Source organism: Oceanobacillus luteolus, assembly GCF_042678205.1.
Lineage (GTDB): Bacteria > Bacillota > Bacilli > Bacillales > Amphibacillaceae > Oceanobacillus > Oceanobacillus luteolus.
This window is the reverse complement of sequence record NZ_JBHUDE010000162.1, coordinates 1-57,671: the sequence shown is the minus strand read 5'-3', so window position 1 is coordinate 57,671 and position 57,671 is coordinate 1. Positions and strand designations below refer to the sequence as shown.

Genomic DNA, 57,671 nt, shown 5'->3' with positions numbered 1-57,671 from the left:
AAGAAAAATCGTTCACGTTATGGTGTTGCAGGGGATTTAGGAATTCATAAAATTGATTTGATCCATTTTCTATTGGATGACGAAATTGAAGATGTTCAGGCGTTCCACGGAGCATTGGATAAAGTCGATGAACATGGCGATTCAATAGAAGTCTGTGACAATGTTGTAAGCATCCTGAAAACGAAAAAAGGCAGATTAGGTACAGCATCATTTTCCTGGACGTACTATGGAAAAGAAGATAATGCCACTACAATTTATTGTCAAAAAGGAGTCATTAAAATTTACCATGATGGACTCGATCCGCTTGTCGTTGAGATGAATGATAGAACAATTATCAAATACGATGTGGAACAAATACAAACGAATGATAATCAAACAAATTCTGGTGTAATCGATGCATTCATTGATTGTATTATAAATGACAAAACACCACCAGTGACAGGACAAGAGGCACTTGCTTCATTAAAAGTAATAGAGAGTATGCTTGGGGAAAATGTGATACGAAATTGACGTGAAAGTCTGATCATTATCCATTACATAATACGGAATAGGGGGATGACATGTTTAATCAGATTGCCATTAACTCGAATACGTATAGTGGATTTTCGTTGGAGGAAGCTGTCCAAGGTGCTAGTAAAGCAGGGTTTTCAAAGATTGAATTGGCAGCAGTGGAACATACGCCCCATGTGCTTAATGGAATGTCTGAGAAGGAACTGCGGGATATAAAAACATTATTGGAATCATATAGGATGACTTGTATCGGAATCGGAGCACATAGCAACCTGATGACAGATGAAGGTATCGATAATTTATTGAAAGCAGTCGATCTCGCTGTATATTTTGATTGCAGCTACATCATCACCTCAACAGGTGAAGCACATGGAGATGGGGACGTCATAGAGGATGAAACAATTCTAGTACGCAATTTAACACCAGTCTTGGACAAATGTGAATCGAAAAACATCACGCTGGCAGTTGAGACTCATGGCAATAATTACGCAACGGGCAGCGCTCTTGGAAAATTATCCGAAAAATTGAATCGTCGTATCAAGATCAATTACGATACAGCTAACGTCATTTTTTATGGAGATGTCATGCCTTATGACGATTTGGAAGTGAGCATGGAGCATGTAGGCTTCATCCATTTAAAAGATAAGCTAGGTCATAATCAGGAATGGAATTTTCCTGCAATCGGTGAAGGGCATCTAGACTTTAGAAGAATATTCCATATCCTCGAGGAAAATAAATTTCCCGGGCCAATTAGTGTCGAAATTGAATTTACACCAGACGGTCCCAAAAATTTAGCCGAGGTGGACAAAGCGGTGAAAAGCTCGTTCGATTACCTGAAGAAACTATTGGGGCAGGAGAGTTGACATGCAGAGAATTGGACTTGCCGGTTTCGGTTTTATTGGAAAAACCCATCTGGAAGCATATCGGAAAATAAAGGATGCCGAAGTTACCGCTATATGCACGAGTACAGCCGTGGGTTTGGAAGAAGTGTTTGATGGAACTGTTCTAGCAGACTATGATGCTTTATTGGAGCGGGAAGATATCGATGTTATCGATATATGTGTACCGACATTTTTGCATGAAGAATATGTCATCAAAGCGGCGCGAGCGAAAAAGCATATTATCTGTGAAAAGCCACTAGCACTGACCACGGAAGCAGTAGAAAGAATAATGGAAGTTGTCCGGGAAGAAGGAGTCCAGCTTTTTGTTGGGCATGTACTTCGTTTTTGGCCGGAATACCGCTTGATCAAAGAATACGCAGAGTCTGACAAGTTAGCGGATGTAGAATTTATCCATGCTCAAAGACTCGGAACACTGCCGACTTGGAGCGACTGGTTCCAGTATCCTGAAAAAAGTGGCGGTGCCTTATTTGACCTCCATATTCATGATATTGATTTCGTCTATCATTTACTGGGAGAAGTGGAAAGCGTTTATGCCGCAGGAAAACAAAATAAATACGGTGCATGGAATCAAGTTATGACAACGCTTACTTTCAAAAGTGGAGCAAAAGCTTTTGTAGAGGCTTCTCATCGGATGCCAAGTTCCTTCCCGTTTACAGCTGCTATACGCGTACAATCTCAGCAGGAAGTAATGGATTATAAACTGATTGCGGGAGAGAACATGGAGCGAATCAGTAACCGTCAATTTGTTTACTATGCAGATAATGTATGCACCTCTCTTCAAGTAGAAGAGGAAGAGGCTTTTCAAACTGAACTCTCCTATTTCATCGATTGCTTGGAAAACAATAAGGAAAATCTAGTTATTCCACTTGATGATGTTTTGTATGTCATCGGGCTGATGCAGGAAATTGAGAAATCACTTATTACTGGAAGTGAGATTAAAGTCCTGTAGATGTAGAGTCCATAGTAAATAGGTAATGATGAGATTTAACAATCAATATATATATAAATTAAGGGGGCAATGTCATGAAAAAGTTATTGGGATTAATTGCTGTGTTGATGCTAGCTCTTGTACTAGTTGCGTGTGGTTCTGATACATCCGAAACAGAGGCGGAAAGCGCAAATGGCGGTAGTGATGAGGGAACTAGTGGTGACAAATACAAAGTCGGTATCCTTGCGCCTGCTGTGACACATGGTTGGGTCGCCGCAGTTGCTTATCACGCGGAAGAACGTGCGAAAGAATTATCTGATGAAATTGAATATCAAATCCATACTAGCACAGATGCAAATGAGATGACTTCCCAGCTGGATGACTTAAAAACGTGGGGAGCAGAAGTAATTGTCGCGTTTCCGCAATGGGAAGGAATGGAAGTACCGATACAGCAAGCGTTGGATGAAGGAATTGAAGTCGTCAACTTCGATATCGTCATCGATGTAGACGGTGTGTATCGAGTTGCGGGTGACAACTACGATATGGGAGTTCAAGGAGCGAAGTATATCGTGGATAAGATTGGTACAGAAGGAGAAGTTGTAGTGCTTGAAGTGCCATCAGCCGGATCCGTTTCCGAGTTAAGGACTGCCGGATTCATGGATACGATTGCTGAGATTGCACCAGATTTAAATATCCATACGTATGCGACCCAATTTACGAGGGAAGATGGTTTATCTGATTTTGCCGATATTTTAACGAGTTTAGATCAAATTGATGCTGTATATTCTTTGGATGATGAGACGTCAATTGGGGTATTGCAGGCGATTAGTGAAGCGGGCAGAGATGATATCCAAGTAGTCACTGGCGGCGGTGGTATGCAGGAATACTTTGAAATGATGCCTGGAAATGAAGATATTTGGATTCAATCCGCATTATACAGCCCTGCAATGGTAAAAGATGCGGTGGATGTTGCTGTGGATCTATTGAAGGGCAACACGGTAGAAGATGATACGATTATTCCGACGACAGTGGTAGACAGGGATAATTATGAAGAATTCATAGACTCCGGATCACCATATTAATTACGAAGCAAAAGAAAGAGGGTTATGGCCGAGCTATAGCCCTTTCTTTTCCATTTCTAGTCTTTTGGAGGTGATGGATGTGAAGATTGAGATGCAGCATATCGTGAAGTCCTTTGGGAGTAACCATGTGTTAAAGGATGTATCCCTATCCATTCAAGGTGGTGAGATATGCGCATTGCTTGGGGAAAATGGAGCGGGAAAATCAACGTTGATGAATATACTCGGAGGTGTCATCCAAAAGGATTCTGGTCAGATTTTGATGGATGGACAGGAAGTCATATTTGAAAGTCCAAGTGAGTCGCTGGACGCGGGCATTGCTTTTATACATCAAGAACTTAACTTAGTCAATGATTTGCCAATCTATGAAAATATGTTTCTTGGCCGCGAATTAAAAACAAAGCGTGGCAGCTTGGATCTTAAGCGAATGTACCAAAAAACAGTGGAGATATTTGAAAAAATGAATGTCGATTTGGACCCAAGGAGGATGGTACGAGATTTAGATGCCTCTTATAAACAGATAGTTGAGATCTGCCGTGCGATGATGATGAATGCCTCGATGGTTATTATGGATGAACCAACGACATCACTTACGGATACGGAGATTGAACGTGTCTTTCAAATGATGGAAACATTGAAAGAACATCATGTTGGCATCATTTTTATTTCCCATAAATTAAACGAAGTAATGAAAATTTGTGATAAATATTTTGTATTGAGGGATGGAATATTGGTGTCAGAAGGAAAAGTAAGCGAGGTCACAACAAAGGAATTAGCAAGTTACATGGTCGGTTTTGACGTGCGGACAGAATCATTAAGAAGAGAAAAAGAGCCTGATGATATGGGAGAAGAAGTATTGCGGGTGGAAAATCTAACTGATGCTGAACATTTCCGTGATATCCATTTCACACTCCATGCTGGAGAAATCCTCGGGGTAACGGGATTGCTTGGTGATGGCCGAAGTGAACTTTTTCAAGCGATATTTGGCGCAAGGCCAATACAATCGGGAAAGATTTATCTTCATGGGAAAGAAATGAATAGCAAAAGTACATACGAGGCAATCAACGCAGGAATTGCCTATCTGCCGCGTAACAGAAAGGAAAATGCCATCCTTAAAGACATGAGTATATTCGAAAATGCATCGATTACAACATGGCCGATGTTTGCTAAACGAGGAACCATTGATACAAGTAAGCATCAGCAAATTTTCAAAGAACAAAGAGATAAATTGCAAATAAAAATGAGGGAATGGACGGATAGTATTACGAGTCTTTCAGGAGGGAATCAACAAAAAGTCGTATTATCGAAATGGTTGGCAACAAATCCTCGAGTGTTGATTTTAGATAATCCGACGCAAGGTGTAGATGTCGGTGCAAAGGAAGACATTTACGATATCATCATTCAGTTGGCAGAGGAAGAAAATATTGCTGTCATTGTCCTTTCCAGCGAAGCACAGGAAGTAATCCGCGTGTGTGATCGAGCACTTGTCATGTATCACGGTGTGATTCAAGGGGAAGTCCGTGGCAATGACATGAACGAGAATATGATTATGCATCTGGCTACCGGCGGGGAACCGAAGATAAAAAGGAGGGAATATCAATCATGATTCCAAGTCCATCTCCGACACCACCTGTCAAACAGAAGAGAACATTCATAGAAGGTTTGAAACATAGATGGTCGAATGATCCTTTATTTAGTATTTTGATTGCCCTTATCATTATGGTTATTTTACAAACATTAACGTTAGGTTTCGATTATGGTTCATTTGGTGAATGGCTCCAGGCTTGGACAAACAACTGGATTAATATACTCAGAAACAATGCAGGTGTCGGTATTGTTGCTTTAGGAATGACCTTCGTTATCATGACCGGTGGAATTGATTTATCCGTAGGTTCCACCCTTGTCATTACCGGTGCATTCGCTATGTATCTATTGGATACAGGAGCATCTGGAATTCTCGGAGGGTTAGGAATTACTGGAGTTCCTGCGATTATGATAACGATTGTTCTAGTGATGGCATTCGGTATCCTGTTGGGAGGATTGATTGGGGTCACGATTACGAAAGGATTGGTCCCGCCATTTATTGCGACACTTGGGGCGATGATGATTTTCCGTAGTGTCACCCAACATTTCACCCAAGGATATAACACGACTGTTCCAACAGAATTTTTACAACTATCCAGCTTTAAAATAGGTAACCTCATGATCATGCCAATCATTTACTGGGCGATCATTGCTGCGATCCTCTATTATGTGTCCAAGCGCACGGTATTCGGTAGACAAATCATTGCTGTCGGTTCCAATGAACGTGCTGCCAAATTATCGGGAGTGAATGTCAATAAGGTCAAGCTTAGAGTGTATGCATTGATGGGGCTACTCGTATCAATTGCAGCAATTATTCAAGTATCCCGTATCGGTTCCATGGATTTTTCCAATGCAGGACGTGGTATGGAAATGGATGCCATTGCTGCCGCTGTAGTCGGTGGGACCCATATGCTTGGAGGGCGGGGATTTATTCTCGGTACGGTGTATGGCATGTTGATCATCGCGGTTATGAATAACTTATTGAACCTCTTTGGAGTTCCGCCGTTCCTAAGAGAAGCGTTTAAAGGATTAATCGTCATCGTGGCGGTGTTGTTGCAGAGGAAGAGTGAACAGGGATAGAGAATAACTAAAAAAATGCGAGTTCTAACTATATTAGACTCGCATTTTTTATGCATTTCTTAACTTAACGTGCTTTTACTCATGAACTTTAATTGCTGCTCATAAGTCTTGTCTTGCTTGAATTCCCTAATGAGTAATAAAATTCATCTTTTCTCCCGACTACCGTTCAGTTAAAGGTATTTCATCATAGTCTTCAACATCCAGTTCATGGACTTCACCTGTTGCAACACTGTTTAAAATACCTAGTACTCCGGTTTCAACAGCTTTTGTTAATTGTCCCATTTTCTTCTGTCCGAAGTTTTGCGTCTGACCAGTAATTTCAAATAATACCGTGCCACTTCCATTTAATGCAAAGGTTCCTAATGCTGTGCCGGGCAAGTCTAGACCTTGAGGATATAACGAGATATTGCCAAAAGGTGAATTACCCATTTCTTGCAATGCATTGTAAGCAGCCACGTTTAATTGTTTAGAAAATTCCTCGTTATACTGATCTGCATATTGACGATACTTTTCCCCCTCTGGTGTACTTGGATTCGGCACAAAAAGTCCGGATAATGATAAGGTAACCGGATCGTCCGTACCTTCAATCACATACTCACCTTGGTGATGTAGGTCGATAAAGACATCAACCGTTCCAAATTGTTCTTGTAAATTTTTATAAACATCGCGAACTGTTTGAGATTCTGGTGTAATAAACCATCCTGCCTGTGATGAGTTGCCAGGAAAGTCTTGCGGTTGAGGTACATAATCTAAGTTAGGATTAAAATCTCGGTTTACATCAAATCCTGGCTGTGATGCATAATCCCAATATTGATTTACGTATGTGTAATAATTCCATGTTGGTTGGGCGCCTTCCAGTTGCGGAAATTCCTCGATCACCTCTTCCCAAGTCATTTCATTACCACGGCGGTTTAATTCGGAACCATCGGGATTCATCATTGGAATCGCTACGATTGTCAGTTCTTCCCTGAGTTGTCTCATTTCTGGAGAATTGTTTTTACCAATCTTTTTGACCATATCCAACAAAGCTTTCGTTCCTACCTTTTCATTTCCGTGTATCTCACTTTGAATCAAAACCACTTTATCCCCTGTCCCAACGGTTGCGGTATAGATTTCTCTTCCTTGGTTGGAATATCCGGCGACTTCTACTTGGACGTTTCCATTGCTTGTCCTTTCAATTTGAGTTAATTCTCTTGTTAATTCATCATGACTAATAAATCCTGATACTGGTGGTTTTTTAATTTCTGCTGCCTCTGAAGTTAACGGGGGATTAACTGCTGGGGAAAGAGCTCCCGCACCAAGTAAAATAGCCCCGCTCAATAATGCAACTTTTCCAATCAGCTTCATTGCAGTGCCTCCTTGTTAGTATTAGTAATGAAATTATTCTCGTTATATGTACTAATCTCCTTCCGATATTTATAAAATGAATGCTATAGACTACGTGGTTTTTAGTGAACCACAACTTCTTTACTAAGAATATCTCGAACGTTGGGAGGAAGGTTTCTAGGGAAAAGGGCGGAAGGAAAGGGTTGCAGGCTCAAGGTACTTATCTGAACCTAAGAGGCTTTTATATTCACAAACGGTAAAGACCCTTGATAACTCCGTTCAGAGTCAGCAAGGGTCAAATCTTTTACATGTAATGATCGTTCATTTACTCAGACGCTACTAATCCTTCAAAATTAGGTTGTTCCTTTAGAAACTCCAATTCGAATGAGGATTGACCGAATTCGAGCAAGACTTCTTCGTCAATTTCAGTAGTATATGTGATCCGGTCCATCGCTTTCGCCACAATAGCTTTATCCATTTCTTGTTTAGTTAAGTCTTTGATTGCGTTGATTGCGATGTCTTGTGCTTCTTCACGATTTTCGTTAATGTAGTCCACTGCTTTTTGTTGTGCGTCCACTAATCCTTGAACGATGTCTGGATTATTTTCAACTAAATCTCCTGTTGCGACTGAAACAACGTTTGGTAAGTTTTCTCCATAAGCGATTTCTTCTGTGCTTACAACGACTTTTGCTCCGTTATCAATTAGAATCGACGCCCATGGTTCTGGAACTGCAGCTAAATCTACTTGACCTGTTTCAAACATACCTTGATAAGAGGCTGGGTTTCCAGTCACATGCTTCAATGAACCACCGATACGCTCAGAAGATAATTCATCAACACCTTGCTCCATTAAATATGTTTCAAACTGTACGTTATGGGTACATCCGATACCAGGTGTAATAAATGTTTTTCCTTCAATATCTTCTAATGTTTCAATTCCACTTTGTTCACTTGCGACTACTACTGTCCCTCCAGCTGAAGCACCACTAATAATTTTAACATCTGCACCATTGGAATAGTTGTTCAACACTGTTCTGGTCCAACTAATCCAGCATCAATTTCACCAGACTTTAAGGCGGTCATGAATGTTCCTCCATCTGGGAATGTACGATATTCGATGTTCACGTTATCTCCAAGCGCCTCTTCGTAGTAACCTTTTTCACGGGCAACCATTGCTGGTGCATGGTCGATATTCGGGAAATATCCAATGATGACTTCTTCCTTCTCTGCATCGCCGCTAGTACCAGAATCATCTCCACAAGCTGCTAATGCTCCCAAGGATAGGAATGCAACCAGCAGTAAAATCCACTTTCTCATTTAACTTCCTCCTTCATAAATGTAAATTTAAAGACATGACGTCTAAGCTGCTTCTTTTTGTTCTAATCCCCATTTAATCATGACTTTCTTTTCAATCCGCTGGAAAATAAGAATATCTACTGTAACTCCAATTACACCAATCACGACCATGATTGCCATGACCATATCCATCCGACCGAAATCGGATGCGTACTTCAGCGTATAGCCGAGCCCTGGTCCGGAACTTAATAATTCACCAGCCATTAATGCACGCCAGGCGAACGCCCATGCAAGCCTTGTACCTGTAACTGCATAAGGGACGGAAGCGGGCAAGATTACCCGGAAAAATAAATCAATCCCCGTTGACCCCATCGTTTGAGCTGCTTTAATAAAAAGCGGTTGGACATTTTTGATTCCTGTTCGCATGTTGATTGTCATTACGATGGTTCCGCCGAGTACGACGATGAAGATAACTGCTTTCTCATTTAAGCCAAACCACATGATCGCCAGTGGAAGCCAGACGATACTAGGGATGCTTTGTAATGCCAGTATGAGCGATCCAAGTGTCTCATCTGCAGTTTTGAACTTTGCTAATAATATCCCTAAAAGTACTCCGATAATCAGTGCAATACTTAAACCGATTAATAATCGAGAAAAACTTGCTCTTAAGTCTTGCAACAGTGACCCATCCGCTAAGCTTTCAAATAAACTTGAAAAGACAGTGGTCGGGGATGGTAAGATGACAGGAGGGATGGCGAAAATCCAAATCGCCAGTTCCCATAATGCAAATAACCCTACAAAAAATAGAATACGTTTAATTGCTAACTGCATATTTCAATTCCTCTTCTGCTACTTTATCAATTTCATTTTTTAATAGTTTCATAATCTGTTCTTCATAATGTGCCATCTGTTGCAAATGTTTTTCACGAGGTCTTTCGATGTCGATAGGGATATCTTGCAAGATCCTGCCTGGTTGGGTACCCATGACAATGATGCGGTCAGATAACTTAATGGCTTCTTGGATACTATGGGTTACGAATATAATTGTTTTTTTCGTTTCGACCCAGATCCTTTCCAGTTCATCATGAAGTCTGATTCTTGTTTGTTCATCTAGTGCACCGAATGGTTCATCCATAAGCAGTACACGGGGGTTCATCGCCAATGCTCTGGCGATGGCGACTCGCTGCTGCATACCTCCTGAAAGTTCATGAGGCGAATGATTGGCATAAGCACTCAATTGTACGAGTTGTAAATATTTCTGTGCTGTTTCTCGGGCTTCCTTTTTCTTCATTACTTTTTTCAACGGAAACATCACATTTTCTTCCACGGATAACCAAGGGAAGAGGGCTGCCTGTTGAAATACCATGCCCCGGTCATTCCCGGGTTTAGTTATTTGTTGGTTGTCTAAGTAAAGTTCTCCTTCACTGGGTCTAAGAAGTCCTGCAATAATGTTCAGCACGGTAGATTTCCCACAACCAGATGGTCCTAAAAGAGAAACGAATTCTCCCTTTTCTATATTTAAGTTGATATCACGTAATACTTGTTCCGTTTTTCCTTGATTCGGAAAGCTTTTCTGTACGTTGTTTATCGAAAGAAACATGTTTTCCCACCCTTATAGATTAAACAAACTATTCCTAGTAAGTTAATCTGATTAACTATGTTTATTATATACTTTCTCACTTAAATGTCAATCTTCCAGTCTTTCTTTATTGTTATCTCCCTAGATATACGCTAAAATATAGTCAAAATAATACTAAGCTGACTGATTTAGTTGGAATTTAAATTGCAGCATTTCGTTTATTATGCAATAAGAGAGGAAGGAACTTCATGAAGATATATCGTTCAGTACTTGATCTTATCGGAAATACTCCTATTGTTCAGTTGAATAAATTACCAGATCCAAATGGTGCTGGTGTATATATGAAATTAGAGTCATATAATCCGGGTGGCAGTGTCAAAGACCGGGCAGCATTCAATATGATTGAACAAGCAGAAAGAGATGGCAAACTGATTCCGGGAAAAAGCACGATTATTGAGCCGACTTCTGGAAATACAGGGATTGGAATTTGTATGGTCAGCGCAGTTAAGGGATATCGCTGCATCATCACGATGCCGGATAATGCTACGAAAGAACGGATAAAAATTATGAAAGCCTACGGGGCAGAAGTCATTCTGACACCTGCAAGTCAAAGGATGCAAGGAGCTATCGACGAAGCAAACAAGATAGCGAGCAACATCCCAAACAGCTTTATTCCGATGCAATTTGAAAATGAAGCAAACTCTGATGCTCATCGTGAAACAACTGCAGTGGAAATTCTAGAATCCTTTGATGGTAAGTTGGATGCTCTAGTCCTCACTGCGGGGACAGGAGGGACCGTGACAGGTGCAGGTGAAGAATTGAAAAAACAAATCCCCGATCTAAAAATATATGTGGTCGAGCCTAAAGGTTCTCCAGTTCTCTCCGGTGGGCAACCAGGTCCACATAAAATTCCGGGCACAGGCCCTGGGTTCATCCCGAAAATATTAAACCAGGAAATCTTTGATGAGATTCTTCATATAGAAGATGAAGACGCCCAACAAATGGCCCGCTATCTTGCTGCAAAGGAAGGGATATTTGTCGGCGCATCTGGTGCAGCTTCTGCATATTTCGCCATCCAGATAGCAAAAGAACTTCCGGAATCTGCGAGAGTTCTCAGCATTGCTCCTGACACAGGGGAACGATATTTATCATCGGATTTATTTCCAGAGTGATAGAGTGGGGAGCTAGCTGACCATCCCTATACTTTTTATAAATAGCCGTGCGGACTTTTACCACACGGCTATTTTTGTTTACTTTGTTTGCTAGCTATTTTAACGAGTTGCTGATACAGAAGGTTCTTTGACTCCAGTGTGGTTTGCCTCTGCATGACTTAAAGCTACTTCCCGTGCTTTTAATTCTCTTCGTAAAATCTTCCCACTGATTGTTGTTTTTGGTAATTCATCCATAACCTCAATTTCTCGAGGTGCTGCGTGTGCCGCTAGTTGATTTCGGACAAATAGACGGATGTCTTCTAACAGTTCTTCCGATTCCACATATCCTGGACGGAGGGTGATGAATGCTTTTACAATTTCACCTCGGGTTGGATCTGGTTTACCGATTACACCGGCTTCACTGACTGCCGGATGCTCAATCAGTTTACTTTCCACTTCAAACGGGCCGATCCGTTCACCGGAAGAGTTAATCATATCGTCGTCTCGGCTTTGGAAAAACACATAATCATCCTCATCTTGAATAGCTAAATCACCTGAAAGATACCAGCCTTCATATTTAAAGTAATCATTGAATTTCTTTTTATTTCCCCAGATTTCCTTCATCAGTCCCGGCCAAGGAGTACGGACAGCGAGTTGCCCAACAGAGCAACGAGGCAATTCATTTCCATCTTCATCAAGGATACCGACTTGTATCCCCGGGAATGGTCTGCCCATCGAGCCCGGCCTTATTTCTTCAGATGGTAAATTGACGACTAAATGTCCTCCAGTCTCGGTCATCCACCATGTATCGTGAATGCGGACGCCCAGTTTTTCCCAAGCCCAGTAAATAACTTCAGGGTTTAGTGGCTCACCGACACTCAGTACATGTCGGATAGATGATAGGTCGTATTTTTCAAGCAACTCATCCTGAGCAAGGAGCATGCGAAAAGCAGTAGGGGCGCTGTACCAAATCGTTACTTTGAATTCCTCGATGAGTTGATACCACTCCTCAGCCTGAAAGCGTCCGTTTTGGATGATGATCGTTGCCCGGTTCAGCCATGGTGCAAACAAACCGTATACACTCCCTGTCACCCAGCCTGGGTGGGAGGTGCACCAATATACGTCGTCATCTTTAATATCCAGTACCCATTTACCAGAAATGTAATGATGACCGACCGCCCGATGAGCGTGGAGCACACCTTTAGGTTTTCCTGTAGAACCGCTTGTATAATGAATAATTAATCCATCTTCCGGGTCGAGCCACTCTACAACATCTTCTTCTACACCTTCAATAGTAAGTACTTCGATATCCTCCACAAATAATATGGTTTTTAACGAAGGGATTTCGTCTTGCGGCACTCTATTTACCATATCCTTATCTGTAATTAGCAGTGTACCTTCACAGTCATTGATACGTTCTTTTATCGCATCCTGCATGAAGGCTTCAAAAAGTGGACCAGCAATGGCACCAATCTTAATGATTGCCAGGATGGAAATATAGCATTCTGGCGTTTTCGGAAGGAAAACAAATACGCGATCTCCTTTTTTAACACCAGAATTCTTTAAAACTGTTGCATAGTGATCCGTTTTTTCCTTCACTTCTTTGAAGGTATAACTTTGTCTCTCCTCACCATTGACATAGTGGAGGGCAATTTTATCACCATAGCCATCTTCTACATGACGGTCAATCGTCTCATGTGCTGCATTGACCTTACCGTCTTCCCGGATAAAATCTCTCCCTAATTGGTTCCAGTCAAAGTTTTTCCTTACTTCGTTATAGTCTGATAGATTGTAAGCATGATTAGCTAAAGATGGAATACTTCTATTTTTTAATGTCATGTTCTTTTCCTCCCTTTAGATGCGCGAACTCTGTTTATTCAAATCAAGGCTGTCTAAAATCTCTTTCTTGTAGAATGCGGCTTTCTCGCTGCCACGCTCGAGATTACGTGCTTCACTAATTTCAATTTCTTTATCGATTTCTCCAGGCTGCCCTCTTAAAATAATGATGCGATCACATAAATATGTTGTTTCGTCAATATCGTGGGTGACTAGAACGATGGTGGACTGATGAGTCTTCCAAACATCCAACAACAAATCCTGCAGTTGCATTTTTGTAAATGCATCGAGGGCGCTGAATGGTTCATCTAATAAAAGGATTTCCGGTGATGTGACCAATGCTCTTGCAATTGCTACACGCTGGGCCATCCCGCCGGACAATTGTTTTGGATAAAGTTTCTCACTGCCCTTTAAGCCGACGCTTTCCAAATACTCAATAGCACGCGCCGTCATGTCTTGTTTATCTCCCTTTAAGCCGAAAGTTACATTTTCCAATACCGTTAACCATGGAAATAATCTCGGCTCTTGGAAAATGAATCCTACCTTTTCATGCACTGCTTTTGTCGTCGTTCCGTTAATTGCAATTTCTCCGTCGTAACCACGATCGAGTCCTGAAATTGCACGTAATAATGTACTTTTCCCACAGCCACTCGTGCCAAGAAGTCCGATAATCTCACCAGGATTGGCGGAGAAGTTGATATTATTCACTGCTGTTTTCCCGTCAAACGTTCGGCTGACATCCCTTAATTCAAGGCTCATTTGATTACCCCCTATGTTTACGATCGTTCCAGACTATCCTGCCAATGCAAAGATCTGTCTTGAATCAGTTTTAAAATCCAATCCGATAATTTACCAATCACTGCAAATAAAATAATACTTGCGATAATTGTCTCGGGTGAAAGTGTATTTTGTCCAAGTACGAGTAAATACCCTAACCCTTGACTTGCACCCATTAGTTCCGCTGCGACAACAAACATCCACCCTAAGCCAAGACCGCTGCGGAGTCCGACAATAAAGGAAGGCAATGCAGCAGGTAAGATGATTCTTTTGATGAGTTGGAAGTTGTTTAAACCATACATTTTGCCGACTTCGATTAATTTTCGGTCCACGCCGCTTATCCCGCTCACGATATTTAAATACACCGGGAAAAACACACCGACTGCAATCATCGTCACCTTCGAAGGTTCGCCAATTCCCATCCATAGGATGAATAAAGGTACCCAAGCGAGGGAAGGGATGGAGCGGAAGGCTTGTAGCATCGGGTCTAACAGTTGCTCCGCTTTTTTATAAAATCCGACTAACGATCCTAGGATGATTGCAACGATGGTACCTAATATAAATCCTTGAAATACACGGATAGTCGTTATCCCGATATGCGACCATAACGTTCCATCCTGCGCCATCGTCAGGATGGTGTTGAAAATAACGGTCGGTGCGGGAAGCTGGTAGGCAGGTAATACTTCTAATCTACTTAAACCCTCCCATATTATTAAGAGGGTTACCGGAATAATACTGCCTAAAATTACTGTTCTTCCAGACCCTGAAAATCCATTAAGTTTCCCAGTAGCTTTATTCTTTTCGATATGTTTCTTTAAAGGTACTGATGTTGTTAATTCCCCTTTGTATTTCATCTTGTTCCCTCCACCTTATTCAGACTTGATTGATTCTTCCGCAAACGACGAATCAATGAGTTCGGAAGTTACTTCCTCAATATCTGTTGTTTCATCGATTACTTCTCCAAGTAAGACATTGCCTGCTTCAATCAGCGCCTCATGATGCAGCTTACTCGGTATAGCATTGGAGAAATCATTCCGTTCAATCTGTGTTTTTGCCACTTCCAGTTCGATGCTCGCTTCTTCTGCCAGGATTTCTGCAGCCTTTTCTGGATTGTCAATGGTCCATTCTCTAGCTTTCTCGTAAACCTCAATAACTCTATCCACATAGTCGGGATATTGCTCAGCAAATTCCTCTCTTACACTTAAAAATCCATACGTATTGAAGTCAGGATTGCGATAAAACAGTTCGGCATCGGATTCCAATTCCAGTCTTGCCATATGTGGGTCAAGCCCCGCCCAGGCATCAACAGAACCGGAAGATAAGGCAGAAGCACCATCTCCATGTTGCAGGTTTACAATTTCAACATCATCTGCTGAGATACCGGATTCATTTAAAGCACGAAGCAAGAAAATGTATGGATCCGTACCCAGTGTAGCGGCAACTCGTTTTCCTTCTAAGTCTTGAATCGATTCAATTCCTGAATTCTGATTTGTGACGAGTGCAGTCCATTCTGGTTTGGAGAAGATATAGACGGTCTTGATTGGAGCGCCATTAGCTTTTGACATTAAGGTAGCCGCACCTGCCGCAGAACCGAAATCTACACTATTACTGTTCAGGAATTCCAAGGATTTATTACTGCCTTGGCTTAACACCCATTCAACTTCTATGCCATCTTCCTTCAATTCTTCTTCCAGCCATCCAAATTCTTTCAATACTAGACTAGTAGGGGAGTAGTACGCATAATCCAATTTGATTTTTTTTGGCTTACCATCCGTACTGGCTGAAGTGGAACATCCAGAAATGAGTAATACTAATCCAACCATACTGATGATCAAATATTTTAGTTTTTTCATAGTTTTTTTCCTCCTGATTAACATTCATTTTTCCCTTATCTTGAAAAAGGGTATATATCCTGTTTCCTAACCTCCTACTTATGAAAATATAAAAACCCTCTTCCGTTAAGAAGAGGGTTGATTTATCATTACGCTCTTCTTATCTTCCAGGATATAATCCTGCTGGAATTAGCACCTTACTATTTTTAAGTAGGTTGCCGGGCATCATCGGGCCAGTCCCTCCGCCGCTCTGGATAAGAAATAATTATTCAATTGTTCTAAAAATTTTTGTGTTAGATGCATAATAACATCATAATTTTTTCAAGTCAATCTTTTCAGGGAAGATGAGACGAAAATACTAATTCGAGGAAATTTCTGGATAAAAAAAGATAACCCACAGAGGGTTATCTTTAACATGTGTTAACGTACTGTTTTTTTCCACAATCCAAGTACAACTGCTGCAACCATTGTTCCAATAGCTAAAGCTAATAGGAAAAGCAAGGCATTTTCAGCAAGTGGAATAACGAAAAGTCCACCATGTGGTGCAGGGATGGCTGTATTCCATAGCTGGGTTAATCCTCCTGCAGTTGCTGCTCCAATAATGGACGAAGCAATGACTCGTATAGGATCAGCTGCTGCAAATGGGATGGCTCCTTCTGTAATGAATGATATTCCCATAACATAGTTTGTTAATCCGGATTTACGTTCGCCTTCTGTAAATTTATGTTTGAACATGGTAGTGGCTACCGCGATTGCAAGTGGAGGCACCATTCCGCCCGCCATTACTGCCGCCATTAAACTACCATCACCTGTATCAGTGAAAATTCCTATCGAGAAAGCGTAAGCGGCTTTATTAAATGGTCCACCCATATCAATCGCCATCATTCCTCCAAGTATCACTCCAAGAATGACCGCATTCCCTGTTCCTAGATTTTGCAAGAAATTAATCATCGCTGAATTAATCCCTGAGAAAATTGGGCCAAAAATATAATACATTAATATTCCAGTAAAGAATAAGCCGATCACAGGATAAATTAAAATCGGTTTTAAACCTTCCAATGATTTCGGTAAATTGCGGAAAAGCTGCTTGAGTAGAACGACAATATAACCAGCAAGGAAGCCTCCAACCAAACCACCGAGGAAACCTGCATCACTATTCACGGCAATTAAACCAGCTACCATTCCAGGCATGAGACCAGGTCGGTCGGCAATACTCATTGCAATAAATCCAGCAAAAATCGGGATAAGGAAGCTAAATGCATTCCCACCAATTGAATTTAAGAAGGTGAAAATTTCACTATCGCTGCCTAGCATACTTTCAAATAAGAATGATATGGCGAGTAAAATCCCACCCCCAACTACAAATGGCAGCATATGGGAGATACCATTCATCAGATCCTTATAGATTCTACCCCAAATTGAAGAGGATTTTTCTTCTTCAGTTTCAGAAGTTTTCACCTGATCAGCATGATAAACCGGAGCTTCTTGGTTCATTGCTTTTGTAATGAGTTCTTCGGCTTTATGAATTCCGTCTGTTACCGGTCGTTGCAACACATGTTTACCAGTAAATCTGCTTAAATCAACTTGTTTACTGGCAGCGATGATAATAGATTCTGCACGTTCAATTTCATCAGCCGTCAGTGCGTTTTTTGCTCCTTCAGAACCTTGAGTTTCTACGCGGATATCCACATTCAGTTCAGCTGCTTTTTTCTTTAAGGCATCCTCAGCCATGTAGGTATGCGCAATCCCCGTTGGACAAGCGGTAATGGCGACGATGAACGGTTTTTTCTGGCTGTTTTCCGCATTAGCAGTTGTTTCTTCAGCCTTTTCCTGCACGTCTTCTTCTGATACTGCGTCTTCGAATAGCGCATGTACTTCATCGGGTGTTATTGCTTTTTTCAATTGATCGATGAATGCTTCGTCAATTAATAATTTCGAGAGGGAAGCCAACGTTTCTAGATGGGTATTGTCGGCGCCTTCTGGAACAGCAATCATGAAAAACAAGTACGAAGGCTCTCCATCCAGAGATTCATAATCCACACCCTTATTGCTTTTAGCAAATAGAACGGTAGGCTCTTTAACTGCAGCACTCTTCGCATGCGGCATCGCGATTCCATCACCGAGACCTGTCGTAACTTGTGCTTCACGTTCTAATATTGCTTCTTTAAATTTTCTGCGGTCTGTAATCACTCCATTATTTACGAGACTTTGTATCATCTCATCAATTACGGGTTCTTTTGTTGTTGCCTGCAAGTCCATAATCATAATATCTTTTCTTAAGACATCGGTTATTTTCATGATAATCACCTTTCTTTATCAAATTTTAAAGGCGTGAAACTTCGACATGTTCTAGTAGTTGTAAAATATCGTTTTTCTTCGCTAAGTCATCCGAAAAGGCTGTCGCACTTCCAGATGCGAGTCCCATTTTGAATGCGGACTCTATATCACCGGATGAATGGTATTCAGAAATAAATCCAGCTACCATTGAGTCTCCGGCACCAACAGAATTTCTAACAGTACCTTTCGGGCTAATTCCTTGATAAATCGCATCTCTTGTAAAGAGCAATGCACCATCGCCAGCCATAGATACAATGACATGCTGTGCTCCGAGATTTATCATTTGTTTACCGTAATGAAGAATTGCTTCATTGCTTTCTAATGTTACATTAAAGAATTGCGCCAACTCCTTTACGTTCGGTTTAATGAGGAATGGCTGATACGGCAATGATGATTTTAATCCTTTTCCAGTCGTATCAATGACAAATTGAACATTTGCAGCTGAAAAACGCTCAATCAGCTGTTTGTAAAAATCAGAAGGCAAGGAAGGAGGCATACTGCCTGACAAAATAACTATGTCATTTGCCGTGAAGTTCTCCGCTTTTTTTAACAATGCCTGTGCTTCTTCTTCACGTATAGTAGGACCTCTATCATTAATTTCGGTCTCAGAATCGGATTTCAATTTGATGTTGATTCTCGTATCATCACCGATTGTTATAAAATCTGTACGAATCCCGTCTTGTTGTAACCAGTTGGTGATAAATTCGCCGGTAAAACCGCCAATAAAGCCGAGTGCAGTCGTATCTGTATTCAATTGATGAAGGATACGGGAAACGTTGATTCCTTTACCGCCGGGAAGCTTAAAGTTACTTAAACTATGGTTCAGTTCACCTAACTGAAGATTTTCAACTTGAACCACATAATCAATCGACGGATTGAGAGTAACCGTATAAATCATCGCTCCACCTCCAAAACATTCGTTTTCTGTTTATATTCCTGAAGATTTATTTTCGATTGTGATGTTATGATTGTCACTTCCTCCAAGTCGCATACTTTAACAAAGTTGATTTTCCCCCATTTGCTGTGGTCGGCTAACATATAAGCCTTGGAGGAATTTTTGATTACTAATTTTTTTAAAGCTGCTTCATCCGGATCAGGTGTCGTACAGCCATATTCCATGTCAATTCCATTTATTCCTAAGAAAGCTTTGTTAAAGCGGTAATCACTGATTTCTTTTTGACTCGTTGGTCCAATAATTGCTTTTGTAGAAGGTTTTATCCTTCCACCAACGAGAATCGTGTGTATGTTTTTATCTGCAAGGAGGGATGCATGCTGTATCCCATTTGTAACAACGGTAATGTCATCGCTTTCAATAAAATCAATCATAGAAAGTGTTGATGTACCAGCATCCACGTAAATCACATCGTTCTTTTCGATAAAAGAAGCAGCAGTTTGACCAATCGCGTCCTTTTCATGAACGTTTTTGAGTGATTTTTCCTGAATTGATAATTCATCATCCAATCGATAGATACGTTTAGCGCCACCATGGACCCGCCGTAACAATCCATTTTTCTCTAATTCATCGAGGTCCCGTCTAATTGTAGATTCAGAGCATTGAAGCGTTTCCATTAATTCTTTTGTTTTAACGATTCCTTTCTGTTTCAGCAGGTCTAATATGGAAGCATGTCTCTCTTCTGTTAACATAATAACCTCCTTTATCTGTATAATACCATCAAAATCGTTCAAAAACAATCAAAATTATTCAATTGTCGTGTGATGTTGTTAGATAGAAGAAGGGAGGGGGGCGTGAAACTGGAGACAATAGAGGGGATAGAAAATAATAGGGTATTAGTTGAATTGGCGAAAGAGTAGAATTGTAACTAAACGAAATCTCCTGTATGTGTATACGCTCAAAAAATTCAAAATTAAAGCTAGGATTTTCAAAGAAATTAGAAATCCTAGCTTTTTTACTTTGATTAATATCTCCATTTAATTGGATTTTATTATCTATTCAACCTATAAGGGTCTAAATCAATCTCAATTTCCTCATCCATCGCTATCTTCGCTGCTAAAGATCCGATATAAGGACCCATCGTCAATCCAGAAGCCCCTAATCCAGTTGCAACAACAACATTTTCGAATTCAGGAATAATACCCAAGTAAGGCTTATTATCTGGACTCATCGGGCGGAAGCCAATCCGGATTTCCTTTACTGTATGATTGACTAAACCTGGTGCAACTTTTAATCCTTCATTTAATACTTCTTGAAGACCTCCCGCAGTCATCCGGTAGTCAAAACCAGTCCCGTCCTCTCGGGTTGCGCCAAAAGCAATGCGTGAATCATCAAAGGGAACAATATAATGGCTACTTTCTTGGGGGAGAACGACAGGGAAATTGGATGTGTCTTCATCGGCAGATAGATGGATGATTTGTCCTCTTTGAGGATTCACATGGATGGAAACACCAATATCCTTCAGCAAATCATTCGTCCAAGCCCCGGCTGCGACAATAATATGATCAGCTTGTATAGCACCTTGTTTGGTTGATACTTTAATTTGGTTGTCGTGTTTTTCTAAACGTATTTGCTCCTCTATTACTTTACCTTTATTTTTCTTCACTCCTCGTACTAAAGCTTCAGCTAATAATCGTCCATCTAAACGGGCAGCTCCGGAAATATAGAGTGCATGTAAGTTATCAGCTAGTGCTGGAAAATATTCTTGTGCCTTTGGAGCCTCTAAAAGTTTAATTTCGCCGATTACTGGAAATGTTTCTCTTTTTTTAGCCACTTTTTCTTCCAGGTTATATAAAACATTTATGTCTTTACTTGTTGCAATTGCCCCGGTTTGTTTATAACCAGTATCTGTTTCTCCGAGTTGATTCAAGGAATGTATCAAGCCAGGATAATACTGGGCACCTCTGCTTGCAATGACAAACCAATCAGGGTCATGATATCTCGAGATCCAAGGACAAATAATTCCTGCACCTGCCAGTGTTGCTTTCCCTTCAAGAGCTTTATCAATTAAAATGACCTCACAGTCATTGCTTTGGGATAAATAAAATGCGGCACAAGCCCCTACAATTCCTGCCCCTATCACTGCAACTTTCATTGTCTGACCTCCTCTTGTTTTTTCTTTCTAATACATGATTTGACATTCCTCCGTAGAATCCCTTTTTAAATCAGGGTAACTATTGTTTTATATTTAAGTAATGGTGCGAAGAAGAGGGGAGAAGCGCACGTGGATTATAACCTGTTTTTAATTTTATAATGAATAGGACAAATGTTATTCTAAAACTACCAGCTGGAGATAAGAGAATTCCTTCTGGCAATGCGTCTAATATTCTCTCTTTTTCCATTATTCTTACCCTTTACAACGTACTACTACCGAGGTAGTTAAATTGTCAATTTATTTTTTGTTTTTTAACAAAAAAATAAATATTTGGTTCGTCATGGATTTTATTTCGGCTTTGAAGCTTCACATGGTCACGTGACAGGACGAAATACTGTCGGATGCATATAATATATTAAGTTTTGTTTAATCCCTCACGATTAAAATCTTCAAATAAAAGTGTTACAATTGAGGAATCGTAATAATAATTGGTTGTGGGGAGCCCCCACGCATTAAAAGGAGGTCACTCTTTGAACGATAAAGTAAATTCAATACACCATGATGTTGGCAAAAGACGACCAAAAAAGACCCGTTTGATAACCTCTCCAATTTTGTTGGCTGCAGCAGCTTATGTTGGGATCAATAAGTATAGGCAAGCAAAGAAATTGAATAAATACATGGAACAAGCAAGAACCAATACAAAACATATAAGAAGAGTCCTCATTTTAGGTGATTCGGTGGCAAAGGGATATGGATCACCGAACGGAGGCATTACAAATTACCTGAAAGAGCATCTTGAAAGTAAATTTGGTGAAGTAAACGTAGAGAATGAAGGGATTGTTCACCTAACTTCGGAAGGCTTGCTTCAAAAGCTGATCAATGAAAAATTGTACGACCAGCAACTGCAAGATTCCAATCTTGTATTTATCAATATTGGAGGAAATGACCTTCTGCAACACTTCCACAAAGATGGCGCACGTGCCGTGTTAAAAAACTTCTTTAAAGTCCGCTCTAATTATATAAAAAACTTACAACATATCATCGAGTACATTGAAGCAATCAATCCAGCCATAACCATCGTCGTGAATAACTTGTACAATTCTTTAGAAAAGGACTATCAATTTTTTGGCTTGACGGGGGTTCTAATCAACTATTGGAATTCAAGCATGAATAAGCTTGCCATTATTCGTGTGAATACGAAAGAACTAGGTAGAAAAAAAGATTTGTGGGCAGATATGGTCCATCCTAATCAAGAAGGATATAAGGAACTCTCTGATTTGATCATTAAGCAAGTGAGTAATGTTTTGGAAGAGGTTTGATTAATTATCCACTTATTGCTTCATAGACAGGCCAAGTTCAATAAATTGTCATTCCATTTCGGTAGGCCATCCTCTTTAAGGTTTATAATATAGATGTAGACATACAACAACTTAAGGAGGAATCATCATGAAAGGTTGGCAGTTTGTAGAAACAAATGAACCGTTAGAATTGGTGGAAAAAGAAGATCCGAAAGTTGAAGCAGGTAAAGTAGTTATCGACACAAAGGTGGCAGGTCTTTGTCACTCGGATGTCGGTGTTTTAAGAGATCCAGGTTGGAAAGAATTACTTGGTGAACTTCCTGTCATTATGGGGCATGAGGTTGCCGGTGTCATCAGTGAAGTTGGTGAAGGTGTAACAGACTACCAAGTTGGTGATAAAGTAGCTGTCTGTCCTACTGGTCCAAGCAAAATGGCTCCAGGTTATGCATATGATGGAGGCTTCGGTACAAAGGTTTTAGCACCGGCTGAAGACTTAGTCCGAATCCCGGAAGGTGTTTCGTTTGCACAAGCAGCAGCTGGTACAGATGCCGGAATGACGTCTTACCATGCAACATTCACTAAAGGTGGAGTAAAAGCAGGCATGACAGTCGGTATGATTGGTATTGGTGGATTGGGTCAGATTGCATTAGAAGCTGCTGTTGCAAAAGGAGCTACTGTATATGCGGTTGATTTGAACCCAAATGCACGTGAATTAGCTAAAAGTTTAGGTGCTGCAGGCACATTTGAAAATGTAAAAGAAATTGCACAATATGAACCAGAGGTCATTATTGATTTTGCTGGTTTTGATGTAACCACTAGAGAAGCACTAGAATCTATTGGTTTCCAAGGTAAAGTAGTCCTTGTCGGTATGGGGAAACTAGAAACAACGATCAATGTCACCTCATTGATCACTAAGCAAGCAACATTGGTTGGAAGTAATGGTGGTACGAAACAAGATATTGAAGAAATCTATGAATTGTTTGCTAGTGGAAAAGTGAATCCTAAAATAACTGAAATAAGTTTTGATGAAATTCCTGAAGGTATTCAGATGCTGGAAGAAAATAAAGTTACAGGTCGTTTAGTAGCGAACATGGAAAAATAAATACTTAGAATTAAACCTAAGAGGTAAGTTTTTTATGCTTCTTAGGTTTTTTTGTGCGAAGAACAGTAAGGAGCGGGGTATCAAGTCCTGCAACTTTAGCAAGGCAAAAATCTCGCCTAGTGATTCCTGCCTAAAAAAATTTATGCTAGATTTACTAGACTTTAACTAGATTTCAATATTAGTTAGTTATACTCAAATTGTAGTTGAAATTTGAGAGGAGAGGTTAATTTGTTCAACAATCTTGGTAAAAAACTTGGTGTAGTTGCACTAAGTGCAGGGCTCGTACTTTCTGGTTTAAGTTTAGGGGCGGTCGATGCCAAGCCAGAACATGCTCGAAACAAGGGGAATAATAAAAAAGTAGAAAATGTCATTTATATGATTCCGGATGGATTCAGCTCTGACTACGCAAGTAACTATCGCGTTTATAAAGGGGAAGACGCGGTTTGGGATGCGCATTTAAAAGGGATGTTCACTACATATTCAGCTAACTCTGATATCACAGACTCCGCTGCAGCAGGTACAGCAATGGCCACTGGAAATAAAACAAATAATGGTGTAGTTGGTCTAGATCCTGAGGGAAATGAGCTTCAAACGATTCTTGAGGCAGCCCAAGAAAACGGGAAAGCATCTGGTCTAGTCGCAACATCTACCATTACACATGCAACACCAGCGTCTTTCGCTTCTCATGTAGAAAGCCGTAATAATGAAACTAAAATTGCGGAACAGTATCTTGCTAATCAAGTAGATGTGATACTTGGTGGAGGTAAAGACAATTTCTTACCAGCCTCTAAAGGTGGAAATCAAGAGGAGCTTGATTTGATCAAACAAGCAGAAGAACAAGGTTATGAATTTGTTGAAACTCGAGATGAATTACTAGAAAACAAGGATATCAAACTTAGAAAAGGTGAAAAACTGTTAGGATTATTTGCAGATGGTGCTCTAGCTCCGGAACTTCACCGTGGTGAAACGGAAGAGCCAAGCCTTGCAGAAATGACCGAAGTTGCTATTGATATTTTAGAAGAAAACAAAAAAGGATTTTTCTTAGTAGTTGAAGGCAGCCAAATCGACTGGGCAGGACATGCGAATGATGCTGGTTATGCGATGTCAGATGTTGCAGCATTTGAAGAGGCAGTGGAGGAAGCGATTGAATTTGCCGAAGAAGATGGTAAAACGCTTGTAGTCGTTGCTGGTGACCACGATACTGGTGGAATGACGACTGGTTCCAAAGGATCCATGGAGCTCAATGCAGCTGTTTTACAAGATGTAACGGCTACAGGTGATTTTATGGCTGCTCAATTGAATGAAGATCGTTCCAACGTACGTGAAGTTCTTGCGAAATATACTGGATTTGACTTGACGAATGAAGAGGTTCAAGCGATTCAAGATGCGAGCAATGCAGCTTTCGCAATCAACACGGTAGTGAGTGATCGCGCGAATATCGGATGGACAAGCACGAACCATACAGGAGCAGACATCCCTGTTTATGCATATGGTCCACAAGCAGAGAAGTTTGTTGGATTTCTGGATAACACAGATCTTCCAAAAATTATGGCTAAGGCGATGAAGCTAAAGTAAGCATTTGAGTTAACGGTACAATAAAAGAGATTCCCCCGAGACATGGTATGAGCCTGTTCGGGGGAATTTTTTTAGATAAGAACTATATTACACACTTTCACATTCTCCTTCTTCTTCTTTGCAACATCCATGCCTCGAGTCCGCCTGAGCCGAAGATTACCCCAAAAACAATAAATATTAGTCCAATAAAATGAGATAATAAAATGGCCTCATTCAGGAATAGAGCTGCTCCCATAATAGAAAAGAATGTATTCAAGTTCAAAAATATGGATGTTTCTGCTGGTCCTAGTCTGCTGATGGCATGATTATACGCCATATGACCAACTCCAGTAGCAATTAAAGCAGAAAATAGGAAGATGAGCCACACTGTATAGTCAGCTTGCTTTAGAGAGGCTATTCCATTTGGTTCTTGCAATAAACTTATAAAGAATAGAGCGACAGAGCCAACGACTAACATGTAGCCTGTCAACAATCTGGAATCCATGGTTTCTGCTGCCCGCTTGATCACTATAAAACTAAGAGTTTGAGAAACTATTGATAATAATATGTAGAAATCTCCTAGATTGATTGTCATGATACCTCCGCTGCCAGCTAAAACAGTGAAGCTCACTCCAATAAATCCAAGGATAAAACCTGCGAATTGGAGACGCGATGGTTTTCGTTTTAAGATGATTGTGGCAAAAATGACTGTCAATACCGGACCCATTCCCAGAATCAGTCCCGTGTTCGTGGCACTGGTCAACGTCAAACCAGCTGCTAAAAAGTAATGATGGAGGACGACGCTGAACACTGCACCCCCCATTATAAAATACCATTCTTTCTTTTTGGGCAGCCGTAATGCTTTTGTGACTGCTAAAATTAACATGACAGTTACTCCAGCTGTAAAAATACGAAGAGAAGTAATGGTAATTGGCATAAAGTTTTCTACAATCACTTTAAGCGCGGAGACATTTATCCCCCATATAAGCATGACAAATAAAACGATGAGATAAATAACACGAGGATTTTTGTTCAATATTATTTGCACCCCCCGGTTTATGATGAAAACAGCAATTAAGATGTTCAAATATGTTATATGCTATTCTATCATAGTTGCTGTTATTCTTGAGTTTCTATGAACCGAGAGTCACAACCTTTAAGAACAACTAAAATCCCGAGTAACAAATACTCGGGATTCTTTCACTTTATTTCTTAATCACACCACAAGCAACCCGTTCTCCGGAATTTCCTGCAGGGTCCGTTTTATAATCATCTGCTTTAGAGTGGATCATTAAAGAAGTTCCACCCTCTTTTAAGAGCGAATTTTCCTTACCTTTTTCCAATGTAACCATCTCTGCCAGTACAGTTGCTGATACAGTTCCTTGTTCTGTTACTTCAATATTCGGAAGGTCTCCAGCATGAGGTCCTTCTGGGTTCTCAAATCCGTGCTTTGCATTTGTCGGATTAAAATGGCTGCCTGCTGATTCGAATGTAGGTGGTTCACATAGCCCTTTCTCATGAATATGGAATCCATGGACACCTGGCGATAGGTTGGAAGCTTCCAAATTAATGCTCACACCATCCGATTTTTGTTCCAGTTTCGCTTCCCCGATTGTTTCTCCTTTGGTATTGATTAACGGAACCGTAAGCGATGAAGCTGATTCCTTCATAATGTCAGTAGATACTTCAACGCTTGATTCATCCACTGCATATGTATCTTGATCATTTTCTGTACCTATTGCTTGGTATGCGATAAAAATCAAAAGCCCAAGAGAAAGGAACAGTATAATTAATTTTTTCATGTTTATACCTCCATTGAATTATATTTAAGCATTCACATTATTTACATGAAAGTGATGAAGTAAACATTGAAGGGAAAATGAATTTTTCTTGTTAAAGGCACTATAATTACTGGTTGTTATGAGATAATAGATAAGAGGTATATACAGATACATGTAACTAATCAAAATAGGATAGGTGAGGGATGTAGATGAAAAAGCAACTAATGGACATGTTGGAAAGTCGTAAAGATGAAATGATTGAAATCCGTCGTTACTTACATGAAAATCCGGAACTATCTTTTAAAGAAGAAAAGACAGCACAATATATTGCTGACTTTTATGAAGGAAAAGATGTGGAGTTACATACCAATGTGGGGAACGGATATGGAATCATCGTTACCATCCAAGGTGGCAAGCCTGGTAAAACAATTGCACTCCGAGCTGATTTCGATGCACTGCCGATTCAAGAAGAAACGGATGTACCATTTAAATCGAAAAATGATGGAGTCATGCATGCTTGTGGCCATGATGCTCATACTGCTTACTTGCTCGTTCTTGCCGATTGTCTCATCCAATTGAAGGATTCCTTATCTGGAACGGTTAAAATCATCCATCAGCATGCAGAGGAAACTCCACCCGGCGGAGCAAAAAGCATAATGGAATCCGGTCTGTTGGATGATGTTGAGAATGTTTATGGGGTCCATTTTTTTCCCTTTCACCCAACTGGTGTAGTCAGTTATCGAAGTGAATATGCTATGGCAGGCAGGTCATTTTTCAAGCTGACGATTCAAGGTAAAGGTGGACATGGATCTTCGCCACATTTAGCAAATGATAGCATTGTAGCGGGGTCACACTTTGTGACAGCAATCCAAACGGTTATCAGTCGCCGGATTAATCCTTTTGAGATGGGTGTTATTACGATTGGCTCTTTTGACGGAAAGGGAACGTTCAACGTAATCAAAGATAGTGTGGTGCTGGAAGGTGATGTTCGCTATATGACATCGAAGACACAGCAAGTCATTCAAGAGGAAGTGGAGCGGATTGTGAAAGGTATCGAAGCTCAATTTGGTGTGACATGCGAGTTGGAGTATGTTCCTGATTATCCGCCGCTATACAATGACCCGGAAGTGACGGCTCATGTGGTTGCTACGTTAGAGAATTCCGATGCTCCGGAGATTAAGGAAGTTAAGGAATTCCAAATGCTTTCTGGTTCTGAAGACTTTGCTTATTATCTTGAAAAAATACCCGGCTGTTTCTTTTACGTAGGTTGTAAACCAAAAGGGGTGGAGGATGCTTATTTCAATCATCATCCGAAGTTCGATATTGATGAGGATTGTATGCTTGTTGCGGCTAAAGCGGTTGGAGAAATCGTTTGTAGTTGAATAAAAGAATAGTTACCACTTTAAAGGTCTCCGGAGACAAGGTATGTCCATTCTCGGGAGACTTTTTTATTGGAAGGAACTCGCTGGTAGCAAGGCTTTCCCAATGATGATATTTATTCAACTCCTTATTATCTGAAAAATACCCTTGACATACTGTGAACCTGACAGTTAAACTGTGTATAAAGATATACACACTATAACACCTGAAGTGGAGGAGATCACATCGTGAAGGAAACAATGCAAACGGTATTGCACTTAGCAAAACCGGAACTGAAAGTATCAAAGGGAAACTTTATCAATTTGTTGCTGTTTTTTACAATTTATACGGTTCTTATTATTATGGGTTTTGACCTTCTGGGTAATAGTAAATTTGCTATCTTAGACCTGTTATTCATTTTGCTATTTTTCTTTGGGCCTACTTGGTTTAAAGCAAAAGGCTTTCAATATCAAAAGATAAGCGGCGGCATGTGGGGCTCTCCTGCGGTTGTCATGAATTTACATTTACCGATAAATGGAAAGATTATTGTTTGGAAAACAATCTTCATCTATTTCCTGAGCTCAATCCCTTTTCAATTATACATGTTGCTGATGGTATACCTTTTTAATCCGGATATAAGGGGAGTATTGGAACCTGGCAGTTATATTGCTTTTGCACTGATTTGGTTATCATTTGGAATTTATGGAGGTTTAGCGGCGCTTTCCCTGGAAGTGGTAGTATACAAAATACCATCAGGTAAAATGATTTCCGTTTTATCCGTTCTACTTGTCATTTTAGGAATCGCTGTCATTTTGTTTTTCCCATATATCTTCGAGAACAGCATCGTAGGTTGGAGTGCAATCTTGGCTGATCGATGGAGTATTGCTTCAGGAATCATTTCTATTTTATTGGCGATTGTGGGGCTACGTTATTGGAGCAATAAAATGACAGAACACTTATATGAGGTAGACTATCTCTAATGGAAAGGAGCGTATTTCTTTGCTTCCTATAAAATTATCAAAGGATTCAAGAGAACCAATCTATCATCAGATTGTCAATCAAATAAAGGCATTGATTGCCGGTGGTCATATAGCTGCGGGATCAGCACTTCCCTCTATTCGGGCATTATCCAAGCAACTGGAAATCAGCAGTATTACAACAAGGAGGGCATATCAAGATTTGGAGGCACAGGGCTTTATTCAAACGCTACAAGGTAAAGGTACGTTTGTTGCAGACATATCAGAAGGAAAAAAGAAGAAGGTTAAAGTATCTACTGTAAGAAAAATAATGGAAAACGCTGTAGAGACTGCTCTTAGTTTTGACTATAGCATCGAGGAAATCGAAGAAATCATCCAAGATATTTTAGCTTCTCATTCAAAAGAGAAAGGGGATAACAACTAGTGGAACCCATATTGACCATCTCAAACCTGGAAAAAACTATCGAAGAATTTCATCTGGGACCTATCGATATTTCTTTTGAAAAAGGAACAATTACTGCGCTTGTAGGGAATAACGGATCTGGGAAAAGTACACTGTTGAAATCGATAATGAATCTGGTTCAATTAGACCGTGGATTAATAAAGTTGGACCATATATCGATAAACGGGGAAGATGAAAGCTGGAAAAAACTTATTGCCTATCAACCGCAGACGGTTGTCGGCTGGGATCCTTTTACGGGGACGACTTTGAAGAAGTTGATCGCTCCATTATATCCGCACTGGGATGAAGGATTATTCCATAAAATGGTGAAACTATTCGATATCCCATTGGATAAGAAATTTGGTAAGCTCTCACAAGGTGTGCAACAAAAACTTAATTTAGCGCTTACCATCCCTAGGAATGCTCCATTATTAATTTTAGATGAACCAACATCGTTTATGGATATTCCTTCTAAGAAGATTTTAATGGATCTGCTCGTAGATTGGATGGAAGAAGAGAACCGGACATTAATTATAGCGAGCCACCAAGTGGAAGATATTAGAAAACTTGCTGACTTTCTTTTTGTACTCCATAACGGGAAAATGATCGGTAATTTTGAGAAAGAAGAACTCATGGAAAAATATGCCCGCTATTGGTTCGGTGATTCACTTCCTGCTATTACCATTCCTGGAGAAGTTGTACGTGAGGATGGCTATATCATTTCCTGTAAACCTAGGGATACGGAAACTTATTTGAAAGAAAATAAAATCGAGTGGCGGCATCGCAGTTCTTTAGAGTTAGAGGATATCATTACTATACTATTAACTCCAAAACAGCAGAATACTGAAGGAGAATTAACTCTTAAGTAATTCGCTTATCGTCAGTATTGAATCGTTCCTCTATATTTGAGATACTTATTTTGTAAATAGCAATTGAAGGAAAACATATGAAGATATCAATTAGAATGGTCTGGAGGAGAGTACATGAGTAAGGTAAAAAAGGCGATCATCCCAGCTGCAGGATTAGGAACGAGATTCTTGCCTGTTACGAAAGCAATGCCGAAAGAGATGTTGCCGATCGTGGATAAACCGACGATCCAATACATTGTAGAAGAAGCAATTGCTTCTGGAATTGAAGATATCATTATTGTAACGGGTAAGGGGAAACGTGCGATTGAGGACCACTTCGACCATAATTACGAGCTAGAACAAACCTTGTTAAATAAAGAAAAATTTGATTTGCTGGAGAAAGTGAACCAAGCTTCCAACATTGAACTGCATTATATCCGCCAGAAAGAACCCAAGGGCTTAGGACACGCCGTATGGTGCGCAAGAAAGTTTATTGGTAATGAGCCATTTGCTGTATTGCTTGGTGATGATATTGTAGAAGCCGATACTCCAGGTTTAAAACAATTAATCGATCAATTTGATGAAAAGCAAAGTTCCATTGTTGGTGTGCAAACGGTCGGTGAGCATGAAACCCATCGTTATGGTATCGTCGATCCAAGTACGAAGGAAGACAGGCTCTACGAAGTGAATCACTTTGTGGAGAAACCAAAACCTGGAACAGCTCCGTCAAATTTAGCAATCATGGGTCGGTACATATTCACCCCTGAAATATTTAATCACCTGGATAAACAGCATATTGGTGCACAGGGAGAAATCCAACTTACCGATGCTATTCAAATGCTGAATGAAGAGCAAAAAGTTTATGCTTATGATTTCCAAGGTACACGCCATGACGTTGGAGATGTGATGGGCTTTTTGAAGACAACGGTGGAAATGGCTTTAGAAAATGAGGAATTAAAGCACGAGTTTTATGAGTTTTTAGAGAGAAAAGTGAGAGATATGAAATAAATTGGTGGCCCACTATTATCACCAAGAGGAGCAGCTATCTTTTTACGTAGCTGCTTTTATTCTTGTTCTTAAGAAGTTGTGTCTCACTCTCGAATATTGAAAACTAGCAGTGCCTCTGATAACATGAAGAGTTATGATATGTATTTATAAATAGAAAAGGGGAATAAGCGGTTTGGACGATGCACAGAAAAAATCTAACTTTTTTAAGGACACTTTACCAGGAATTATCCTTTGTCTGTTTATTATGCTATTAGGTATGGTTGGTGCCGACTTGATTGGTGAGGTGCTCAAAGGGATTGGAATATTAGAAGCAGACAGCAAATCTCCTGTTTCTGGAATATTTGTTGCTATACTGCTTGGAATTATTGTACGAAATTTAATAAAAGTCCCAGGTTTGTTTTCAAAAGGAATCTCTTTTTCTATGAAGTATTTATTGAGGGCCGGTATTATATTACTCGGTCTTCGGTTAAGTTTGATGGAGGCTTTAAAGCTAGGTGCAATTGGAATTCCGCTTATTGCTGTATGTATTACGGTCGGTCTAGGTATTACGTTATTTTTGACTCATAAGATGAATCAATCCATGAGGTTAGGAACGTTAATAGCGAGTGGTACGGGAATATGTGGAGTCAGTGCAATCATGGCTACGTCTCCAGTAATCAAGGCGAAGGAAAATGAAATCTCTTATGCGGTAGCCAACATCACCATATTTGGTTTGACTGGAATGCTGATTTATCCTTTTCTTGCAAATTTTTTATTTGCAGATGATCCGATTAAAGCAGGATTATTTTTAGGAACTGCCATTCATGACACAGCTCAGGTGACAGGAGCAGCTTTAATATATGACCAGATGTTTCAATCACAGGCAGTGGTTGAAGCGGCTACGGTAACGAAGCTTACGAGAAATTTGTTCATCATTGTAATCATTCCATTAGTATCCTATATGTTTTTAGCGAAATCGAAGGGGAATAAAGTGGATAGGGACAATACAGTCAGTTTACCAAAATGGTATACTTTTATCCCATTGTTTGTAATTGGGTTTCTACTTCTTTCTGTTCTCCGGACGATAGGTGATGCAACATTGGTTGCGTCAGGTAACGCATTTGGAATTATTGGAGAAGATACCTGGTATGCCTTATATACTGAACTAAGCTCATTTGGAACCACCTACCTACTAGGTATGGCGATGGCTGGAGTCGGGCTTACCACTGACTTTAAGATGTTTAAAGGACTTGGGCTGAAGCCGTTTTATATTGGGTTTGTCGCGGCAGTTTCGGTAGGTTTGGCAAGTCTGGTGCTGATCGCAATGTTTGGTGGATTAATAAATATGTAATGATTTAAGAATAAAACCTTGTCTGGAAAATATATTTCAGATGAGGTTTTTTATTTCGTGTTAATTGTCCTCTATAAGTCACTGCATGTACAATTGTTGTTGTAGAAAAAATTCACCTGTGTTAAAATAGTTTTACCTTATCTGAATAATCTATTTTTGACCTATATTCGGAAAAGTGTATTTTATTTTTGCGTTCTATAATCTTTACTCACCTCTACCTTTCTTACACCAAGAAATGAAAGCGTGTTCAATGTTGGTTATTCAATAACTTCTTCAGCACACCTATGATTCCACTGACATTTAAAGAAGTTTAATTAATAGTAGTAAATATAAAAATATAGCAAAGGGGAGTCATGAATGTTGAAAAAGAGACTGTTGTTTCTGCTTGTAATGGTAAGTTTGTTAGTTCTCGCTGCATGTGGCGGTGGGGGAAAGAACATTGCGATTGGACCACCTGCTAGTGAAACAAATTCAGCCTCCAAATTAATTCTAGAGGCATATGGAATAGGGGAGGATGACTACACAGCTTATCAAGAGGGTTTTGGTGATGCGGCGGATGGAGTGCAGGATGGAAACATCGATGTATCCATCGGAATTCTAGGATTGCCTGCCGGAAGTATTGAGAGTTTGCAAGCTTCTGCTGGAGATGTAAAATTGCTCGGATTATCCGATGAAGCAATCGCACATATTGAAGAAAATAGTGGTTATCGTCGTTATACGATACCAAATGGGACCTATGACTTCATGGATTCAGATGTGGAGACGGTAACTGCTTATGCGATCTTGATGGCAAGTACAGACACGATTTCTGAAGAACTCGGATATGAACTTGCTAAGAGCATGGTAGAGAATGCAAATGAAAATACCCATGCTCAATCTGCCCATATGACATTGGAAAATGCACTAAATGGAGCAGAGGGCCTGCCGATCCACCCGGGAGCAAAGCGTTACTATGAAGAACAAGGATTAACGATTGATAACCCGGTGGCTGAGTTGAATGTATCTGAAGAAAAATCTGAACTTATCTTAGGAACGGGAAGTCAAGGAGGTACTTATTATCCACTTGGCGGAGAGATGGCCAATATTTGGAATAACCATATTGATGGTATAAATATCACCAACACAGAAACTGGTGCTTCAATCGAGAACATGGTAGGTATACGCGATGGAAACATTGATTTAGGGATGACGGTACATGTTCCTGCTCAAGCCGCTGTGAATGGGGAAGGTGATTTTGAAGGAGAAGCGGTGGAGAATGCTGCATTTATTGGGCACATCTATCCGGAAGTTATTCAGATTATCACTCGCGAAAATACAGGAATTGAGAGTATGGATGATTTAGCAAAATAATTACGGTTAAGGGATCTTAAATTTATTAGATCCCTTTCCTACTATTAAACTCTTATTTTTAGAGGAATTTGATTAACAACTTATAGTACTAATAAAGGAAGTGTTGGAATGAATGAAAACAAGGAGCTGAATACTACCGAAATATTAGAGAAATATAGTCAAGAAGAAAACTATCGGAAGAAAATTGGCCGGTGGGCTTGGGTAGTAACATTTTTAGGTGTTTCTTTAACCCTTTTTCATCTTTATACAGGTTACTTCGGTACACTTCCTTCCCAAATGCAGGGTGCTGTTCATTTAGGTACAGCTTTAGGTATTATATTTTTACTATTTCCTGCAAAGAAAGGTTGGCATAAAAAACAAAAGACAGTACCATGGTATGATGTTATTTTAGCATTTACAGCAATGTATGTGACCTATCATAAAATTATTTTCTTTGATTCAATTTTACAGAGTAGAATTTCCGGTTACAGCACCATGGATGTGATCATTTCAGTACTCGGAATTTTGTTATTGTTGGAGGCGACAAGAAGAACAGTAGGTGTTCCGATTGTAATTGTTGCATCAATTACGTTGCTCTATGCTTTATTCGGTAATTTTGTTCCTACGCAAATCCTATCTCATCCAGGGTTTGCTTTCGAAAGACTTGCTACTGATATTTGGTATAAGGAAAGTGGTGTGTTCGGCACACCGATACAAATCTCTGCAAAGTTTATTTTTCTATTCCTGTTTTTCGGAGTAATTCTTGTGAATACTAAAATCGGGGAGTTTTTTAATAACCTTGCGTTTGCACTTACAGGAAGATTTACTGGTGGAACGGCTAAAGCTGCGGTTACTGCTAGTGCATTGCAAGGAATGGTGTCTGGAAGTTCAGTAGGTAATACAGTTGCCTCCGGATCTTTCACCATTCCGATGATGAAAAAGTCAGGATTTAAACCTGAATTCGCAGCGGCAACAGAAGCATCGGCATCTACAGGTGGACAAATTATGCCACCACTAATGGGGGCAGCCGCATTTATCATGATGGAGTATTTAGGTGTATCCTACGCGACCATTATGCTGTCCGCAATTATTCCAGCCATTCTTTATTTTACTGGTATCTTTATCGGAACTCATTTTGAAGCAAAAAAATTAAAAATATACGGTTTGCCTAAAGCAGATTTGCCAAGTTTCCGGAAACTTATGGCTCAAAATTGGTATATGCTCTTACCGGTTGTGATTATAATCGGGACGATTATGATAGGTTTTACCCCGCAAAGAGCCGCAATCATGGGGATTGCTGGAGCCTTTATCGTCAGTTTTATTGATAAAGAGTCACGAATGAACCTGAAGAAGCTTATATATGTTCTTGAACAAGGGGCACGTGTAGCTTTGGCGGTAATTGCAGCGGTTGGTACAGCTGGCATTATTGCAGGGGTAGTCAGTATCACCGGTCTTGGTGCAAAGTTCGCCTCTGGAATTATAGCACTGTCCGGGGGGATATTGATATTCGCCTTATTCTTTACGATGATTGCATGCCTTGTTCTTGGAATGGGGTTGCCGACAACAGCGAATTATGTGGTTACAGCGACGGTTGCAGCTCCTGTACTGATCAATGAATTCGGTATCGCTCCTATCGCTGCACATATGTTTGTATTCTATTTTGGAATTGCAGCGGATATTACACCACCTGTTTGTCTTGCGGCATATGCCGGAGCGGGGATTGCGAGAGCTAATCCGTTCAAAAGTGGAGTCATTGCTGTTAAGTTGGCAATCGCTGCATTTATCGTACCGTATATATTTGTATACAATGAAATACTCGTATTAGTAAATGTAGAGGTGATTCCACTAATTATAGGATTAATAACTGCGCTTCTCGGAATGATGGCTGTCAGCAGTTCTGTAATTGGCCACTTCATGCGGGATTCTTATCTTTGGGAAAGACTTATTTTATTTGCTGCCGGAATTATCCTGATTATTCCAGATTTCGTAAGTAGTGCAATAGGTGCTCTACTTGTTCTCGGTATTTACTTTATTCAAAAAAGAAGAGACGATGATTCAGGGAACATGGAAATGAAGGCAACGGTTTAATTTTTATACAACGAAACAAACACACAGGAAACAACGATTCTGTGTGTTTGTTTACTTATCATATGGTGTTTGGTGTCCATGTTCAAGAATTGCAGTATTTATTAATTTCCTCCATACTCAGCGAATTGTTTAAACATATTCTCATTTTCTATCAGTCCACAAACGCCACATTGAATTCTGAATTTTGGTCCGTTATATGGATGATGAAATGATTCTGTATTTCCATCCGTATATTCCGTCAGGACTTCTCCGGTTGTAGCGTCGAGCTTAACAGGGGTGGCCACTTGCTCAATGATATTAAAGCGTGATCTGTTTGTTTTGCAACTTGGACAACGATACGGTTTATTCACTTAAAAACCTCCTTTATCATGATTCCAATAAAGTATTTTAATAAAAGCTTTATCGTTATTTTGGTTTCATGTATACGTTATTATTCATTTTATTAGATTCAGCTATCCATGTTTAAGTTATTGGAAATGCTGGTTTAATAGTCACCTTGAACAATCCGGATTAAATATCAAATTGTTTTGCTTATATTACAAAAATGTGACATTTAAATAATTTTAGCTTTGACGTTGTTATTTATTCCAAAGGGATGCCTTTACACGTATAGGTATCCTTTTTCTTGTGCCAGGAAAATTGCACATGTTTCATGCGTTCAACAAGGCCAAATAGGGAGGGGGGGACAAGGAGTCCGATATACCATTCATCAAAACAAGGAGGATGTTAAAATGAGTAATAACAAAGAACTATGGTTTGAAGGTGCTGGAAGAAAACTTGATCCTGGCTTGGTGGAACAATTACGTAACAGCTCAAATGGGGATCGAAATGAAATTCCAATTATCGTATACCTGAAAGGGAATTGCGACGAAGAAAAACGAAATGACCTTCTGCAAAGATGTAATGACGCCTCCCATAATCATCTTAGTAGGGAATTACACAGTATAAATGGAATGAAGGGATATCTAACACCAGAGAAAATAAAACAAATTAAAGAACATGAAGCGGTAGAACGAATATTTTATGATCGGATGGTCACCTCTTTCCTTGATATTGCATCTGATCAAATCGGTGCAATTCAAGTTCAGGAAGAATTAGGTTTTTCCGGGGAAGGAGTCACCATAGCGGTTATTGATACAGGTATCTCCCCGCATGAAGACGTGACTCAGCCATCAAATAGAATGATAGCTTTCCATGATTTTGTTAACGGAGAGAACGAACCATATGATGATAATGGTCATGGGACGCATTGTGCAGGGATTGCAGCAGGCAGTGGCAGTTTTGCAGATGGCAAATATATTGGTGCTGCACCTGGAGCTTCGATTGTCGGTTTGAAAGTTTTAGATGAGCAGGGTAGTGGCAGACTCTCAACGATAATCGAAGCGTTGGAATGGTGCATCGAGCATAAAGAAGAGCATGAGATTCGAATTATCTCCCTTTCGCTTGGAGCACCGGCCTACGAGTCCTTCCGAGATGATCCTTTGGCTCAAGCAACTCAAATGGCATGGCATAATGGAATTGTCGTATGTGCAGCGGCAGGAAATAGCGGTCCGCAACAACAAACAATCAGTACTCCTGCGATTGATCCTTTTATTATTACGGTTGGATCAACAGATGACTTAAATACAGTAGACCGTTCAGACGATCATATAGCGGATTATTCGAGTAGAGGGCCGTCCATTGACTCGTTTGTAAAGCCCGATATTTATGCACCTGGCACAAATATCATCTCGTTGTTGGCACCTGGGTCAAGGTTGGAATCCGAACTGCCAGACCAGATCATTGATGAAAAATATATTCAATTATCAGGAACTTCAATGGCTACACCTATATGTGCGGGAGTCATCGCTCTCATGTTGGAAGCCAATCCAAATCTTAGCCCAAATGATGTAAAAAGCATCCTTAAGGCGACTGCCCAGTCAACATTAGATGATGTGTGGGGATATGTAGAAGCGGGTAGTGCAGTGGAGATGGCACAACACTATCAATTACCGAGCTCGACTAAAGTAGCGCAGGAAAGTTAAGCACATGGCAGGGGAGAGCCGGTGGTTCTCCCTAAAGTTTTGCAAAGAATAGTGGGTAACTAAAAAAAGTGAAGACATGAATGAGAAAAAGAGGATGAACAGTACTCTATGCATGGAGAATGTGGGCGGTTAAAAGATTATGGTTATGTATCCGTTCCCCTAAAGGATATGAGGGAACGGGACTTACTGGTGGATGGAAGATGATTTTTATAATCATATAAAATTGTCTCTACTCCCCCTGTAAATATTTATTTTCAAGATGTTTCTTTATCCTTGCAATCAAGTGCATGTTGTTCCTTTAACCTATTTGTAAATTCCCAAAATCCACATGTGTCGTTAATATCATATTTTCTTACAATTTCAATGACTTTTATTTTCAGCTCTTGATAAAGATCATGTTGTTCTTGAGGAGAAGTTTGTCTCAGAGAGGCTTTGATTTTTGGCTCGAATAAATTAAGAACAATTTCCAGTGATTTGATATCATTATGCTTCTGGACTTTTTTGGTTAGTTCGATGAGTCGAGTCATGAAATATCCCTCCTTAATTTATTGATGGTGTCTGTCAGATCCCTTGAATGCTTTTCCAAGCGCTCCATCCTAACTTCATAACGGATTAGCAGGATTAAGGTTACGACCAAAGGGAAACCAACATTTTCCAGTAACGGAATCAGACTGGTAAGCGTATAGAATTCAGCCATGTTCTCCCTCCTCTGCCATTAATTTTTGTTTCAAAATTTCCAAGGCTTTGTTCCTTGTTTTTGAAATGGACTGCTGGGAGACCCCGTCTTTAGCTGCGATTTCAGTATCTGACATATTCAGCAGATAAGATGCGGTTAAAATGTGTTTTTGCCGGGGTGTAAGAGATAAGATCGCTTGATAAAGTGCTGGATCTTCAATATGTGCTTCCAAGTCTAAGCTGTTTTTCAAAGCTTGGTCTAAAGGAGATGTGTCACCATTTTTAATGATATCTACTAGAGATGGACTTGGCGTCTCTTCTTCATTAATGGGCTGGTCCAAGATAAGCGGTTGCCTGTTTCTGTACAGGTTGATTTTTTGATCATAACGGATGGCATGCCTTCTTAATTCATTAGAGAGTTGACTGATTAATCTCAGTTCAGCAAAGTGTTCCTGGAATGCTCGGTCCAAAGCCTTATTAGCATCAGATGTTGGGTAACGGATGGATTGATTCAGCAGCGAATAATTTTCCTTTTTCAGCAAGAACGACTGCAATAAATAATTTTGGAAAATCAATTCATTTTCAGCGATAAATTTCTTTGCCCAAGTGTATTCACTCTGATCTTTTTCAGAAATTTTATCTTTCTCCATCCTTTCTTTCCTCCCTTCAACTTATAAAGGCAAAATAGCTACCTATAATACAACCTGTTTTTACTAGATTATATTAAATATTTACAATTATTACTATTTATACTAAAAATAGTGATTATTGACGAATGGAGGTAAAAATCAGGATGTTTAGTGGCTGAACGGATCTCATAGGGAGATTATAACTGGGTTTTTCATCCTGAAAAAGTAGAGAAAAATGTAATATTTAGTAAGTGTGTTCGACAAACAGGTTGAAAGAACTGGGTATATAGTTGCGCGAAATTTTACAATTCAATAAGAATAAAAGGCTGTTTTGGTTTTAAAATATATCCAGATTTGCGTTAGATGCCATTCAGGTTGTTTAAAAAGGAATAACATTCAGTAATAACGACCGTGCTGCTTCGTTGATGATGTTAGGAAAGATTTACAGAGCCTATGTTCTAATGGTATTTATTTCAAGTTTATGTGCGAAACATGGGAAAAATGCTTACAGGAGGGATTTTATTAGGAAAAAACTGGGGTGGCAGAATTTGAAGTTTTTACGATAATTCTATTCCGTAAACAAACTATATCGTAATGAAAATTAATGCTATATTTATAGTAAAAGAAAATTCAAAAAATAATTTGAGGTGAAGGAATATGAACACAGTCTTTATTGCGGGACACTCTAGATTCCCTTCTGGAATGGCAGCGAAAAATATTTATGAAACACTGACAATCACTGCTGAAATAGATAAAAAATATGGTGTGATTGTGACCGCGAGTTGTACCTTGGCAACAGAGCATGGACGGGACTTTATCCAACATTTGCTGAAAGGACATAGTTTACAAGATGGGATCGACAAGCCTGTTCAAATGATAAAAGAACATTATCTTGGAAAAGCGGGTAACGCACTGGCTTCCGCATTGAAAGACTTGTACAAGCAGTACGAAAATATGAGGTAAACGTCATTCATTTGCAGAGAACCCTTCCATGGTGAAAATACCTGTAAAAAGAATGATAACAGGTACCTTTTCTTAGAATGAAAAGATACCTGTTGTTGATTTAATGTTTGACGGTTTCAGCGCTCCAAGCAGGCAGCATTTTATTAAGTGGTTTATCTTTCCGATAGCCCAATATATATTCTGCTTGCATAATGGTATGGATTTCTCTTGTACCTTCATAGATAACCGGTGCTTTTGAGTTTCGTAAATATCTTTCGACCGGGTATTCATCTGAATAACCGTATGCACCATGGATCTGCACCGCATCATCTGCAGCCTGGTTGGCAAAGTCGCAAGCTTGCCATTTCGCGAGGGAAGTTTCCCGGGTGTTGCGTTTTCCTTGATTTTTTAATTCGCCAGCACGATAAACGAGAAGTCTGCTCATTTGGAGTCCCGCTTCCATCTTGGCGATCATTTGTTGCACGAGCTGGTGTTTGCCGATTTCTTTACCAAATGTCTCCCTTTCATGGCAATAGTTTACACTTGCTTCAAGACACGCCATAATTTGTCCAACTGCACCAGCTGCTACAGTGAAACGTCCGTTGTCCAACGCAGACATGGCAATCTTGAAGCCTTCACCTTCTTCACCAAGCAAGTTTTCCTTTGGTACTTTTACATTATCAAAAAATATCTCACCGGTATTACCAGAACGGATACCTAATTTTCCTTTAATCGCTTTTGATGAAAAACCTTCCCATGTGCGCTCTACGATAAAGGCGGATATTCCTTTATGCTTTTCCGATTTGCTGCCTGTGTATGCGAATACAAGGAAGTGGTCGGCTACATCACAGAGCGAAATCCATGTCTTTTGTCCGTTTAAAATGTATTGATCACCACTTTTGACTGCAGTCGTTTCCATCGAAGCAACGTCTGAGCCTGCTCCAGGTTCAGTAAGACCAAATGCACCAATCTTTTCACCCTTAGCTTGAGGTACGAGGTATTTTTGCTTTTGTTCCTCAGTACCCCATTGTAGTAACGTCATACTATTTAAGCCGGTATGAACGGATACAGCCGTGCGGAATGCTGTATCTCCTCGCTCCAGCTCTTCACATACAATGGCAAGTGAATTATAATCCATGCCACTACCGCCATATTCCTCTGGGATGCATACTCCCATTAAGCCTAAATCTGCTAATTTATCAAACAGGCTTGGTTCAAATTTCCCTTCGCGGTCCCACTCCGCGATATACGGCATAATTTCCTTATCGGTAAAATCCCTTACTGCTTTACGTAGCATTTTTTGTTCCTCTGAGAATTCGAAGTTCATTTGTTCATCTCTCCTTGGTTTATTGTTTTATTCTCCATTTAACTTCTTCATTATGTTCACCGGCCTCCGGTGGGGGATGTCGGTATGTTACCGGTGTCCGCGCTAACTTTAATGGACTGCCAATCATGTTGACTCGTCCGGCGGTGGAATGATCCATACTGATAAACATCTCACGTGCTTGAAGTTGTGGATCGTGTACCACTTCTTCTACATTCTGGATCGGTCCGGATGGAATATTATGTTCACTACATTTTTTCAGCCAATATGCGGACGTGTTTTCTAAAAATGCCTCCTGTAGTATGGGAACCAGCTGTTGCCGGTGTTTAACTCTTTCCGGATTTGTTGCATACCTCTCATCTATAGCCAGTTCAGTTCTTCCTAGAATATTACATAGAGCCTTGTACTGATTGTCATTACCTACTGCAATGACAATCTCTCCGTCTGCCGTTTTAAACGTCTGATAAGGAACGATATTTGCATGACGATTACCAAGAGCTTGGGGAATTTGACCTGACATCAGATAGCTGCTGCCAATATTGACTAGGGAGCTTACTGCACTGTCATATAGGGATATATCCAATTTTTGTCCTTTACCAGATTGCGTTCTCTCGTGAAGAGCGGCTTGGATGCCAATACAGGCATATAAGCCAGTCAAAACATCGGTAATGGCGACTCCAAGTTTTTGTGGACCTGAGTTTTCATCGCCAGTTATACTCATTAATCCACTCATTGCTTGTATGATAAAATCATAGCCTGGCATATTTTTATATGGCCCGGTTTCACCAAATCCCGTGATGGAGCAATAAACGAGTCCTGGATTAATGTTAGCCAAAGTATTATAATCAAGCCCAAATTTTTTCATCGTACCAGTTTTGAAATTATTGATTATAACGTCACTTTCCTTAACAAGCTCTTTAATAAATGCAATTCCTTCATCTGTTTTCAAGTCAACGGTTATACTTTTCTTATTGCGGTTCGCACTCAGGTAATAGGCACTGACTTCATTTTGAAAGGGGGGACCCCATTTACGTGTATCATCACTGCCGCCTGGAGCCTCAACTTTCAATACTTCAGCACCAAGATCTCCAAGGATCATCGTGCAATATGGACCGGCAAGCACACGGGACAAATCAAGGATTTTAATATGTGATAAAGCTGAAGCCAAAATTTTTACCTCCTTTCGTAGGGATGAAAAAAAGCCAGCTCAAATGAGATACAGTGTTGTCTGTACATTCATTTGAACTGGCTTCTGACTGTTGGACCAATCCTTGCAGGGATAGGGAACAGTTTAGGCAGTTAATTTATTATTGTAGTAAAGAATCATGTGGTGTAGACGTGGAGTCGTCTTGACATGATTTCTAACTATTATTATAGTATATTCTTAATTATTTGTATAGACTTATTATTATACGTTTGTGTTCTTATGCAATTCGATCGATTTCCTTCTTTAGATGTGCATCGGCACTTTCTTTACCGTATTTTCTCATTGAATAGTTATAAAATATTGTTCCAATTAAAAACCAGACTCCGATTATAATCCATTCTGGCACCCCTAAAGCGGAAGGCATCCCCGGTAAATAGAGAGTGGCAATAGCAAATGCTGAAATGGTCGCAATCCAACCAAGCAGTGTGCCGCCTCGAAGTTTAAATGGACGCTCCATATCGGGTGCTTTTTTACGCAAGATGACAAAGGAAAGTGCCACCATAGACCAACCAATCACGAGTCCGATGCCTCCTGCATCCACGAACCAAACAAGAGCTGGACGTCCAAGTAATGGAGCAAATGTTGATAAAATGGCGATCAATAGGATAGCGTTATGTGGTGTCCGATACTTCGGATGCAGTTTCCCTAGAAATTTCGGCAACATACCTGCTTTAGCCATGGCGTAGATTGCTCTGCTTCCACCAACATAAAAACCTAACCAACTTGTCAAAATACCTCCAATTCCACCCAATACAAGAATGTTTGCCATCAGTTGACTACCGCCAAAGGCTTTCCCCATCGCATCTGCAGTCGCTAAATTTGTTGTAGCTAATTCAGAAGGTGTCATGACACGTGATACACCAAATATGATAGCTACATACCATATCACTGCCAAAACAACAGAGAAAATTAATAACTGTCCAATACGTTTTTTAGGTAAATTGATTTCTTCGGCTGCTTGAGGGATAACGTCAAAACCGACAAACATGAAGGGGGTCATGACAACGACGGTCAAAAGTCCGGCAAACCCTTTTTCAAAGAATGGTTGCATGTTTTCTGTTGTACCAGAAATACCACTCCCTGTTATTAATAAAATTCCTGCAATAATAATCAATAATGTTAAAACCATGTTGATAAAAGAAGTAAGCTTAATCCCGCGATAGTTTACCCAAGCAATTAGAATGGAGCCAATTATTCCTGTACTTGCCCAAGTAATCGTTACATCCCATCCCTGAATCGTATACAAATATCCTTGGCTGAAGTTTGGAATTAAATATTCAAACACTGTTGGTAAGGCCACAGCTTCGAATGCAACTACCGATATATAGCCAAAAACAATTGCCCACGTTGTGATAAAAGACATGACTCTGCCCATTGCTTTATAGGTATAGACGAGTTCACCGCCAACAAGCGGCATGGCCGAAGCCAATTCTGCATAGGTGAGGCCAACAAATACAACCATTATTCCACCAATAACAAATGCTAGGATCGCCCCCAATGATCCAGCCTGATTAATCCAAATCCCGGTCGTTACAACCCATCCCCAACCGATCATTGCACCAAAAGCGAGCGCTAGGACATCTTTGTTACCTAGCAGTTTAAGTAATTGTTGATCCGAATTCATTACACGTCCCCCTTACTGGAATCCATGGTGAAATGCTTCACCAAAATCGCAGGTTATTTTAAAGTTGCTGACAGTCCGTTTCTAACTTCTTTGATGGCATCGTGCAGTTTTTCGGTCATTGTTTCAATTTGCTTCTTGTTAATGATTAAAGGAGGGGAGAAGCAAATGATATCTGTATCTTCATACGTTACAGCACGGCAAATGACTCCTCTTTGATGCAATGCTTCAATTACTTTTGGTGCTACTTGTAAATCTCTGGAAAATCTTTTGTTTAAAGCAGGGTCTTCCACAAGCTCCACTGCTCCGAGTAGGCCGATAGCACGAACATCACCAACAATGTCCAAGTCTTCTTTCAGCTTGTTAAAACCTTCGAGCATTACTTCTCCCATTGCTCTCGAATTCTCCACCAGCTCTTCCTCTTCTAAAATTTCAATGTTTTTCAGTCCAACAGCAGCTGCAGTCGGGTGACCACTATACGTGTATCCATGGAATAATGTTCCGGAAGACTTATCCTTCAGTACATCATGGATTTGATCAGATACAATCACTCCTCCAAGTTGGATGTAGCCACTTGAAACACCTTTTGCAAAAGAAATCACGTCAGGCGTGACACCATAGTTTTCAATACCAAACCATTTTCCAGTTCGTCCAAATCCAGTGATGACTTCATCGGCAATAAATAATATTCCATAGTCATCACAGAGATTGCGCACTTCTTGAAAATAGTCCTTCGGCGGGATAAGTACTCCACCAGCTCCTTGAATTGGCTCAGCGATAAAAGCTGCAACTGTTTCAGGTCCCTCACTTTCAATGACTGATCGAAGGGATTGGATCGCTTTTACTGTTCCATTTCCATATGGATTATCGGCGTGGTAAATATCAACCATCATTTTACCTGCCATGCTCCAAAATTCAGGGATACCTGTAGCACTTGTTGATGCAGCTGCCACCCCATGATAAGCACGATTAAGTCCAATGATTTTTCTCTTTTCTGGCTTGTCTTGAATTCTCCAGTAATGCCTTGCTAGTTTGATCGCAGTATCATTGGACTCTGAACCACCAGAAGTAAAAAACACAGCATTTAACCCTTTAGGAGCAATGGAACTGATTTTTTCAGCTAATAATATAGCAGGCTCATTACTAAACGTAGAAAAAGTGGAACTGAATGCTAATTTTTTCATTTGTTCTGCAGCTGCTTCGACTAACTCTTCTCTTCCGTGGCCAACATTGACATTCCAAAGTGATGACATGGCATCAATGTAAACGTTGTCATTTTTGTCAGTTAAATAAATTCCTTCGCCTTTTTTAATAATAGCTTTCGGTCCATTAGCTTGTTGTTGCTGTATCGATGAAGTGGGATGGATAAAATGTTTCTTGTCTAGTTCAATCAGTTTTTCTAACTCCATAGTGATACCTCCTTTTAATATAAAAAACCAGTAATATAGGTGGAAGCATAGCGTTTTTCTGTGCCATACATCCACGCAATATCACTGGTTTTATCTAATGGAATGCTCTGTTTGTACAACAGAGTCAATTAGAATAAGCAGCTATTATAGTTTTATTATTTATAATTTAACGAAAATTAGTACGGATGTCAAGAGGAAATAATATCAGTTCAACTTTGTTTTTGGTTTTTAGTACCTTATGCTGAAAAATCTCCATAGTTGACATACTCACTACATTTGGTAAGCTTATCACGAATCTAATAAGCTTTAAAACTACTAGGGGTGCCTACAATGCGGGCTGAGAGGAAAGGCTATTCTTTCCGACTCTTATCGACCTGATCTGGTTAGTACCAGCGGAGGGAAGTAGTGAGGTAAATTCTCATACTTTTTTCTGCCGTCAGGTCCTATGGATCTGGCTTTTTTATTTCTTTGGTTCCCTATAAAGTGGAGGTGAAAGGATGAATAAAACACGTTTGATCACTACCATGGCAGTTTTTATTGCGATTGGCACAATCAGCGCGCAATTGATTTGGTTCCCGGCAGGAGTGGCAAGAGCGTATCCAGTGCAGCATGCCATCAATGTCATGGCGGCTGTTGCATTGGGGCCGGGCCCGGCTGTTGTCATTGCGTTTATGATCAGTTTATTACGCAATATGCTCGGACTTGGAACATTCCTGGCGTTTCCAGGTGCAATGGTTGGGGCGTTCTTGGCTGGAGTACTTTATAAAAAAACGGAGAAGAGGTCACTTGCTGCTGTAGGTGAAGGTATCGGAAGCGGCATAATTGGCGCATTGTTTGCGGTTCCGTTTGCCCATGTTTTTATGGGTTCTTCTGTTGGTGCATTTGCTTTTATCCCAGCTTTTCTAGTCAGTAGTGTATCCGGTGCTATGCTTGGGTTACTTGTTGTTACGAAACTGTATAACCGGAGTATGGCTCGAAGTAATGGAAGACTTTAATAACAGATTAGAAAAACATATTGCTGATCTAGTTATAAAGTAGGTTAAGGAAACGTCAACTTTTTAGTTGGTGTTCTTTATCCATTTCATGTAAGTGAAAGTCTTAAATAAAGACAAATAAACTTTGCATCGATATACTTCTCAAAATACAGAACATTCTACGTTTAAAATATACCTTGATATCCACCGAATTATCCCGATAAAAGATATAGGGCAAAAGACCGGGTTGTTAATTGGAAAACAATCAAACTTAAAATATATCGCAATTGAGGTGGATATCTTTGGATTTAACGACGATAATCGGATTGCTAATTGGTTTACTTGCAATTGGATTAGGGATGATATTAAAAGGTGTGAGCTTATCAGCCTTATTCAATCTGGCGGCTATCCTTGTAATTATTCTCGGAACAGTAGCATCAGTAATGATAGCTTTCCCTGCAAGCACGATTCGAAAAGTCCCGTCATTTTTTCGGATATTATTTACAGAACAGAAATTGGACAACAAAGCATTGATTCAACAATTTGGTGAGTGGGCTGATCTGACAAGGAAAGAAGGTTTGCTCGCATTGGAAAGAGAAATAGAATCCATCAATGACCCTTACATATCCAGTGGGATTCAAATGATGGTGGATGGACAGGAAACAGAGTACATAAAAGATGTTCTGATAAAGAAAATAGAAGCAATGGAAGAAAGGCATGAGGAAGGGGCAGGCGTGTTTACGCAAGCTGGTACATATGCTCCAACATTAGGGGTACTAGGTGCAGTAGTAGGACTTATTGCGGCATTAGCTGATATGTCTGATACAGATGCTTTGGGATATGCGATTTCTTCTGCATTCATTGCGACGTTGTTGGGGATTTTTACGGGGTATGTGTTATGGCATCCCTTTGCGAACAAATTACGGGAGAAGTCTAAAAAGGAAGTACAACAAAAAGAGTTGATTATAGAAGGTATCGTTTCGTTGGCTTATGGTCATTCCCGTTCCATGATGGTGGAGAAACTGAACGCTTTCCTTTCTGAGAAGGAAGCGGGCGAGTTGAAACAGGAGAATTCATATGAGTAGGAGAAAAAAGAAAAAGCGGACGGAAATTAGTGAATCCTGGCTACTTCCTTATTCTGATATGCTCACGCTTCTACTCGCACTATTTATCATTTTGTTTGCCGCCAGTGAAGTGGATTCCCAAAAATATGAGAAGCTGGCACAAGTATTTCGTGGTGAGTTCTCGCTAGGTGGTGCTGGAATACTGGAAGAGGAGTTACCTAGAAAGACACCGGTGAACGATAATGAATCCGATGAAAAACCTATTCCAAAAGAACATTCTGATGAAAGCGAGGTTCCTGATGAAGGGACTTCTGATCGATCACCATTGGAGCAAATGAAAGAGAGCATCGACACCTATATCGAGGAGCATGAGTTGGAAGAAAAATTCCAAACAGCACTCTCAGAGGAAGGCTTGAAGCTGACTATTGTCGACGATGTGTTTTTCGATAAAGGCAGTTCCGAAGTAAAAGAGCATGCAAAGCAGACAGCGGAAGAGGTTGCAGAGCTTCTTTACTTCGATCCGCCGCATGAAGTCATTGTTAGTGGACATACGGATGATATTCCGATCTCGAACAGCTCATATGCTTCGAACTGGGAGCTTAGTGTCGCTAGGGCCGTCAATTTCATGAAGCTTATGCTTGAAAATGAAAAACTGGATCCGACGATGTTTAGTGCGAAAGGATATGGAGAGTATAAACCAGCTGTTCCAAATTCAACGGAAGAAAACCGTCAGAAGAATAGACGGGTTGAGATACTAATCACTCTAAATAAAAAATAAGCGGATTGTAGAAATTATGTTTCTTATAACACCACCTCGAGGTTTCAGTATCCTAGAGGTGGTGTTTTATTGTTGATATTGAACTTTTATTTATAGTCGATATTCAAATATCCGAAAGCCCATAGAGGGAACTTCAATCTGTTCCATTTCAAACGGTACTCTATGATAAGCAGCTTCACTATCTTTTCCTATGAGCAGTTCACTGCAAGAAGACTTTTGAAAATCAGGTAGATGTGCAGCTTGTTTTTTCGAGCTATTATTGATGGCAAAAAGGATCTTTCGGTTATGGCTTTGTTTTTGGTAAATTAACGTATTGGATTGATTATCAAAAGCTAAAATCTTGAAAGTACCGTCATTACCAAAAGCAGGAACGTTTTTACGCAGTTCAATCAAGTTTTTAACAAATGTAAATAATTCTTTGTTTTGTTTCGTCTCGTCCCAAATCATACATGCTCGGCAACCTGGATCCTGACCACCAGACATCCCAATCTCGTCTCCATAATAAATACATGGCGTTCCGATAAAAGATAGTTGGAATAGATAGAGAAGTTTCACCCTATCGATGTCCCCATCTGCTAGTGTCAGAATACGTGGTGTGTCGTGGCTGTCCAGTAAATTAAATTGCACTTCATTTACATTAGCTGGGTACATATGAAGTACTTTGGTTATAGAATTTGCAAAGTCTTCGGCTGTCATTTCACGCTTAGCGAAAAAATCGATGGCACTATTTGTAAAGGGATAGTTCATCACTGCGTCAAATTGGTCGCCACGAAGCCAAGGCATCGAGTCATGCCAAATCTCTCCTAAAATATAAGCATCTGGCTTCACAGCCTTTACTTCTTTTCTGAAATCTCTCCAAAACTGATGGTCGACTTCATTCGCAACATCGAGGCGCCAGCCGTCAATATCAAATTCTTCCACCCAATAGCGTGCAACTTTTAACAGATAGGCTTTTACCTCAGTATTTTCTGTATTCAGTTTAGGCATCGAACCAACGAAACCGAAAGTATCATAATTTGGTATCGGCTCTGGTTTTACAGGGTAGTCCCGAAGGTGAAACCAATCTGTATAAGCTGACTTCTCCTGATTTTTCAACACATCTTGAAAAGGTGGGAAATAATAGCCGCTATGATTAAACACCGCATCAAGCATAACACGTATTCCACGTTTATGGCATTCTTTTACAAGCCGGCGAAACGTCTCTTTATCACCAAATTGTGGGTCGATTTGCATATAATCGATGGTGTCATATTTATGATTCGAATATGCTTTGAAAATTGGAGTGAAGTATATGCCGTTAACTCCCAATTCAACGAGATGATCCAAATGATCGATAACACCTTGGAAATCCCCGCCGAAAAAGTTGGTTGGTGTAGGTGCTGTTGAGCCCCAAGGCAGCGTGCCTTCAGGATTTATGGAAGGGTCTCCATTTGCGAATCGCTCCGGGAAAATCTGATACCATACCGTTTCCTTTACCCAGCTTGGAGCTTGAAAGACATCAACCTGATTCATATACGGGAAACAGAAATAATGAGATATATCCTCAGGTGCGGCAGAATAAATACCACTCTCCGTGTAATAACATGTTTCATTTGCATCCATACAACGAAAGGCATACCGTATTCGGCGGAATTTCGGTTTTACAGCGACGAACCAATAATCATGCAAAGCCGATGATCCTGTCTTTATCATTTCTACTGTTTTAGTCATCCACTTTCCATCAGCCCAATCATAAGGGTCCCCAAATATAAGTCCAACAGAATCCATATCATTCTTTTTCGTTTGCAACATAATGTGTAATGTTTCTTTGTCATATGCATATGCAAAGTTATCTTTTGGACGGTGATAGATTGCTTCTTTTAACAATGAAGATACCTCCTATATTATTCAAACGTTTGCACGTATCTGTGCATTTGATTAGATAGAGTTATATTTCTAGTTCCTGATAAATCATCGATGTTATTTAATAGTTTAACACTAATTTGATAGGTTTGTAACCGTCATTATAGATAGTAGGTAAGAAAATGTTATGAAAAAACGAAAATATGATTGCGCTTTCAGTAAAGGTGTGTATAATTTAAAGTACAATGATTGTGCAAACGATTGCCTAATGTTGCATGCGTCATTGAGATATCAAAACTTTGGGGAGGTCAATGAAATGAGTAAATGGTTACGTTATGCTTTTGCTTTATTGTTGATTGTTGGGTTACTTGCAGCATGCGGTCCAGACGACGCAGAGCCGACTGATGGAGATACCAGTGGAGAGGGCGCATCAGAAGGGGACATGCCGGAGAAGCCTGAATCATTAACGCTTTGGATGAATGCAGAAGAGAAGCAACAAACGGCGATGGAGGAAATTACAAATAAATATACTGAAGAAACAGGAATAGAAGTTGAGCTTGTCCCAGTGGACATGTTGGAACAAGTTGAAAAATTAGATGTGGAAGGTCCAGCTGGTAATGGTCCAGATATCATTTTCCAACCGCATGATAGAATTGGAGATTTAGCACTTCGTGGATTAGTTGACCCCGTTGATTTGGGTGAAGCAGAATCCGAATATACAGATATTGCAAAAGAAGCTGTTACATTTGACGGTGATTATTGGGGATTCCCAGCTGTCATGGAAACATATGCGATGTATTATAACAAATCTTTAGTTGAAACAGAACCCGAAAAGATGGAAGAGATCATGTCCCTCGCAGCTGACTTTACAGATGCATCACAAGATAAATATGGTTTCTTGATGGAAGCTGCTAATCTATATTTCGTCTACCCATTTTTCTCCGGATATGGAGCATACGTCTTTGCAAATGACGGAGAAAACTACGATATTACCGATATTGGGCTTGCGAATGAAGGTGCAAAGCAGGGTGGAGATTTAGTCAAGACATGGTTTGATGAAGGTTACATTCCACAAGATTTAACACCGGATATTATGAATGGATTATTTAAAGAAGGAAAAGTAGCGACGGTAATTAATGGACCTTGGATGGCTCGTGAATATGCTGAAGCATTAGGTGATGATCTCGGTGTTGTTCCATTACCAGTCCTTGATAATGGAGAGCGTCCTAAATCCTTTGTTGGAGTAAAATCTTACATGCTATCATACTACTCTGAGAATAAAGAATGGGCACAGGATCTAATGAAATACATTACAAATGCAGAGAACTCGATGATTTATTATGAAGTGGCAGGTGAAATGCCTCCAAGACATGATGCAATTGAAAATCCAGTCATTGCCGATGATGAAATTTATTCCGCATTTGCAGAGCAAACAAACTATGGTGAGCCGATGCCGAATGTACCGGCAATGCAGCAAGTCTGGACTCCATTCAATGATGCTTTAAGCTTTATCTCTAAAGGGGAGCCGGTGGACGAAGTACTAGATGAGGCTGTCCAATCCATAAATGACAATATTGAAGCATCTGGTGCGAACCAGTAAAGTACATGGATCTGGTATATGGGGGCTCTTTGCTCCCATATACTATTTTCGAGAAATGCTGCTGTCTTTAAGCTACTCGTTTTAGGAGGGAAATAGAAATGACGAATAATCAAGCGGAGAAGAAAACTGGGCTAAGCGCACCTCGAAATATTGCTACGTTATTATCCGTCTTGGTTCCAGGATTAGGCCAACTATATAATAGAAGATTATTAAAGGGATTCATACTGCTGATCGTTTCAATCTCTTTCTTGGTTACTACTTGGGACTATATAGATATCGGGATTTGGGGTTTATTTACTCTTGGAACCATACCTCGTGAACATCATTCCATTCAATTATTATTGCAAGGTCTCATTTCATTGATAGTCCTTTTCTTTGGGATATGTATTTATGCATACAATATTTTAGATGCACGAAAAGATGCAAAAACTAGAGAAGAAGGAAAACCTATTCCCACTTTGTTAGAAGGGATTTCTAACTTTTATGATCGTGGTTTTCCATACTTTTTGATTTTGCCTGGTTTGGTAATGCTTCTTTTCATCGTTGTACTGCCACTATTATTTATGCTTGCATTAGCATTTACTGATTATAATCAGTATAATTCTCCACCTAGGAACCTATTGAGTTGGGTAGGGTTTGCTAATTTTACAGATCTCATTAATATCGATATATGGAAGAATACATTCTTAAGTGTATTTACTTGGACGATTGTTTGGACAGTCGTTGCAACGACATTACAAATCATTCTCGGCTTTTTCTTAGCTTTACTCGTTAATGATAAGCGAATTAAATTTAAGCGAACAATTCGAACCGTACTTATTTTACCTTGGGCTGTGCCTGCATTCGTTTCTATCTTAATTTTTTCAGCACTTTTCAATCCCACATTTGGTGCGATCAACCGAGATATACTAAGTCATTTTGAAATAATGATACCTTGGCTGTCCGATCCATTTTGGGCAAAGATTGCATTAATCATGATTCAAACCTGGTTAGGTTTTCCTTTTATCTTTGCATTATTTACCGGGGTACTTCAAAGTGTTCCTGCTGATATGTACGAAGCAGCAGATGTGGATGGCGGAACCAGATGGCAGAAGCTAAGACTTATTACGATTCCACATGTTCTATTTGCCACTGCACCTCTTCTTATCATGCAATATGCAGGTAACTTTAATAACTTTAATATTATTTATCTGTTCAATGAAGGAAATCCAGCTGTTCGTGGACAAAATGCTGGAGGTACAGATATTTTAATTTCATGGGTTTATAAATTGACGTTTGAAACAAATAATTACAATATGGCTGCAGCGATTACAATTATCATGGGACTTATCGTGATGGGCTTTGCATTCTTCCAGTTTAGAAGAACGGCAGCATTTAAAGATGAGGGGGAACGTTACTGATGAATAGAAAAACTAAATCTAAAATTGAAGTAACGTTAATCTATTTATTTTTCCTGATTATGTTTATCATTATCGGCTATCCATTATTTTGGGCTATTATGATGAGTGTAAACCCCGGGACAAATATGCTCGTGACAGATTTATTTCCATCTAATCCAACATTAGAACACTATATATGGCTGTTTACGGATCCACGGAGTGATTATTTACTCTGGTATAAAAATAGTTTAATCGTTGCCATTCTAAATTCACTTGGATCAGTTATTATAACGTCGCTTATTGCATACGCCTTTTCTCGATATAAATTTATAGGGCGTAAATATGGTTTATACCTGTTTTTATTATTGCAGATGTTCCCGGCATTAATGGGGATGGTAGCGATTTATATTCTGTTGAATACGATTGGCTTGACGGATTCACTATGGGGATTGCTGCTAGTTTATCTCGGTGGTCAAATTCCATTTAATGCATGGCTAGTAAAAGGTTACTTTGATACCATACCAAAAGAGTTGGATGAAGCGGCGAAGATTGATGGTGCTGGGCATTTGAAGGTTTTCTGGACCATCATGCTTCCATTAGCAAAGCCTATTTTAGCGGTCGTTGCTCTGTTTAACTTTATGGCACCTTTTATGGACTTCTTATTACCAAGGATTGTACTTACAAGTCCGGAAAACTATACGTTGGCACTTGGACTATATAGTTTTATCAATGATCAATTTTCAACAAACTTTACCCGTTTTGCAGCAGGAGCCATATTAATTGCCATTCCGATTGCATTGGTTTTCCTTCTGCTACAACGCTATTTGATCTCCGGTTTAACATCAGGGGCAACGAAAGGATAATTCGGGCCAGGAATGCTTATGACACGGAGTGAAATTTGGAAAGGAGGGTGTAAAGAATAATGGTAACAATTAAAGACATAGCAAAGGCAACAGGTGTGTCACCCTCTACGGTTTCTAGAGTGATCGCCGATAATCCAAGGATAAGTTCAGATACGAAAAAGAAAGTACGGAAAGCGATGAAGGAATTAGGTTATCATCCGAATATCCACGCACGGAATTTGGTTGCCCAGTCGACCAAAGCGATTGGTGTCATTCTGCCATCTTCTGCTGATAAGGCACTACAAAATCCATTTTTCCCTGAAATACTACGGGGAATTGGATCCGTCACACATAAAGAGCAATATACAATGATGCTCTCCAGCGGACAAACCGAGGATGAGATTTTTGCAGAAGTTGAGCGGATGGTCTATGGCAGATATGTTGATGGCATGATCTTACTTTACTCAAGGATGGATGATCGTATAACCAACTTCCTTAGGGAAAACGAATTTCCTTTTGTCATTGTTGGGAAGCCGTACGAGTATATGAACGAGATAACACATGTCGATAACGACAATTTTTCTGCAGGGAAGGAAATTACAGAGTACCTTATAGCACAAGGTCATCAACGGATTGCTTTTATCGGTGGGGCGCGTGATTTGTTTGTAACGATAGATCGGGAGAAAGGCTATGAAACCGCTCTGCAGGAAGCTGGATTAGAGGACGTAAAAGATTATCACATCCATACTGAATTTCTTAAATCAGCAGGACGGGAAGCAGTGGAAAGTTTACTCGCATTGAAACAGCGTCCGACAGCAATTGTCATCAGTGATGATTTAATCAGCCTAGGAGTTTTGGGCATGCTGGAAGATTCGGGAATTCGTGTTCCAGAGGATATTTCATTAGTAAGTTTTAATAATGTTTATTTATCGGAGATCACCAGACCTGCATTAACAACGATTGATATTCAAATATACGAACTTGGGGCACAATCAGCTAAGGCTCTAATTGAAAAGACGGTAGACAAATCAGAACCGGTAAAGCGAATCATCATCCCGCATAAGGTGATTTACCGGGATTCGGTAAGTTCGTATAAACGACCTTAAGGTACGCATTTAGCTGTTGGTTTACCGAGTAATAAAAATAATAAACAGTACAGCTTTAGGAGGAAAACCATGAGAAGTAATTGGTGGAAGGAAGCAGTAGCTTATCAAGTTTATCCAAGAAGCTTTATGGATTCAAATGGAGACGGTATTGGAGATATTCAAGGGATCATAACCAAGCTGGATTATTTGCAGCAGTTGGGAATTGATGTGATTTGGATATCACCAATTTACCCGTCACCGAACGATGATAATGGCTACGATATAAGTGATTACCAAGGAATTTCACCTGAATTCGGAACGATGGAGGATTTTAACGAATTACTGGATGAAGTTCATAAGCGTGGGATGAAATTGATTATGGATCTTGTCATCAACCATACTTCGGATGAGCACGAGTGGTTCATCGAATCTCGGTCATCCAAGGATAATCCATACCGTGATTATTATATTTGGCACCCTGGAAAGGATGGCAAGGCACCTAATAACTGGGAGTCCATATTTGGCGGCTCTGTTTGGGAATATGATAAGGAGACGGGAGAATATTATATGCATGTCTTCTCACGTAAACAGCCTGACTTAAATTGGGAAAATCCGAGTGTACGTCAAGATTTGTACAAAATGGTGAATTGGTGGCTGGATAAAGGAATAGATGGTTTTCGTGTAGATGCAATATCACATATAAAAAAAATTCCCGGTTTTCCTGATATGCCGAATCCTGATAAGAAGAAGTATGTCCCTTCCTATGAAGGCCACATGAATCGTCCTGGAATTGAAGTGTTTTTAACAGAATTAAAAAAAGAAACATTCGACAAGTATGACATCATGACCGTTGGAGAAGCAAACGGAGTCTCTGTAGAGCAGGCTGACGCATGGGTTGGCGAAGAAAATGGTTATTTTAATATGATCTTCCAATTTGAACACTTAGATCTATGGGGGAAAAGTGCAACAGGGGGACTCGATATTCATGGTCTCAAGCAAACGCTGAGCAAATGGCAAACAGGTCTCGATGGCATTGGATGGAATGCGTTATTTCTGGAGAACCATGATCAACCTCGTTCCGTTTCAACATGGGGAAATGATACAACTTTAAGGGGAAAATCAGCAAAAAGCTTTGCGACCATGTATTTCTTGATGCAAGGGACACCGTTTATTTATCAGGGACAAGAAATTGGCATGACGAATGTTAAATTTGAATCTATTGAAGATTATAATGACGTTGCGATAAAAAACCTCTATAACGAGGAGCGGGCTGCAGGGAAGAGTCATGAAGAGGTAATGAAAATCATTTGGAAGAGTGGCCGTGATAACTCACGAACACCGATGCAATGGAACCGTGAGATGAACGGTGGCTTCTCAATCGGAACACCATGGTTGAAAGTAAACCAAAATTATACAGAAATTAATGTAGAAGCGGAATTGAAAAATCCTGAATCTATTTTTCATTACTATAAAAAGTTAATAGAATTGCGCAGAGGGAACCAAACTCTTATATATGGCAGCTATAAGCTCATTTTAGAGGAACATGATGAGATTTTTGCTTATTTGCGCACTTCAAAAGAACAGACTTATGTGATCCTAACGAATTTATTTGGACATAATGCAGAAGTTGAACCCCCTAAGAAATTGGTTGGGAAACAAGGGAAACTGTTATTAAGTAACTATGAGATGGAACTTGGTGTTGAAACATTTGATACAATGACTTTTCGTCCTTATGAAGCGCGTGTTTATCAAATTGTTTAAGTATAGGTGCATTCTATCTCAACAAGTTCCGAAAAGAGGCTGGGACAAAACCCCAGTAAATAGAAAATAGCTTCGCGCTTTTTGCGCGAAGCTATTTTCTATTTATCATAATTTTAGTAAACAAAAAGGACACCT

Annotated in this window: 53 protein-coding genes and 2 riboswitches (1 of these 55 running past the window's edge); of the genes, 28 read left to right on the top strand and 25 right to left on the bottom strand. The window is 39.9% G+C overall.

The genetic code is table 11. From position 1 onward, the window contains the following. From ACFSBH_RS19235 to ACFSBH_RS19210, 6 genes are all read left to right on the top strand, one after another. Window positions 1–510 carry the 3' end of a Gfo/Idh/MocA family protein gene (locus ACFSBH_RS19235; protein ID WP_379599215.1) on the top strand. It extends 513 nt beyond the left edge of the window, so 510 of the gene's 1,023 nt are visible here — the last part of the coding sequence; its start codon lies off the left edge, out of view; it ends in the stop codon at window positions 508–510. A gap of 50 nt (window positions 511–560) precedes the next feature. Then, the gene (locus ACFSBH_RS19230) at window positions 561–1,373 is read left to right on the top strand and encodes a sugar phosphate isomerase/epimerase family protein (RefSeq protein ID WP_379599213.1); all 813 of its coding nucleotides are present in this window, start codon (window positions 561–563) and stop codon (window positions 1,371–1,373) included. A gap of 1 nt (window position 1,374) precedes the next feature. Further along, window positions 1,375–2,361 carry a Gfo/Idh/MocA family protein gene (locus tag ACFSBH_RS19225; RefSeq protein ID WP_379599211.1) on the top strand — a complete coding sequence of 329 codons (987 nt, stop codon included), beginning with the start codon at window positions 1,375–1,377 and terminating at the stop codon, window positions 2,359–2,361. A gap of 74 nt (window positions 2,362–2,435) precedes the next feature. Then, window positions 2,436–3,422, top strand: a complete 987-nt coding sequence (locus tag ACFSBH_RS19220) for an ABC transporter substrate-binding protein (RefSeq protein ID WP_251512403.1) — start codon at window positions 2,436–2,438, stop codon at window positions 3,420–3,422. Between the two features lie 73 nt (window positions 3,423–3,495). Beyond that, window positions 3,496–5,025: a sugar ABC transporter ATP-binding protein gene (locus ACFSBH_RS19215; protein ID WP_379599209.1), complete on the top strand. Its 1,530-nt coding sequence runs from the start codon at window positions 3,496–3,498 to the stop codon at window positions 5,023–5,025. After that, window positions 5,022–6,083 carry an ABC transporter permease gene (locus ACFSBH_RS19210; RefSeq protein WP_379599207.1) on the top strand — a complete coding sequence of 354 codons (1,062 nt, stop codon included), beginning with the start codon at window positions 5,022–5,024 and terminating at the stop codon, window positions 6,081–6,083. The genes ACFSBH_RS19215 and ACFSBH_RS19210 overlap by 4 nt, the downstream gene beginning before the upstream one ends. Before the next feature lie 159 nt (window positions 6,084–6,242). Here ACFSBH_RS19210 and ACFSBH_RS19205 read toward each other — a convergent pair whose 3' ends face one another. From ACFSBH_RS19205 to ACFSBH_RS19185, 5 genes are all read right to left on the bottom strand, one after another. After that, complete coding sequence (locus tag ACFSBH_RS19205; RefSeq protein WP_251512397.1) at window positions 6,243–7,430, bottom strand: M14 family zinc carboxypeptidase; 1,188 nt, start codon at window positions 7,428–7,430, stop codon at window positions 6,243–6,245. A 304-nt stretch (window positions 7,431–7,734) separates the two neighbouring features. Beyond that, window positions 7,735–8,436: an ABC transporter substrate-binding protein gene (locus ACFSBH_RS19200; RefSeq protein ID WP_379599204.1), complete on the bottom strand. Its 702-nt coding sequence runs from the start codon at window positions 8,434–8,436 to the stop codon at window positions 7,735–7,737. Beyond that, the gene (locus ACFSBH_RS19195; protein ID WP_379599202.1) at window positions 8,433–8,726 is read right to left on the bottom strand and encodes an ABC transporter substrate-binding protein; all 294 of its coding nucleotides are present in this window, start codon (window positions 8,724–8,726) and stop codon (window positions 8,433–8,435) included. Before ACFSBH_RS19195 ends, ACFSBH_RS19200 begins: the two co-directional genes overlap by 4 nt. A 42-nt stretch (window positions 8,727–8,768) precedes the next feature. Further along, window positions 8,769–9,536, bottom strand: a complete 768-nt coding sequence (locus ACFSBH_RS19190; protein WP_379599200.1) for an ABC transporter permease — start codon at window positions 9,534–9,536, stop codon at window positions 8,769–8,771. Beyond that, on the bottom strand, window positions 9,520–10,305 hold the full coding sequence (locus ACFSBH_RS19185) for an ABC transporter ATP-binding protein (RefSeq protein WP_379599198.1): 786 nt from the start codon (window positions 10,303–10,305) through the stop codon (window positions 9,520–9,522). Before ACFSBH_RS19185 ends, ACFSBH_RS19190 begins: the two co-directional genes overlap by 17 nt. A gap of 227 nt (window positions 10,306–10,532) precedes the next feature. On the opposite strand from ACFSBH_RS19185, the gene cysK reads away from it, so the two are divergent. After that, complete coding sequence (gene cysK, locus ACFSBH_RS19180) at window positions 10,533–11,456, top strand: cysteine synthase A (RefSeq protein WP_251512390.1); 924 nt, start codon at window positions 10,533–10,535, stop codon at window positions 11,454–11,456. Between the two features lie 99 nt (window positions 11,457–11,555). Here the strand turns inward: cysK and acsA are convergent, their stop codons facing one another. From acsA to ACFSBH_RS19135, 9 genes are all read right to left on the bottom strand, one after another. Further along, entirely contained in the window at window positions 11,556–13,274 is a 1,719-nt protein-coding gene (acsA, locus tag ACFSBH_RS19175; protein ID WP_251512388.1) for an acetate--CoA ligase, read from the bottom strand. A 15-nt stretch (window positions 13,275–13,289) separates the two neighbouring features. Next, entirely contained in the window at window positions 13,290–14,030 is a 741-nt protein-coding gene (locus ACFSBH_RS19170) for an ABC transporter ATP-binding protein (protein ID WP_379599195.1), read from the bottom strand. Window positions 14,031–14,047: 17 nt separating this feature from the next. Beyond that, on the bottom strand, window positions 14,048–14,902 hold the full coding sequence (locus ACFSBH_RS19165; protein ID WP_379599193.1) for an ABC transporter permease: 855 nt from the start codon (window positions 14,900–14,902) through the stop codon (window positions 14,048–14,050). 15 nt (window positions 14,903–14,917) lie between these two features. Continuing rightward, window positions 14,918–15,901 carry an aliphatic sulfonate ABC transporter substrate-binding protein gene (locus ACFSBH_RS19160; protein ID WP_379599191.1) on the bottom strand — a complete coding sequence of 328 codons (984 nt, stop codon included), beginning with the start codon at window positions 15,899–15,901 and terminating at the stop codon, window positions 14,918–14,920. 136 nt (window positions 15,902–16,037) lie between these two features. Next, window positions 16,038–16,141: riboswitch (SAM riboswitch) on the bottom strand. Window positions 16,142–16,300: 159 nt separating this feature from the next. Continuing rightward, entirely contained in the window at window positions 16,301–18,178 is a 1,878-nt protein-coding gene (locus ACFSBH_RS19155; RefSeq protein ID WP_379599189.1) for a PTS fructose transporter subunit IIABC, read from the bottom strand. A gap of 25 nt (window positions 18,179–18,203) precedes the next feature. Continuing rightward, the gene (gene pfkB / locus ACFSBH_RS19150) at window positions 18,204–19,115 is read right to left on the bottom strand and encodes a 1-phosphofructokinase (RefSeq protein WP_379599188.1); all 912 of its coding nucleotides are present in this window, start codon (window positions 19,113–19,115) and stop codon (window positions 18,204–18,206) included. Further along, window positions 19,112–19,861 carry a DeoR/GlpR family DNA-binding transcription regulator gene (locus ACFSBH_RS19145; protein ID WP_379599186.1) on the bottom strand — a complete coding sequence of 250 codons (750 nt, stop codon included), beginning with the start codon at window positions 19,859–19,861 and terminating at the stop codon, window positions 19,112–19,114. Before ACFSBH_RS19145 ends, pfkB begins: the two co-directional genes overlap by 4 nt. A 299-nt stretch (window positions 19,862–20,160) precedes the next feature. After that, on the bottom strand, window positions 20,161–21,264 hold the full coding sequence (locus ACFSBH_RS19140) for an NAD(P)/FAD-dependent oxidoreductase (protein ID WP_379599184.1): 1,104 nt from the start codon (window positions 21,262–21,264) through the stop codon (window positions 20,161–20,163). 79 nt (window positions 21,265–21,343) lie between these two features. Beyond that, window positions 21,344–21,511 (bottom strand): hypothetical protein, encoded by a 168-nt coding sequence (locus ACFSBH_RS19135; protein ID WP_251512370.1) that lies wholly within the window; start codon window positions 21,509–21,511, stop codon window positions 21,344–21,346. A gap of 283 nt (window positions 21,512–21,794) precedes the next feature. On the opposite strand from ACFSBH_RS19135, the gene ACFSBH_RS19130 reads away from it, so the two are divergent. The 3 genes from ACFSBH_RS19130 (at window position 21,795) to ACFSBH_RS19120 (ending at window position 25,239) form a co-directional block, all read left to right on the top strand. Next, complete coding sequence (locus ACFSBH_RS19130; RefSeq protein WP_379599182.1) at window positions 21,795–22,583, top strand: GDSL-type esterase/lipase family protein; 789 nt, start codon at window positions 21,795–21,797, stop codon at window positions 22,581–22,583. Window positions 22,584–22,710: 127 nt separating this feature from the next. After that, a complete protein-coding gene (locus tag ACFSBH_RS19125) occupies window positions 22,711–23,664 on the top strand; it encodes a zinc-binding dehydrogenase (protein ID WP_251512366.1) in 954 nt (317 codons plus the stop codon). Between the two features lie 228 nt (window positions 23,665–23,892). Then, the gene (locus ACFSBH_RS19120; protein ID WP_379599180.1) at window positions 23,893–25,239 is read left to right on the top strand and encodes an alkaline phosphatase; all 1,347 of its coding nucleotides are present in this window, start codon (window positions 23,893–23,895) and stop codon (window positions 25,237–25,239) included. 97 nt (window positions 25,240–25,336) lie between these two features. Here the strand turns inward: ACFSBH_RS19120 and ACFSBH_RS19115 are convergent, their stop codons facing one another. Next, a complete protein-coding gene (locus ACFSBH_RS19115) occupies window positions 25,337–26,254 on the bottom strand; it encodes a DMT family transporter (protein ID WP_379599178.1) in 918 nt (305 codons plus the stop codon). A 169-nt stretch (window positions 26,255–26,423) separates the two neighbouring features. After that, a complete protein-coding gene (locus tag ACFSBH_RS19110; protein WP_379599176.1) occupies window positions 26,424–27,020 on the bottom strand; it encodes a superoxide dismutase family protein in 597 nt (198 codons plus the stop codon). Window positions 27,021–27,208: 188 nt separating this feature from the next. Here ACFSBH_RS19110 and ACFSBH_RS19105 point away from each other — a divergent pair, with 188 nt between their 5' ends. The 8 genes from ACFSBH_RS19105 to ACFSBH_RS19070 all read left to right on the top strand — a co-directional run bounded on the left by ACFSBH_RS19105 (window position 27,209) and on the right by ACFSBH_RS19070 (window position 36,380). After that, a complete protein-coding gene (locus ACFSBH_RS19105; RefSeq protein WP_379599174.1) occupies window positions 27,209–28,381 on the top strand; it encodes a M20 family metallopeptidase in 1,173 nt (390 codons plus the stop codon). Window positions 28,382–28,606: 225 nt separating this feature from the next. Further along, a complete protein-coding gene (locus ACFSBH_RS19100; protein WP_379599172.1) occupies window positions 28,607–29,338 on the top strand; it encodes a hypothetical protein in 732 nt (243 codons plus the stop codon). A gap of 19 nt (window positions 29,339–29,357) precedes the next feature. Further along, window positions 29,358–29,759, top strand: a complete 402-nt coding sequence (locus tag ACFSBH_RS19095; RefSeq protein WP_379599170.1) for a GntR family transcriptional regulator — start codon at window positions 29,358–29,360, stop codon at window positions 29,757–29,759. Further along, on the top strand, window positions 29,759–30,646 hold the full coding sequence (locus ACFSBH_RS19090) for an ATP-binding cassette domain-containing protein (protein ID WP_379599168.1): 888 nt from the start codon (window positions 29,759–29,761) through the stop codon (window positions 30,644–30,646). The genes ACFSBH_RS19095 and ACFSBH_RS19090 overlap by 1 nt, the downstream gene beginning before the upstream one ends. A 114-nt stretch (window positions 30,647–30,760) precedes the next feature. Further along, window positions 30,761–31,633: a UTP--glucose-1-phosphate uridylyltransferase GalU gene (gene galU / locus ACFSBH_RS19085; RefSeq protein WP_251512351.1), complete on the top strand. Its 873-nt coding sequence runs from the start codon at window positions 30,761–30,763 to the stop codon at window positions 31,631–31,633. Between the two features lie 172 nt (window positions 31,634–31,805). After that, on the top strand, window positions 31,806–32,963 hold the full coding sequence (locus ACFSBH_RS19080) for a YeiH family protein (RefSeq protein ID WP_379599166.1): 1,158 nt from the start codon (window positions 31,806–31,808) through the stop codon (window positions 32,961–32,963). 357 nt (window positions 32,964–33,320) lie between these two features. Further along, window positions 33,321–34,313 (top strand): TAXI family TRAP transporter solute-binding subunit, encoded by a 993-nt coding sequence (locus ACFSBH_RS19075; RefSeq protein ID WP_251512346.1) that lies wholly within the window; start codon window positions 33,321–33,323, stop codon window positions 34,311–34,313. Window positions 34,314–34,421: 108 nt separating this feature from the next. Further along, the gene (locus ACFSBH_RS19070; protein ID WP_251512344.1) at window positions 34,422–36,380 is read left to right on the top strand and encodes a TRAP transporter permease; all 1,959 of its coding nucleotides are present in this window, start codon (window positions 34,422–34,424) and stop codon (window positions 36,378–36,380) included. A gap of 101 nt (window positions 36,381–36,481) precedes the next feature. Here ACFSBH_RS19070 and ACFSBH_RS19065 read toward each other — a convergent pair whose 3' ends face one another. Beyond that, window positions 36,482–36,730, bottom strand: coding sequence for a DNA alkylation repair protein (locus ACFSBH_RS19065; RefSeq protein WP_251512342.1), 249 nt, complete (start codon window positions 36,728–36,730; stop codon window positions 36,482–36,484). 381 nt (window positions 36,731–37,111) lie between these two features. Here ACFSBH_RS19065 and ACFSBH_RS19060 point away from each other — a divergent pair, with 381 nt between their 5' ends. Continuing rightward, window positions 37,112–38,404, top strand: coding sequence for a S8 family serine peptidase (locus ACFSBH_RS19060; RefSeq protein ID WP_251512340.1), 1,293 nt, complete (start codon window positions 37,112–37,114; stop codon window positions 38,402–38,404). Between the two features lie 254 nt (window positions 38,405–38,658). Here ACFSBH_RS19060 and ACFSBH_RS19055 read toward each other — a convergent pair whose 3' ends face one another. From ACFSBH_RS19055 to ACFSBH_RS19045, 3 genes are read right to left on the bottom strand one after another with little or no spacing between them, the layout of a single operon-like run. Further along, on the bottom strand, window positions 38,659–38,931 hold the full coding sequence (locus tag ACFSBH_RS19055) for a helix-turn-helix domain-containing protein (RefSeq protein ID WP_251512338.1): 273 nt from the start codon (window positions 38,929–38,931) through the stop codon (window positions 38,659–38,661). Beyond that, entirely contained in the window at window positions 38,928–39,101 is a 174-nt protein-coding gene (locus ACFSBH_RS19050; RefSeq protein ID WP_251512337.1) for a YvrJ family protein, read from the bottom strand. The genes ACFSBH_RS19055 and ACFSBH_RS19050 overlap by 4 nt, the downstream gene beginning before the upstream one ends. Beyond that, window positions 39,094–39,729 carry a sigma-70 family RNA polymerase sigma factor gene (locus ACFSBH_RS19045; protein ID WP_251512336.1) on the bottom strand — a complete coding sequence of 212 codons (636 nt, stop codon included), beginning with the start codon at window positions 39,727–39,729 and terminating at the stop codon, window positions 39,094–39,096. The genes ACFSBH_RS19050 and ACFSBH_RS19045 overlap by 8 nt, the downstream gene beginning before the upstream one ends. A gap of 636 nt (window positions 39,730–40,365) precedes the next feature. On the opposite strand from ACFSBH_RS19045, the gene ACFSBH_RS19040 reads away from it, so the two are divergent. Continuing rightward, on the top strand, window positions 40,366–40,671 hold the full coding sequence (locus tag ACFSBH_RS19040; protein WP_379599162.1) for a DUF3870 domain-containing protein: 306 nt from the start codon (window positions 40,366–40,368) through the stop codon (window positions 40,669–40,671). A gap of 100 nt (window positions 40,672–40,771) precedes the next feature. Here ACFSBH_RS19040 and ACFSBH_RS19035 read toward each other — a convergent pair whose 3' ends face one another. The 4 genes from ACFSBH_RS19035 to ACFSBH_RS19020 all read right to left on the bottom strand — a co-directional run bounded on the left by ACFSBH_RS19035 (window position 40,772) and on the right by ACFSBH_RS19020 (window position 46,211). Next, window positions 40,772–41,977 carry an acyl-CoA dehydrogenase family protein gene (locus ACFSBH_RS19035; protein WP_379599160.1) on the bottom strand — a complete coding sequence of 402 codons (1,206 nt, stop codon included), beginning with the start codon at window positions 41,975–41,977 and terminating at the stop codon, window positions 40,772–40,774. A 19-nt stretch (window positions 41,978–41,996) separates the two neighbouring features. Beyond that, window positions 41,997–43,142: a CaiB/BaiF CoA transferase family protein gene (locus tag ACFSBH_RS19030; protein ID WP_379599158.1), complete on the bottom strand. Its 1,146-nt coding sequence runs from the start codon at window positions 43,140–43,142 to the stop codon at window positions 41,997–41,999. Window positions 43,143–43,398: 256 nt separating this feature from the next. Further along, the gene (locus tag ACFSBH_RS19025; RefSeq protein ID WP_379599156.1) at window positions 43,399–44,805 is read right to left on the bottom strand and encodes an APC family permease; all 1,407 of its coding nucleotides are present in this window, start codon (window positions 44,803–44,805) and stop codon (window positions 43,399–43,401) included. Between the two features lie 53 nt (window positions 44,806–44,858). Then, the gene (locus ACFSBH_RS19020) at window positions 44,859–46,211 is read right to left on the bottom strand and encodes an aminotransferase family protein (RefSeq protein ID WP_379599154.1); all 1,353 of its coding nucleotides are present in this window, start codon (window positions 46,209–46,211) and stop codon (window positions 44,859–44,861) included. 307 nt (window positions 46,212–46,518) lie between these two features. Beyond that, window positions 46,519–46,629, top strand: a riboswitch (TPP riboswitch). Between the two features lie 79 nt (window positions 46,630–46,708). Here ACFSBH_RS19020 and thiW point away from each other — a divergent pair. From thiW to motB, 3 genes are all read left to right on the top strand, one after another. Next, the gene (gene thiW, locus ACFSBH_RS19015) at window positions 46,709–47,206 is read left to right on the top strand and encodes an energy coupling factor transporter S component ThiW (protein WP_251512327.1); all 498 of its coding nucleotides are present in this window, start codon (window positions 46,709–46,711) and stop codon (window positions 47,204–47,206) included. 281 nt (window positions 47,207–47,487) lie between these two features. Then, the gene (gene motA, locus ACFSBH_RS19010) at window positions 47,488–48,270 is read left to right on the top strand and encodes a flagellar motor stator protein MotA (RefSeq protein ID WP_251512326.1); all 783 of its coding nucleotides are present in this window, start codon (window positions 47,488–47,490) and stop codon (window positions 48,268–48,270) included. After that, the gene (gene motB, locus ACFSBH_RS19005; RefSeq protein ID WP_379599151.1) at window positions 48,263–49,027 is read left to right on the top strand and encodes a flagellar motor protein MotB; all 765 of its coding nucleotides are present in this window, start codon (window positions 48,263–48,265) and stop codon (window positions 49,025–49,027) included. Before motA ends, motB begins: the two co-directional genes overlap by 8 nt. 90 nt (window positions 49,028–49,117) lie before the next feature. Here motB and ACFSBH_RS19000 read toward each other — a convergent pair whose 3' ends face one another. Continuing rightward, window positions 49,118–50,893: a glycoside hydrolase family 13 protein gene (locus tag ACFSBH_RS19000; RefSeq protein WP_251512324.1), complete on the bottom strand. Its 1,776-nt coding sequence runs from the start codon at window positions 50,891–50,893 to the stop codon at window positions 49,118–49,120. Window positions 50,894–51,185: 292 nt separating this feature from the next. Between ACFSBH_RS19000 and ACFSBH_RS18995 the strand changes: the two genes are divergently transcribed. The 5 genes from ACFSBH_RS18995 to ACFSBH_RS18975 all read left to right on the top strand — a co-directional run bounded on the left by ACFSBH_RS18995 (window position 51,186) and on the right by ACFSBH_RS18975 (window position 57,536). Next, window positions 51,186–52,469 (top strand): sugar ABC transporter substrate-binding protein, encoded by a 1,284-nt coding sequence (locus tag ACFSBH_RS18995; protein ID WP_251512323.1) that lies wholly within the window; start codon window positions 51,186–51,188, stop codon window positions 52,467–52,469. A 98-nt stretch (window positions 52,470–52,567) separates the two neighbouring features. Beyond that, window positions 52,568–53,869, top strand: coding sequence for a sugar ABC transporter permease (locus ACFSBH_RS18990; RefSeq protein ID WP_251512322.1), 1,302 nt, complete (start codon window positions 52,568–52,570; stop codon window positions 53,867–53,869). After that, entirely contained in the window at window positions 53,869–54,711 is an 843-nt protein-coding gene (locus ACFSBH_RS18985; RefSeq protein WP_251512321.1) for a sugar ABC transporter permease, read from the top strand. Before ACFSBH_RS18990 ends, ACFSBH_RS18985 begins: the two co-directional genes overlap by 1 nt. Window positions 54,712–54,770: 59 nt before the next feature. Then, window positions 54,771–55,796: a LacI family DNA-binding transcriptional regulator gene (locus ACFSBH_RS18980; RefSeq protein WP_379599148.1), complete on the top strand. Its 1,026-nt coding sequence runs from the start codon at window positions 54,771–54,773 to the stop codon at window positions 55,794–55,796. Window positions 55,797–55,865: 69 nt separating this feature from the next. After that, the gene (locus ACFSBH_RS18975; protein WP_379599146.1) at window positions 55,866–57,536 is read left to right on the top strand and encodes a glycoside hydrolase family 13 protein; all 1,671 of its coding nucleotides are present in this window, start codon (window positions 55,866–55,868) and stop codon (window positions 57,534–57,536) included. Window positions 57,537–57,671 lie beyond the last annotated feature (135 nt).

What these genes read in the sequence shown, in the direction of transcription:
- ACFSBH_RS19230 (WP_379599213.1), top strand. Translation starts at nt 561, where the DNA reads ATGTTTAATCAGATTGCCATTAACTCGAATACGTATAGTGGATTTTCG.
- ACFSBH_RS19225 (WP_379599211.1), top strand. Translation starts at nt 1,375, where the DNA reads ATGCAGAGAATTGGACTTGCCGGTTTCGGTTTTATTGGAAAAACCCAT.
- ACFSBH_RS19220 (WP_251512403.1), top strand. Translation starts at nt 2,436, where the DNA reads ATGAAAAAGTTATTGGGATTAATTGCTGTGTTGATGCTAGCTCTTGTA.
- ACFSBH_RS19215 (WP_379599209.1), top strand. Translation starts at nt 3,496, where the DNA reads ATGGATGTGAAGATTGAGATGCAGCATATCGTGAAGTCCTTTGGGAGT.
- ACFSBH_RS19210 (WP_379599207.1), top strand. Translation starts at nt 5,022, where the DNA reads ATGATTCCAAGTCCATCTCCGACACCACCTGTCAAACAGAAGAGAACA.
- ACFSBH_RS19205 (WP_251512397.1), bottom strand. Translation starts at nt 7,430, where the DNA reads ATGAAGCTGATTGGAAAAGTTGCATTATTGAGCGGGGCTATTTTACTT.
- ACFSBH_RS19195 (WP_379599202.1), bottom strand. Translation starts at nt 8,726, where the DNA reads ATGAGAAAGTGGATTTTACTGCTGGTTGCATTCCTATCCTTGGGAGCA.
- ACFSBH_RS19190 (WP_379599200.1), bottom strand. Translation starts at nt 9,536, where the DNA reads ATGCAGTTAGCAATTAAACGTATTCTATTTTTTGTAGGGTTATTTGCA.
- ACFSBH_RS19185 (WP_379599198.1), bottom strand. Translation starts at nt 10,305, where the DNA reads ATGTTTCTTTCGATAAACAACGTACAGAAAAGCTTTCCGAATCAAGGA.
- cysK (WP_251512390.1), top strand. Translation starts at nt 10,533, where the DNA reads ATGAAGATATATCGTTCAGTACTTGATCTTATCGGAAATACTCCTATT.
- acsA (WP_251512388.1), bottom strand. Translation starts at nt 13,274, where the DNA reads ATGACATTAAAAAATAGAAGTATTCCATCTTTAGCTAATCATGCTTAC.
- ACFSBH_RS19170 (WP_379599195.1), bottom strand. Translation starts at nt 14,030, where the DNA reads ATGAGCCTTGAATTAAGGGATGTCAGCCGAACGTTTGACGGGAAAACA.
- ACFSBH_RS19165 (WP_379599193.1), bottom strand. Translation starts at nt 14,902, where the DNA reads ATGAAATACAAAGGGGAATTAACAACATCAGTACCTTTAAAGAAACAT.
- ACFSBH_RS19160 (WP_379599191.1), bottom strand. Translation starts at nt 15,901, where the DNA reads ATGAAAAAACTAAAATATTTGATCATCAGTATGGTTGGATTAGTATTA.
- ACFSBH_RS19155 (WP_379599189.1), bottom strand. Translation starts at nt 18,178, where the DNA reads ATGAAAATAACCGATGTCTTAAGAAAAGATATTATGATTATGGACTTG.
- pfkB (WP_379599188.1), bottom strand. Translation starts at nt 19,115, where the DNA reads ATGATTTATACGGTTACTCTCAATCCGTCGATTGATTATGTGGTTCAA.
- ACFSBH_RS19145 (WP_379599186.1), bottom strand. Translation starts at nt 19,861, where the DNA reads ATGTTAACAGAAGAGAGACATGCTTCCATATTAGACCTGCTGAAACAG.
- ACFSBH_RS19140 (WP_379599184.1), bottom strand. Translation starts at nt 21,264, where the DNA reads ATGAAAGTTGCAGTGATAGGGGCAGGAATTGTAGGGGCTTGTGCCGCA.
- ACFSBH_RS19135 (WP_251512370.1), bottom strand. Translation starts at nt 21,511, where the DNA reads ATGGAAAAAGAGAGAATATTAGACGCATTGCCAGAAGGAATTCTCTTA.
- ACFSBH_RS19125 (WP_251512366.1), top strand. Translation starts at nt 22,711, where the DNA reads ATGAAAGGTTGGCAGTTTGTAGAAACAAATGAACCGTTAGAATTGGTG.
- ACFSBH_RS19110 (WP_379599176.1), bottom strand. Translation starts at nt 27,020, where the DNA reads ATGAAAAAATTAATTATACTGTTCCTTTCTCTTGGGCTTTTGATTTTT.
- ACFSBH_RS19105 (WP_379599174.1), top strand. Translation starts at nt 27,209, where the DNA reads ATGAAAAAGCAACTAATGGACATGTTGGAAAGTCGTAAAGATGAAATG.
- galU (WP_251512351.1), top strand. Translation starts at nt 30,761, where the DNA reads ATGAGTAAGGTAAAAAAGGCGATCATCCCAGCTGCAGGATTAGGAACG.
- ACFSBH_RS19075 (WP_251512346.1), top strand. Translation starts at nt 33,321, where the DNA reads ATGTTGAAAAAGAGACTGTTGTTTCTGCTTGTAATGGTAAGTTTGTTA.
- ACFSBH_RS19070 (WP_251512344.1), top strand. Translation starts at nt 34,422, where the DNA reads ATGAATGAAAACAAGGAGCTGAATACTACCGAAATATTAGAGAAATAT.
- ACFSBH_RS19060 (WP_251512340.1), top strand. Translation starts at nt 37,112, where the DNA reads ATGAGTAATAACAAAGAACTATGGTTTGAAGGTGCTGGAAGAAAACTT.
- ACFSBH_RS19055 (WP_251512338.1), bottom strand. Translation starts at nt 38,931, where the DNA reads ATGACTCGACTCATCGAACTAACCAAAAAAGTCCAGAAGCATAATGAT.
- ACFSBH_RS19050 (WP_251512337.1), bottom strand. Translation starts at nt 39,101, where the DNA reads ATGGCTGAATTCTATACGCTTACCAGTCTGATTCCGTTACTGGAAAAT.
- ACFSBH_RS19045 (WP_251512336.1), bottom strand. Translation starts at nt 39,729, where the DNA reads ATGGAGAAAGATAAAATTTCTGAAAAAGATCAGAGTGAATACACTTGG.
- ACFSBH_RS19040 (WP_379599162.1), top strand. Translation starts at nt 40,366, where the DNA reads ATGAACACAGTCTTTATTGCGGGACACTCTAGATTCCCTTCTGGAATG.
- ACFSBH_RS19035 (WP_379599160.1), bottom strand. Translation starts at nt 41,977, where the DNA reads ATGAACTTCGAATTCTCAGAGGAACAAAAAATGCTACGTAAAGCAGTA.
- ACFSBH_RS19025 (WP_379599156.1), bottom strand. Translation starts at nt 44,805, where the DNA reads ATGAATTCGGATCAACAATTACTTAAACTGCTAGGTAACAAAGATGTC.
- ACFSBH_RS19020 (WP_379599154.1), bottom strand. Translation starts at nt 46,211, where the DNA reads ATGGAGTTAGAAAAACTGATTGAACTAGACAAGAAACATTTTATCCAT.
- thiW (WP_251512327.1), top strand. Translation starts at nt 46,709, where the DNA reads ATGAATAAAACACGTTTGATCACTACCATGGCAGTTTTTATTGCGATT.
- motB (WP_379599151.1), top strand. Translation starts at nt 48,263, where the DNA reads ATGAGTAGGAGAAAAAAGAAAAAGCGGACGGAAATTAGTGAATCCTGG.
- ACFSBH_RS18995 (WP_251512323.1), top strand. Translation starts at nt 51,186, where the DNA reads ATGAGTAAATGGTTACGTTATGCTTTTGCTTTATTGTTGATTGTTGGG.
- ACFSBH_RS18990 (WP_251512322.1), top strand. Translation starts at nt 52,568, where the DNA reads ATGACGAATAATCAAGCGGAGAAGAAAACTGGGCTAAGCGCACCTCGA.
- ACFSBH_RS18985 (WP_251512321.1), top strand. Translation starts at nt 53,869, where the DNA reads ATGAATAGAAAAACTAAATCTAAAATTGAAGTAACGTTAATCTATTTA.
- ACFSBH_RS18980 (WP_379599148.1), top strand. Translation starts at nt 54,771, where the DNA reads ATGGTAACAATTAAAGACATAGCAAAGGCAACAGGTGTGTCACCCTCT.
- ACFSBH_RS18975 (WP_379599146.1), top strand. Translation starts at nt 55,866, where the DNA reads ATGAGAAGTAATTGGTGGAAGGAAGCAGTAGCTTATCAAGTTTATCCA.